General features: G+C 43.1%; 59 protein-coding genes and 1 tRNA gene (1 of these 60 running past the window's edge). 16 read left to right on the plus strand and 44 right to left on the minus strand.

Features of this window, described 5'->3' with window-relative positions:
- Window positions 1–57: 57 nt before the first annotated feature.
- From IAE30_RS25140 to tam, 7 genes are all read right to left on the minus strand, one after another.
- A tRNA-Ser gene (locus IAE30_RS25140) sits at window positions 58–150 on the minus strand.
- Window positions 151–453: 303 nt separating this feature from the next.
- Window positions 454–639 carry a carbon storage regulator CsrA gene (gene csrA, locus IAE30_RS25145; RefSeq protein WP_004155916.1) on the minus strand — a complete coding sequence of 62 codons (186 nt, stop codon included), beginning with the start codon at window positions 637–639 and terminating at the stop codon, window positions 454–456.
- 250 nt (window positions 640–889) lie between these two features.
- Window positions 890–3,517: an alanine--tRNA ligase gene (alaS, locus tag IAE30_RS25150; protein ID WP_200681188.1), complete on the minus strand. Its 2,628-nt coding sequence runs from the start codon at window positions 3,515–3,517 to the stop codon at window positions 890–892.
- Window positions 3,518–3,651: 134 nt separating this feature from the next.
- Window positions 3,652–4,167 carry a regulatory protein RecX gene (locus tag IAE30_RS25155; protein WP_200681189.1) on the minus strand — a complete coding sequence of 172 codons (516 nt, stop codon included), beginning with the start codon at window positions 4,165–4,167 and terminating at the stop codon, window positions 3,652–3,654.
- A gap of 110 nt (window positions 4,168–4,277) precedes the next feature.
- Entirely contained in the window at window positions 4,278–5,348 is a 1,071-nt protein-coding gene (recA, locus tag IAE30_RS25160) for a recombinase RecA (protein ID WP_200681190.1), read from the minus strand.
- A 94-nt stretch (window positions 5,349–5,442) separates the two neighbouring features.
- Window positions 5,443–5,937: a nicotinamide-nucleotide amidase gene (gene pncC, locus IAE30_RS25165; protein ID WP_200681191.1), complete on the minus strand. Its 495-nt coding sequence runs from the start codon at window positions 5,935–5,937 to the stop codon at window positions 5,443–5,445.
- 101 nt (window positions 5,938–6,038) lie between these two features.
- Window positions 6,039–6,815 carry a trans-aconitate 2-methyltransferase gene (tam, locus tag IAE30_RS25170; RefSeq protein ID WP_045816440.1) on the minus strand — a complete coding sequence of 259 codons (777 nt, stop codon included), beginning with the start codon at window positions 6,813–6,815 and terminating at the stop codon, window positions 6,039–6,041.
- Between the two features lie 167 nt (window positions 6,816–6,982).
- On the opposite strand from tam, the gene IAE30_RS25175 reads away from it, so the two are divergent.
- Entirely contained in the window at window positions 6,983–7,870 is an 888-nt protein-coding gene (locus IAE30_RS25175) for a dihydrodipicolinate synthase family protein (protein WP_200681192.1), read from the plus strand.
- Window positions 7,871–7,905: 35 nt separating this feature from the next.
- Here IAE30_RS25175 and IAE30_RS25180 read toward each other — a convergent pair whose 3' ends face one another.
- Both IAE30_RS25180 and mltB read right to left on the minus strand, forming a co-directional pair.
- Window positions 7,906–8,241, minus strand: coding sequence for a zinc ribbon domain-containing protein YjdM (locus IAE30_RS25180; RefSeq protein WP_038645217.1), 336 nt, complete (start codon window positions 8,239–8,241; stop codon window positions 7,906–7,908).
- Between the two features lie 86 nt (window positions 8,242–8,327).
- Window positions 8,328–9,410, minus strand: a complete 1,083-nt coding sequence (gene mltB, locus IAE30_RS25185; protein WP_200681193.1) for a lytic murein transglycosylase B — start codon at window positions 9,408–9,410, stop codon at window positions 8,328–8,330.
- Between the two features lie 674 nt (window positions 9,411–10,084).
- Here mltB and IAE30_RS25190 point away from each other — a divergent pair.
- The gene (locus tag IAE30_RS25190) at window positions 10,085–10,291 is read left to right on the plus strand and encodes a hypothetical protein (RefSeq protein WP_200681194.1); all 207 of its coding nucleotides are present in this window, start codon (window positions 10,085–10,087) and stop codon (window positions 10,289–10,291) included.
- Here IAE30_RS25190 and IAE30_RS25195 read toward each other — a convergent pair whose 3' ends face one another.
- From IAE30_RS25195 to IAE30_RS25210, 4 genes are all read right to left on the minus strand, one after another.
- Window positions 10,292–10,543, minus strand: a complete 252-nt coding sequence (locus tag IAE30_RS25195; protein WP_200681195.1) for a hypothetical protein — start codon at window positions 10,541–10,543, stop codon at window positions 10,292–10,294. It abuts the gene before it with no gap.
- A gap of 74 nt (window positions 10,544–10,617) precedes the next feature.
- Window positions 10,618–11,019, minus strand: a complete 402-nt coding sequence (locus IAE30_RS25200; RefSeq protein WP_200681196.1) for a hypothetical protein — start codon at window positions 11,017–11,019, stop codon at window positions 10,618–10,620.
- A gap of 217 nt (window positions 11,020–11,236) precedes the next feature.
- Window positions 11,237–11,740 carry an alpha/beta fold hydrolase gene (locus IAE30_RS25205; protein ID WP_200681197.1) on the minus strand — a complete coding sequence of 168 codons (504 nt, stop codon included), beginning with the start codon at window positions 11,738–11,740 and terminating at the stop codon, window positions 11,237–11,239.
- An 11-nt stretch (window positions 11,741–11,751) separates the two neighbouring features.
- Complete coding sequence (locus tag IAE30_RS25210) at window positions 11,752–11,994, minus strand: alpha/beta fold hydrolase (protein WP_200681198.1); 243 nt, start codon at window positions 11,992–11,994, stop codon at window positions 11,752–11,754.
- 149 nt (window positions 11,995–12,143) lie between these two features.
- On the opposite strand from IAE30_RS25210, the gene IAE30_RS25215 reads away from it, so the two are divergent.
- A complete protein-coding gene (locus IAE30_RS25215) occupies window positions 12,144–12,830 on the plus strand; it encodes a hypothetical protein (RefSeq protein ID WP_200681199.1) in 687 nt (228 codons plus the stop codon).
- Between the two features lie 164 nt (window positions 12,831–12,994).
- The gene (locus IAE30_RS25220; RefSeq protein ID WP_200681241.1) at window positions 12,995–14,413 is read left to right on the plus strand and encodes a sugar porter family MFS transporter; all 1,419 of its coding nucleotides are present in this window, start codon (window positions 12,995–12,997) and stop codon (window positions 14,411–14,413) included.
- Window positions 14,414–14,484: 71 nt separating this feature from the next.
- Here IAE30_RS25220 and IAE30_RS25225 read toward each other — a convergent pair whose 3' ends face one another.
- The gene (locus tag IAE30_RS25225) at window positions 14,485–14,802 is read right to left on the minus strand and encodes a hypothetical protein (RefSeq protein WP_200681200.1); all 318 of its coding nucleotides are present in this window, start codon (window positions 14,800–14,802) and stop codon (window positions 14,485–14,487) included.
- A gap of 574 nt (window positions 14,803–15,376) precedes the next feature.
- Here IAE30_RS25225 and IAE30_RS25230 point away from each other — a divergent pair.
- The 3 genes from IAE30_RS25230 to IAE30_RS25240 are packed head-to-tail and all read left to right on the plus strand — an operon-like array spanning window position 15,377 to window position 18,663.
- Window positions 15,377–16,909, plus strand: a complete 1,533-nt coding sequence (locus IAE30_RS25230) for a recombinase family protein (RefSeq protein WP_200681201.1) — start codon at window positions 15,377–15,379, stop codon at window positions 16,907–16,909.
- Window positions 16,910–17,782: a ParB/RepB/Spo0J family partition protein gene (locus IAE30_RS25235; protein WP_200681202.1), complete on the plus strand. Its 873-nt coding sequence runs from the start codon at window positions 16,910–16,912 to the stop codon at window positions 17,780–17,782.
- Window positions 17,783–17,790: 8 nt separating this feature from the next.
- Window positions 17,791–18,663 carry a plasmid partitioning protein RepB C-terminal domain-containing protein gene (locus IAE30_RS25240; protein WP_200681203.1) on the plus strand — a complete coding sequence of 291 codons (873 nt, stop codon included), beginning with the start codon at window positions 17,791–17,793 and terminating at the stop codon, window positions 18,661–18,663.
- 206 nt (window positions 18,664–18,869) lie between these two features.
- Here the strand turns inward: IAE30_RS25240 and IAE30_RS25245 are convergent, their stop codons facing one another.
- The 5 genes from IAE30_RS25245 to hxsD form a co-directional block, all read right to left on the minus strand.
- A complete protein-coding gene (locus IAE30_RS25245; RefSeq protein WP_200681204.1) occupies window positions 18,870–20,471 on the minus strand; it encodes a DUF6119 family protein in 1,602 nt (533 codons plus the stop codon).
- 70 nt (window positions 20,472–20,541) lie between these two features.
- Complete coding sequence (gene hxsA, locus IAE30_RS25250) at window positions 20,542–21,171, minus strand: His-Xaa-Ser repeat protein HxsA (protein WP_200681205.1); 630 nt, start codon at window positions 21,169–21,171, stop codon at window positions 20,542–20,544.
- A complete protein-coding gene (hxsC, locus tag IAE30_RS25255; RefSeq protein ID WP_200681206.1) occupies window positions 21,168–22,280 on the minus strand; it encodes a His-Xaa-Ser system radical SAM maturase HxsC in 1,113 nt (370 codons plus the stop codon). Before hxsC ends, hxsA begins: the two co-directional genes overlap by 4 nt.
- Window positions 22,273–23,667, minus strand: coding sequence for a His-Xaa-Ser system radical SAM maturase HxsB (hxsB, locus tag IAE30_RS25260; RefSeq protein ID WP_200681207.1), 1,395 nt, complete (start codon window positions 23,665–23,667; stop codon window positions 22,273–22,275). Before hxsB ends, hxsC begins: the two co-directional genes overlap by 8 nt.
- The gene (gene hxsD, locus IAE30_RS25265; RefSeq protein ID WP_200681208.1) at window positions 23,664–23,936 is read right to left on the minus strand and encodes a His-Xaa-Ser system protein HxsD; all 273 of its coding nucleotides are present in this window, start codon (window positions 23,934–23,936) and stop codon (window positions 23,664–23,666) included. Before hxsD ends, hxsB begins: the two co-directional genes overlap by 4 nt.
- Window positions 23,937–24,897: 961 nt before the next feature.
- On the opposite strand from hxsD, the gene IAE30_RS25270 reads away from it, so the two are divergent.
- The gene (locus IAE30_RS25270; RefSeq protein WP_200681209.1) at window positions 24,898–27,228 is read left to right on the plus strand and encodes a UvrD-helicase domain-containing protein; all 2,331 of its coding nucleotides are present in this window, start codon (window positions 24,898–24,900) and stop codon (window positions 27,226–27,228) included.
- Between the two features lie 113 nt (window positions 27,229–27,341).
- Here the strand turns inward: IAE30_RS25270 and IAE30_RS25275 are convergent, their stop codons facing one another.
- Window positions 27,342–27,587, minus strand: coding sequence for a hypothetical protein (locus tag IAE30_RS25275; protein WP_200681210.1), 246 nt, complete (start codon window positions 27,585–27,587; stop codon window positions 27,342–27,344).
- Complete coding sequence (locus IAE30_RS25280; RefSeq protein ID WP_200681211.1) at window positions 27,574–29,358, minus strand: DEAD/DEAH box helicase; 1,785 nt, start codon at window positions 29,356–29,358, stop codon at window positions 27,574–27,576. Before IAE30_RS25280 ends, IAE30_RS25275 begins: the two co-directional genes overlap by 14 nt.
- Window positions 29,359–29,905: 547 nt before the next feature.
- On the opposite strand from IAE30_RS25280, the gene IAE30_RS25285 reads away from it, so the two are divergent.
- The 6 genes from IAE30_RS25285 (at window position 29,906) to IAE30_RS25310 (ending at window position 34,782) form a co-directional block, all read left to right on the plus strand.
- Entirely contained in the window at window positions 29,906–30,157 is a 252-nt protein-coding gene (locus tag IAE30_RS25285; RefSeq protein ID WP_200681212.1) for a hypothetical protein, read from the plus strand.
- Window positions 30,158–30,541: 384 nt separating this feature from the next.
- Window positions 30,542–31,072, plus strand: a complete 531-nt coding sequence (locus IAE30_RS25290) for a hypothetical protein (RefSeq protein ID WP_200681213.1) — start codon at window positions 30,542–30,544, stop codon at window positions 31,070–31,072.
- Between the two features lie 508 nt (window positions 31,073–31,580).
- Window positions 31,581–31,973, plus strand: coding sequence for a hypothetical protein (locus IAE30_RS25295; protein WP_200681214.1), 393 nt, complete (start codon window positions 31,581–31,583; stop codon window positions 31,971–31,973).
- Window positions 31,974–31,983: 10 nt separating this feature from the next.
- The gene (locus IAE30_RS25300) at window positions 31,984–33,114 is read left to right on the plus strand and encodes a relaxase/mobilization nuclease domain-containing protein (RefSeq protein WP_370585637.1); all 1,131 of its coding nucleotides are present in this window, start codon (window positions 31,984–31,986) and stop codon (window positions 33,112–33,114) included.
- 306 nt (window positions 33,115–33,420) lie between these two features.
- Window positions 33,421–34,011 (plus strand): DUF4755 domain-containing protein, encoded by a 591-nt coding sequence (locus IAE30_RS25305; protein ID WP_200681216.1) that lies wholly within the window; start codon window positions 33,421–33,423, stop codon window positions 34,009–34,011.
- A 126-nt stretch (window positions 34,012–34,137) separates the two neighbouring features.
- The gene (locus tag IAE30_RS25310) at window positions 34,138–34,782 is read left to right on the plus strand and encodes an EcsC family protein (protein WP_200681217.1); all 645 of its coding nucleotides are present in this window, start codon (window positions 34,138–34,140) and stop codon (window positions 34,780–34,782) included.
- A 58-nt stretch (window positions 34,783–34,840) separates the two neighbouring features.
- On the opposite strand, the gene IAE30_RS25315 is transcribed toward IAE30_RS25310, so the two are convergent.
- Complete coding sequence (locus tag IAE30_RS25315; protein ID WP_200681218.1) at window positions 34,841–35,323, minus strand: type VI secretion system tube protein Hcp; 483 nt, start codon at window positions 35,321–35,323, stop codon at window positions 34,841–34,843.
- 82 nt (window positions 35,324–35,405) lie between these two features.
- On the opposite strand from IAE30_RS25315, the gene IAE30_RS25320 reads away from it, so the two are divergent.
- The gene (locus IAE30_RS25320; protein ID WP_200681219.1) at window positions 35,406–36,224 is read left to right on the plus strand and encodes a DUF4225 domain-containing protein; all 819 of its coding nucleotides are present in this window, start codon (window positions 35,406–35,408) and stop codon (window positions 36,222–36,224) included.
- Here the strand turns inward: IAE30_RS25320 and IAE30_RS25325 are convergent.
- From IAE30_RS25325 to IAE30_RS25370, 10 genes are all read right to left on the minus strand, one after another.
- Entirely contained in the window at window positions 36,221–36,544 is a 324-nt protein-coding gene (locus tag IAE30_RS25325) for a hypothetical protein (protein WP_200681220.1), read from the minus strand. The two genes, IAE30_RS25320 and IAE30_RS25325, sit on opposite strands and share 4 nt — an antisense overlap.
- A gap of 155 nt (window positions 36,545–36,699) precedes the next feature.
- Window positions 36,700–37,101 (minus strand): hypothetical protein, encoded by a 402-nt coding sequence (locus IAE30_RS25330; protein WP_200681221.1) that lies wholly within the window; start codon window positions 37,099–37,101, stop codon window positions 36,700–36,702.
- An 87-nt stretch (window positions 37,102–37,188) separates the two neighbouring features.
- On the minus strand, window positions 37,189–37,611 hold the full coding sequence (locus tag IAE30_RS25335) for a hypothetical protein (RefSeq protein WP_200681222.1): 423 nt from the start codon (window positions 37,609–37,611) through the stop codon (window positions 37,189–37,191).
- Window positions 37,592–38,122 (minus strand): hypothetical protein, encoded by a 531-nt coding sequence (locus tag IAE30_RS25340; RefSeq protein WP_200681223.1) that lies wholly within the window; start codon window positions 38,120–38,122, stop codon window positions 37,592–37,594. Before IAE30_RS25340 ends, IAE30_RS25335 begins: the two co-directional genes overlap by 20 nt.
- Window positions 38,119–39,420, minus strand: a complete 1,302-nt coding sequence (locus IAE30_RS25345; protein WP_200681224.1) for a DNA-binding protein — start codon at window positions 39,418–39,420, stop codon at window positions 38,119–38,121. Before IAE30_RS25345 ends, IAE30_RS25340 begins: the two co-directional genes overlap by 4 nt.
- Window positions 39,413–40,945, minus strand: a complete 1,533-nt coding sequence (locus IAE30_RS25350; RefSeq protein ID WP_200681225.1) for a site-specific integrase — start codon at window positions 40,943–40,945, stop codon at window positions 39,413–39,415. Before IAE30_RS25350 ends, IAE30_RS25345 begins: the two co-directional genes overlap by 8 nt.
- Window positions 40,945–42,147, minus strand: a complete 1,203-nt coding sequence (locus tag IAE30_RS25355) for a site-specific integrase (protein WP_200681226.1) — start codon at window positions 42,145–42,147, stop codon at window positions 40,945–40,947. Before IAE30_RS25355 ends, IAE30_RS25350 begins: the two co-directional genes overlap by 1 nt.
- Window positions 42,148–42,723: 576 nt before the next feature.
- Window positions 42,724–43,434, minus strand: coding sequence for an ankyrin repeat domain-containing protein (locus tag IAE30_RS25360; RefSeq protein WP_200681227.1), 711 nt, complete (start codon window positions 43,432–43,434; stop codon window positions 42,724–42,726).
- Between the two features lie 169 nt (window positions 43,435–43,603).
- Complete coding sequence (locus tag IAE30_RS25365; protein ID WP_200681228.1) at window positions 43,604–44,197, minus strand: hypothetical protein; 594 nt, start codon at window positions 44,195–44,197, stop codon at window positions 43,604–43,606.
- Entirely contained in the window at window positions 44,194–45,663 is a 1,470-nt protein-coding gene (locus IAE30_RS25370; RefSeq protein WP_200681229.1) for a tyrosine-type recombinase/integrase, read from the minus strand. The genes IAE30_RS25365 and IAE30_RS25370 overlap by 4 nt, the downstream gene beginning before the upstream one ends.
- A 156-nt stretch (window positions 45,664–45,819) precedes the next feature.
- Between IAE30_RS25370 and mutS the strand changes: the two genes are divergently transcribed.
- On the plus strand, window positions 45,820–48,381 hold the full coding sequence (mutS, locus tag IAE30_RS25375; RefSeq protein WP_038645174.1) for a DNA mismatch repair protein MutS: 2,562 nt from the start codon (window positions 45,820–45,822) through the stop codon (window positions 48,379–48,381).
- Window positions 48,382–48,493: 112 nt separating this feature from the next.
- Here the strand turns inward: mutS and rpoS are convergent, their stop codons facing one another.
- From rpoS to cysD, 12 genes are all read right to left on the minus strand, one after another.
- A complete protein-coding gene (gene rpoS / locus IAE30_RS25380; protein WP_034822992.1) occupies window positions 48,494–49,486 on the minus strand; it encodes an RNA polymerase sigma factor RpoS in 993 nt (330 codons plus the stop codon).
- Window positions 49,487–49,537: 51 nt separating this feature from the next.
- A complete protein-coding gene (nlpD, locus tag IAE30_RS25385; RefSeq protein WP_038645172.1) occupies window positions 49,538–50,677 on the minus strand; it encodes a murein hydrolase activator NlpD in 1,140 nt (379 codons plus the stop codon).
- A gap of 166 nt (window positions 50,678–50,843) precedes the next feature.
- The gene (locus IAE30_RS25390; protein WP_038645170.1) at window positions 50,844–51,470 is read right to left on the minus strand and encodes a protein-L-isoaspartate(D-aspartate) O-methyltransferase; all 627 of its coding nucleotides are present in this window, start codon (window positions 51,468–51,470) and stop codon (window positions 50,844–50,846) included.
- On the minus strand, window positions 51,464–52,225 hold the full coding sequence (gene surE, locus IAE30_RS25395) for a 5'/3'-nucleotidase SurE (RefSeq protein WP_200681242.1): 762 nt from the start codon (window positions 52,223–52,225) through the stop codon (window positions 51,464–51,466). Before surE ends, IAE30_RS25390 begins: the two co-directional genes overlap by 7 nt.
- Before the next feature lie 217 nt (window positions 52,226–52,442).
- A complete protein-coding gene (gene truD / locus IAE30_RS25400) occupies window positions 52,443–53,486 on the minus strand; it encodes a tRNA pseudouridine(13) synthase TruD (protein WP_200681230.1) in 1,044 nt (347 codons plus the stop codon).
- Between the two features lie 2 nt (window positions 53,487–53,488).
- Entirely contained in the window at window positions 53,489–53,965 is a 477-nt protein-coding gene (ispF, locus tag IAE30_RS25405; protein WP_045816453.1) for a 2-C-methyl-D-erythritol 2,4-cyclodiphosphate synthase, read from the minus strand.
- Entirely contained in the window at window positions 53,965–54,681 is a 717-nt protein-coding gene (gene ispD, locus IAE30_RS25410) for a 2-C-methyl-D-erythritol 4-phosphate cytidylyltransferase (RefSeq protein ID WP_200539257.1), read from the minus strand. Before ispD ends, ispF begins: the two co-directional genes overlap by 1 nt.
- Before the next feature lie 3 nt (window positions 54,682–54,684).
- Window positions 54,685–55,002, minus strand: a complete 318-nt coding sequence (ftsB, locus tag IAE30_RS25415; protein ID WP_007893240.1) for a cell division protein FtsB — start codon at window positions 55,000–55,002, stop codon at window positions 54,685–54,687.
- Window positions 55,003–55,173: 171 nt separating this feature from the next.
- Window positions 55,174–55,494 (minus strand): DUF3561 family protein, encoded by a 321-nt coding sequence (locus IAE30_RS25420; RefSeq protein ID WP_058961495.1) that lies wholly within the window; start codon window positions 55,492–55,494, stop codon window positions 55,174–55,176.
- A gap of 56 nt (window positions 55,495–55,550) precedes the next feature.
- On the minus strand, window positions 55,551–56,156 hold the full coding sequence (gene cysC, locus IAE30_RS25425) for an adenylyl-sulfate kinase (RefSeq protein WP_200681231.1): 606 nt from the start codon (window positions 56,154–56,156) through the stop codon (window positions 55,551–55,553).
- Entirely contained in the window at window positions 56,156–57,583 is a 1,428-nt protein-coding gene (gene cysN / locus IAE30_RS25430; RefSeq protein ID WP_200681232.1) for a sulfate adenylyltransferase subunit CysN, read from the minus strand. The genes cysC and cysN overlap by 1 nt, the downstream gene beginning before the upstream one ends.
- Window positions 57,584–57,593: 10 nt before the next feature.
- Window positions 57,594–57,671, minus strand: partial view of a sulfate adenylyltransferase subunit CysD gene (gene cysD / locus IAE30_RS25435; protein WP_034823008.1) — the 3' portion only. The gene runs 831 nt beyond the window's last position; the window shows 78 of its 909 coding nt (coding positions 832–909); its start codon lies beyond the right edge, outside the window; the stop codon is at window positions 57,594–57,596.

The raw sequence follows: 57,671 nt of genomic DNA on the forward strand, positions 1-57,671 counted from the left end.
GACCGCTCGGTTCGTAGCCGAGTACTCTATCCAGCTGAGCTATGGATGCATCGGAAATGGCGGTGAGGCGGGGATTCGAACCCCGGATGCAGCTTTTGACCGCATACTCCCTTAGCAGGGGAGCGCCTTCAGCCTCTCGGCCACCTCACCTTACGCGTTCTTCCGAACTGTGCTTCTGAACTTGTTTCTGCTCATCGGCACTGCGTGGCGCACATATTACTTTCCCGCACTTATAAGTCAAACAATTTTTCCCGACTTTTTCTGGATATCGTTCTGTTTGCACAAATGACGCGCAATTAGGATGTTTTGCCGACAAAAAGAGTGATTAATCAACAGCGAAAGCACGTTGCAGTTAACAAAATGGGAAGAAAGAAAATGAGGTTAAGGGCGGAAAAAATGAAGATGGGGGGATAAAAGCGGTAGCGCCTCGCAGGATGCGAGGCGCTGAATCCGTTAGTAACTCGTTTGCTGAGTTTTTTCGGCCTGGATACGCTGATAGATTTCTTCGCGATGCACCGAAACTTCTTTAGGCGCATTGACGCCAATACGGACCTGGTTACCTTTAACACCCAGCACCGTTACAGTCACCTCATCGCCAATCATGAGGGTTTCACCAACTCGACGAGTTAGAATAAGCATTCTTTGCTCCTTGAAAGATTAAAAGAGTCGGGCCTGTTCGGTCTCCCGGCCATATCCATCATATAACGCTGAACAATGTCTATGACAAATACACCATTGTGCATCGCCACGCCAATACATTCTGCTGATAGTTAGTTTAGCCGAAATACACTACATCAACCGGACTTTGTCATTATCGGGTGCACACCGCGTTAAAAAGCGCCAGAACACGGGGGTTCTGGCGCTACTCACGATGCTGAATTTTAATTCGTTACAGTCGGTTACTCACCCACTCCGACACGCCAGCCAGTGCGCCAGCCAGTGCCTCAGGGTTTGTACCACCCGCCTGAGCCATATCAGGACGACCGCCGCCTTTACCGCCAACCTGAGCGGCCAGTTCGCCGACCAGCTCACCCGCTTTGACGCGGTCAGTCAGGTCTTTAGTCACCCCAGCAATCAGGGAAACCTTACCTTCAGCAACAGTTGCCAGCACAATGATGGCCGAGCCGAGCTGATTCTTCAGGTCATCCATCATGGTGCGCAGCATCTTCGGCTCAACGTTGTTAAGCTCGCTGACCAGCAGTTTGGTACCCTTCAGGTCCACTGCTTTACTGCTCAGCGAGGCACTCTCTTGAGCTGCTTGCTGATCGCGCAGTTGCTGCAGTTCTTTTTCCAGCGCGCGAACGTGATCAACCAGACCGCGTACTTTCTCATTCAGATTACTGCTGTTAGCTTTAACCACCTGCGCAATTTCAGTTATCTGATCGCTCTGCGCATGCAGCTGAGCCATTGCGCCTTCACCCGTCAACGCTTCAATACGACGCACACCTGCCGCCGTGCCGGATTCAGACTGAATGCGGAACAGGCCAATGTCGCCAGTGCGCGCTGCGTGCGTACCGCCGCACAGCTCAACGGAGTATTCACCCATGCTGACCACACGCACACGCTGTTCATACTTCTCACCGAACAACGCCGTTGCGCCGCGCGCTTTGGCTTCATCCAGATCCATCACTTCAGTCTGGATGAGTAAATTGCGACGAATCTGGGTATTAACGATATCTTCAACAGTGCGAATCTGCTCTGGCTTCATCGCTTCGGTATGAGAGAAGTCGAAGCGCAGGTATTTATCGTTGTTGAGTGAGCCTTTCTGACCTACATGATCGCCCAATACTTCACGTAACGCTTCATGCATCAGATGTGTTGCGGAGTGGTTGAGAATAATACGCGCACGGCGCTCTTCATCCACTTGTGCATTGAGGCGGTCACCCACACGCAGCTCACCGCGGTTGAGCTTACCTATATGACCAAAGGCTTTGCCATACTTCTGTGTATCCTGGACGCTGAATTCAGCATTCTGCCCAGTCAGCACGCCGGTATCGCCCACCTGGCCACCTGACTCGCCATAGAATGGTGTTTGATCCAGAATCACTACCGCTTCCTGGCCAGCCGCGATCTGCTCAACCTGCTGACCGCCAACAAACAGCGCCTGCACGGTGCCTTCAGCCTGAAGCTGGTCATAACCTTTGAAGTCAGTGGCTGAATCAAAGCGAATTACGCTGTTGTAGTCAGCACCGAAACCACTGGCCTCACGTGCACGCTGACGCTGCTGCTCCATGGCCGTTTCGAAGCCCGCTTCGTCAATCTTCAGATTGCGCTCGCGGCAGACATCGGCAGTCAAATCCGCCGGGAAACCGAAGGTGTCATACAGACGGAAGACCGTTTCGCCATCCAGCGTATCGCCTTGCAGATTGGCCAACTCTTCATCCAGCAATGCCAGGCCGCGTTCCAGCGTCTTAGCGAACTGCTCTTCTTCATTTTTCAGAGCATTTTCAACATGCTTCTGCTGGCGTTTCAGGTCTTCACCGGCATCGCCCATGACGTCAATCAATGGCGCGACCAGCTTATAGAAGAAGGCTTCTTTGGCACCCACCATATTGCCATGACGCACTGCGCGACGAATGATACGGCGCAGCACATAGCCGCGGTTTTCATTCGATGGGATCACGCCATCAGCGATCAGGAATGCACAGGAACGAATGTGGTCAGCGATCACGCGCAACGATTTATTGTTAAGGTCGGTTGCACCTGTAACCTGCGCAACGGCCTTGATCAGTTTGGCAAACAGATCGATTTCATAGTTGGAGTTAACATGCTGCAGTACCGCGGCGATACGCTCCAGGCCCATACCGGTATCAACAGAAGGCTTCGGCAAAGGTTCCATGGTGCCGTCGGCCTGACGGTTGAACTGCATGAAGACGATGTTCCAGATCTCGATGTAGCGATCGCCATCTTCTTCCGGGCTACCCGGTGGGCCACCCCAGATATGGTCGCCGTGATCGTAGAAAATTTCGGTGCACGGACCACAAGGGCCGGTATCACCCATCTGCCAGAAGTTGTCAGATGCGTAGGCGCTGCCTTTGTTATCGCCGATGCGAATAATACGTTCGCGCGGCACGCCGACATCGTTAGCCCAGATTTCGAAGGCTTCATCATCGGTTTCATAAACGGTGACCCACAGACGCTCTTTCGGCAGCTTGAACCACTGCTCACCCGTCAGCAGTTCCCAGGCATAAGCAATCGCTTCTTTCTTGAAGTAGTCGCCAAAGCTGAAGTTACCCAGCATTTCAAAGAAGGTGTGGTGACGAGCGGTGTAACCCACGTTCTCAAGATCGTTGTGCTTACCACCGGCGCGCACACAACGTTGAGACGTCGTTGCGCGTGCATAATCGCGTTTATCCTGACCGAGGAAAACGTCTTTAAACTGCACCATTCCCGCATTGGTAAACAGCAACGTTGGGTCGTTGTTCGGTACGAGGGAGCTGCTGGCTACAACCTGATGTCCCTTGCTATGAAAAAAGTCGAGAAACGCTTGACGGATCTCAGCAGTGCTCTTGCTCATATAATTCCTGGAATCACGCTAACGAACGTTCCCTTTCGCGGGCAAACCACATCTGCAGGTTTACCGCTGATTGAGGAACAAAAAGTGGGAATAAGATAAATTTTCTTCAGTGGGAAGTAAAATCCCATCGCCTTTCAGTCGTCAATATTTCTGAAAACTGCCTGAATATCTTCCATCATAAAGCCTTTAGCCATTAAAAAGCGCTGTACCTTGCTTTTCTCAGCCCAGGTTTGCGGCAGAGGATCACCAAACTTACGCTTAGCCAAATCGGCCGCGCATTGGCTCCAGTCCACTTCAGTATCCATCATCGCCTGATTGATCTCATCGCGGCTGATGCCCTTCTGCTGTAATTCCATGCGCACGCGCTGTGAGCCGTAACCTTTACGTGCGCGACTTTGGATAAAGCGTTCGGTGAAGCGCTGATCGTTGAGCCAGCCACTCTCCTGGCACCAGTCGAGCACCTTTTCCAGCAGCTCATCCGGTATCGGCACATTTTCTTCTTGCTTCAGATAAGCTGCACGCTGAGAAGAGAGTTGCAGCTTGCGCTTCAATTCGTCACGACTGTGGTCTCGCTGCGATAAGACACGCATGGCACGATCCAGCAAACGGGAAAATGTCGGCGCCGAAGCCGTTGAAGATGATGATGACATGAATTTGACCTTGTTCTGACTGTTGCGCAGGGTAAAGCAAGAAGACGATCAGGGGAAGTGTTGACGGGGAAATGCAAACGGGAGCATCGCTGCTCCCGTGGGGGTATATCTTAGAAATCTTCGTTGGTTTCGCTAGCTTCTTCGTAGTTATCAGCAGAAATTTCTGCTGCACCCGCTCCAGCCGTTGCACCCGTCAGCAGCAGATCGCGTAACTTCTTATCGATCTCGTTAGCAATCGCTGGGTTCTCTTTCAGGAAGTTGGTCGAGTTCGCTTTACCTTGACCAATCTTTTCGCCGTTGTAGCTGTACCACGCACCGGCTTTCTCAACCAGTTTGTGTTTCACGCCGAGATCCACCAGCTCGCCAAAGGTGTTGATGCCTTCACCGTACATAATCTGGAATTCAGCCTGCTTAAATGGCGCAGCGATTTTGTTCTTCACCACTTTTACGCGGGTTTCGCTACCGACCACTTCATCGCCCTCTTTAATCGCACCGATACGGCGGATATCAAGACGAACAGAAGCATAGAATTTCAGTGCGTTACCACCGGTGGTGGTTTCTGGGTTACCGAACATCACACCAATTTTCATACGAATCTGGTTGATGAAGATCAGCAGCGTGTTGGACTGCTTCAGGTTACCCGCTAACTTACGCATCGCCTGGCTCATCATACGTGCGGCCAGACCCATGTGCGAATCACCGATTTCACCTTCGATTTCCGCTTTCGGCGTCAGTGCCGCAACGGAGTCAACGATGATCACATCAACGGCACCGGAGCGTGCTAACGCATCACAAATCTCCAGCGCTTGCTCACCGGTGTCCGGCTGCGAACACAGCAGATTGTCGATATCAACGCCGAGTTTTTTGGCATACACCGGATCAAGCGCATGTTCAGCATCGATAAAGGCACAGGTTTTACCTTTACGCTGTGCAGCGGCAATCACCTGTAGCGTCAGCGTGGTTTTACCGGAAGATTCTGGTCCGTAGATCTCAACGATACGCCCCATCGGCAAGCCACCAGCCCCCAACGCGATATCCAGTGACAGTGAACCGGTTGAGATGGTTTCTACGTCCATTGAGCGGTCTTCACCCAGGCGCATGATCGAGCCTTTGCCAAATTGTTTCTCAATCTGGCCCAGCGCGGCAGCTAAAGCTTTCTGTTTGTTCTCGTCAATCGCCATTTCCACTCCTAATCATGCTGGGTAAGCCGACATCATTGTGTGCCTGCTCGTTCTGTTGCCGGTAATTATACTGTATGACCATACAGTATCAAGTTTAATTTGTCAGAAATTCATCAAGCAGTGTTTGCAGCGCCCAACTGACGGATTGCCGACGCACCGCGTCACGGTCTCCGGCAAAGATCTGCCGCTGCGCCAGAACACGATCGCAAGGTCCGACAATGGCAAACCACACGGTACCCACTGGCTTTTCTGCTGAACCGCCATCTGGCCCCGCAATCCCGCTCACAGCAATGCCAAACTCAGCAGCGGCGGCATTGCAGGCACCTTGAGCCATCTCACGCACAGTTTGCTCACTGACCGCGCCATACTGCGCCAGAGTCGCTGCCTGCACGCCCACCATCTGCTGTTTGGCTTCGTTGCTGTAGGTCACGAAACCCCGCTCAAACCAGGCAGAGCTGCCACTGACATCGGTAAACACTTTGGCAATCCAGCCACCGGTGCAGGATTCCGCCGCGGTCACCGTTGCCTTGCGTTTCTTCAGCTGTTCACCAATACGCTGGCTGAGCTGCTGCAACTGTTGGTCGTTCATCGCCTTCTCCTGTTTTGGCGCTGCGCGTTAGACATAAATGGTGCAACAGAGCGCCCTTTTCAACCTCTGTCACACCATTTTGCGTGCGCGCTTCCACGATACTAATGCGTTCTCACTGCCACCATAAATAAACGCGGGAAAGCCAGCAAAACCTGACCATTGCTGCGTGGGGGATAAGCCGGCATTAATGCATGATGATAGTCATGCAGAAAATCGGCCTGTTGCTGTTCAGTCAATCCGGCGAGGAAGGGACGCAAGCCCGTGGCACGGAGCCAGGTAATGATGGCCTGCGCATCGGCCATTGGGTGATAGTACGTGGTACGCCAGATATCCACCTGACAGCCTGCATCACTCAGCAAATCATAATATTGTTCCGTGCTTAGCAGGCGTTTGCGATCGGCGGCCTGTGGCGAGATATGTGCCTGCCAGCGTTCACTGGCCGCCACTTTACGCATCAAGCTGTGAGAGGCTTCATCAAGATTGTCCGGCATCTGTATCGCCAGAGCGCCACCGATATCCAGCTGTTCAACCAAATGCGGCAGCAGCGTGTGATGATCGGTTAGCCACTGCAGCGAAGCATTCGCATAGATGACCTGCTGTGGCTGGTTAGCCTGCCAGGTACGAATATCCGCCTGCAGAAAAGTGCAGGCAGGTAACCGCTCATGCGCTTGTTCCAGCATGGCTGCAGAGCTATCGATGCCTGTAATCACCGCGTCTGGCCACGCTTGCGCCAGCAGCTCAGTACTGTTGCCGGGACCGCATCCGAGGTCAGTTGCGAAATGCACGTCGGTTAGTGGAATACGTTCTAATAGTTCACGCGCAGGGCGCGTGCGTTCCGATTCAAATTGACGATACAGCTGTGGATTCCAGTCTTGCATGGCAACGCTCCTGTCTGGCTGAAGAGCATCACACTACCTGTTTTCTCAATCGCTAAGCGAAGAGAAAAGTGCGATGTCTCACCTTTTTACCCTTTTTCACTGGTTAATGTCAGTCACGATCACTAAGTTAAAACAAGGTTTCATTTTTAAAAATCAAGGATCGCGTTATGGCTGCACAACCTGAATTAACCGGCGTCTGGTGTCCTTCAGTTACCCCTTTCGATCAACATAATAAGCTCGATATTGATGCGCTGGGCCGCCACTTTGCGCGCCTGAACGCCTCGGGGATTGATACGCTGTTGTTGATGGGCAGTATCGGGGAGTTTGCTTCGCTGACCCAACAGGAACGGCTGATGCTGATTCGCGAAGCTCGTCAGCTTTCGCCACTGACCATGGTCGCGAATATCTCAAGTACCTGTGTTCCCGACATGTTGCAGCTCGCTGAAGCTGCCTGGCAAAATGGTTATGACGCAGTGATGGTTTTGCCGCCCTATTACTATGGGCAAACGCAGAAACAGCTGTTGAGCTACTTTAAAGCACTGGATAAACAGTTAGGTGGCAAGTGGTTTGCCTACAACTTTCCGGCGCGCACCGGCTGCGATTTAACGCCGGCATTGGTGGCTGAATTAGCCGCTGAACTGCCGCAATTTATCGGCATTAAAGACACCATGGATTGTCTTTCACACAATCGAGCCCTGATTGAAGAAACCAAAAAGGTTCGCCCTGATTTCACCGTACTTTCAGGGTATGACGAATATCTTCTGCCCAATTTGCTGGCAGGCGGTGCCGGGGTGATTTCCGGCTTAAACAACATCGTACCGGAGTTGTTTGCCGAGGCGATGCACGCATGGCGAGCGGGAGAGTTAGCGCAGTTGGCACAGATTCAACAGCGTATTGGTAAGCTGATGGCGATTTACACCATCGGCGATGACTTTGTCACGACTATCAAAACCGCAGTGGCGCGCAAATATGATTCTATGGGCAGCCATTCACGTAATTATGGCGGCGAACTCACGGTTGAGCAGTGCGCAGAGCTGGATCGTTTGCTGATGTGATCACAATAAGGGACGGCCGGACAGCCGTCCTGTACTCAGTTCTTTTTCACAAACTCAGATTTGAGTTTCATCGGGCCAAAACCATCGATTTTGCAATCAATGTTGTGGTCGCCTTCAACCAGACGAATGCTTTTCACTTTGGTGCCAATCTTCAGGGTTGAAGAACTGCCTTTCACCTTGAGATCCTTGACCACGGTAACGCTGTCACCATCGGCCAGCAGATTGCCATTGGCATCCCGCACCACCAAACCCTCCGATGCTGCATCAGCACTCGGCGACCAGATATGGCCACAAGATGGGCAGTTCAGGTTCTCACCATCCTGCCAGGTATAATCAGCCTGACACACAGGGCAAGCAGGTAATGTTGTCATGAGCATTCCTCAGAAGTCGAAAGGCGGTGAAGATGGCACCGCAAAAGGGGCGCCATCTTATACCCTCACTCTTTATAAGGACAGCATTAAAGCATGTTGCCCTGACGCGCTTTCGCCACTGCCTGGCCCAACTGCCATACCGCCATGGCATAGTGTGTGCTGTGGTTATAACGCGTGATGACATAGAAATTAGGCAGGCCATACCAATATTGATAACTGGTGCCAAGATCAAGGCGCAGCAGACTCGCCTGGTTATTACCGTCCAGCGATCCTTGTGGCGTCAGGCCGCTTGCCATCAGCGTATTCACTGGATAAAGCGTTTTAAAGCCATTTTCCAGCGCAGGAGCCTGCCCGCTTGCCGGTACGGCAACATTCTGCCCTGCCCGCCAGCCGTGCTCTTTAAAGTAATTTGCTACGCTGCCAATCGCATCCACAGGATCCCACAAGTTAATGTGGCCATCACCATTGAAGTCGACCGCATACTCTTTATAGGAAGACGGCATAAACTGGCCGTACCCCATTGCACCCGCAAAGGAACCGCGCAGATCCAGCGGATCATCCTGTTCAGTGCGCGCCATCAGCAGGAAGGTTTCCAGTTCGCTGCTGAAGTAGGCCGCGCGACGAGGATAGCTAAAGGATAAGGTGGCCAGCGCATCCAGCAGACGCGTTTTGCCCATCACCCGACCCCAACGTGTTTCCACGCCAATGATTCCGACGATGATCTCCGGCGGCACGCCATAAACCTGCTGAGCGCGTTGCAGAGCGTCCTGATATTGATCCCAGAATGCCACGCCATTTTGTACATTATCTGGCGTGATGAATTTATTGCGATAGCGGATCCAGGCACCGTTCGGCCCCGTCGCCGGCGTGTAGCTTGGCGCTTGTTGGTCCATCAGACGCAGCACGTAATCGAGACGCTTCGCCTGGCCGATCACCGCATGCAGTTGATCACGGTTAAAACCGTGTTTTGCCACCATTTGATCAATAAACTGCTCAGCCGCCGGATTCCCCGCGAAATCACCAAACATCGGCTGAACGGCGTGTGAAGGCTCCAGTAAGAAACCACCTTTTGGTGCAGGCACAACGGCGGTTTGCTGCTGGGTTGCAGGCTTACTGCTGCAGGCAGCAAGCAAGGCGATAAGTGGAAGAAAAGCAACCTTAAAACGCATTAGATATCCATAAGCCAGATGAAACCGGAAGCCAACATGGTAATCGTTCATCAAAGCGGGATACAGAGCAATATCTTAAATTTACGCCGCTTTTCCCTGGTTTCAGTGGGTTGCAGCGAAAATTTGCGGGACAGCTCCACACTTTACCTTTATCCCCCGATTTTACTTTTTACTGCTTATCGCAATTTGTTAAGGTCGGCAGCCAGAATCCATTGCGGGCGGATGATGCGCGCAGGGCAAAATGCTAATATCTGCGCCTTGGTTATCCGTCTGTGAGATAACGCACCATACTGGCCTGCTCATATCGGGCAGCCATGATTGAACGAGTGAATTTTGAGCGAAAACGAGATGAAAGGAGCAGCGCAAATGGACTTTACTGGCCACACGCCCATGATGCAGCAGTATTATTTAATTTATTTAATTCGATGTTTTTATTGAACTTATAAATTAAACCTCTTGATTGACATACAAATGGCATACATACTAAGCTAATTTTTACGGTAAGAGTTACAATGCTATGACAAAGGATATAGGTATTTTCATACACAAAAATATGAGTAAAACCGAGTTATTTTGAAAACAAAAAAATTGACAAACTCCTAACAGTTTTTTTAGTTTAAGATTATAAACTAAACCACAATTTATGGTTTTTATTTTATAAGGAGAAGGAATAAATGATAGACCTGTTTAAAAAACATAAACCGTCCGCAACAATAGTTAGAGTGGAAGAGGTTGATGAAAATGGCAAGACCTATGTTCCGCCACAATATGAATATTGGGTTATTGTTAAATCTTCTCCGCCTAAAGTTCTATCAGTCGCTTATTCCTTCGATGAAGCATTAGATAAGTTAAATAGTGATGGATACTCATACACACCTTAACTATCTGTCACTCTCCTCCTCATCCAAATAACCGGGGAAGTTTTCCGATTGAGTTCCTTCTGAAGGAATAAAAACATCCCCCACGCTTTGACTTTGCCATTTGTTATGAAATGGAATAAACTTATCTTTCTTAGAATCCCAATTTTTTATGCACATATTTAATGCTATATCCGCTTCTTTCTTAGCCTCACTCACAGGAAGTCTTGTTAAACAAGCTATGAATGCTTTATTCCAAAAATCTTCTATAGTCATAATTAATCCTCTTATATTAGATAACTCACATAATTAACACCACCATAAAATACAATGTCAATACAGATTGTATTTTATATTCTTTTCCTAATACTTACATCTTCTTCACTAACAACAATCGAGTTTATTTTAATCTTTTCTTCTTCAGCCATCTTTTTTTCGATGATGCCTCTAACTTTATCAATATCTACATCGAATGCCAAAGAAGATAAGAACCACCAATCGACACTTTTATATTCGGCAAGATCGGTCAATTGAAATCTATGAACAATAGTACAAAGCTCTAAACACTCTTCCGAGTTGTAAAAATCTCTGAGCATGATATAAACAACATCCTCAGCAGGGTACATTTCATAATCCTCAATCATATTATTTTTCTCAAGGAATGCCTGCAAATCATCATGAATCTTTGCTAAAAATACTTTAGCACCTTTTAAGGATAAACTTTCTTTTTCTAAAATCATTTCACCTTTCATTTAACTCTCCTTTTATTTATTTTTATTTAACATAAATTACAAGTGTGTCAATACTAAAATCGTCATTTTAAAAAAATCATTACTCAAAGTAGTAAAAAAACGTTTATTCTTACTCTGTAAGAACTATCCCTGTCAAAAAAGCCAAAGATTTTAGAAAAGAGTTTTCAAGGAAAATATTCATGATTTTTAAATCAACCATTGAAAACTTGCCGAAAAATCACTTACGAATCAAACTTACAAAAACACCTATTTCTTTGGAAAGTTTCTCAGGGCATTCTAAAGGTAAGAGATGACCACAATCGTTTATAATTTCAAAAGAATAAGGATTGAAATATACCAAAGTCCTTTTGATTTGTTCGGTGATATTAGGAACACTTCTATCATCATTACCAATTATTAACTTAACTGGCAGTTTTACTTTATCAAAGGCACCTTCGAAATCCTCCTGACTTCCACTATCAGCCCATTTATGAAATGCTTCACAGTCAGCTTGCAGGGTGTCTTTAATAGCGAGTTCTTTTAATGCCGGTTTCAACGGCTGTGAACATGCACCTTCTACAAATGCTTTAGCTTCTTCTGAACTTCCCGTCCATTCTTTCTGTTGCAGATATAGCTGGACAGTCATAGGCTGTGGAGTAAGTGGTGATGGAGCAACGAGAATAAGTCCACTGATTGTATCTGGGAATTGTAAAGACATAACGGCCGCGATTTTACCAGACATTGAGTGACCAATCAGGAACGGATTTTTATCTTAAGATCAAGAATATTTTCCCACAGAGTTTTAGCCTGCGATTGAATACTCATATCTTCTAAGGCTCCAGAGTTACCAAAACCGGGCATATCAAAAGCAATACAATCGTAATCATGTATGAGATTGTTAATTACAGGGGTCCAGTTGTTAGCAGAACCACCAATATAATGCATAAAAACTAATGTCGGTCCTTCCTGATTTCCCTGACGAGTAAAACTTAGCATTTATAACCCCTTACTGAACCTGATTTTTAATTTCTAATTAGACAGGTGAATTTTAGTCTAAACTTATAACAAAGCAATGTTTAGTCAAACATATAACCTGTTAATTAATATAAATCATGTTTTGAAAATTCATTTTTAGGGAGCAGACATTGGACAATGATAACTATCTCCAGAACATATACACTAATCGTTCACAGGAAACTATTCATGAATGGTTACTGGAACTGGAAAATCAATTCAATGAAAAGGATGTGGTTTTCTATCCTGAAAAACTGTTAGCTCTGACAAGTGGTATTCAGCCCGAGTTAAATCCGAAAATAAAAGCACTACTATCTGATGTTAAATTACTCATTGATAATGATCCGTTAGCAGAGGTTATGAGCGAAGAAAATTTTCACATGACTTTCCTTGCTATAACTCAGTCCATTTATGAAGCCTATAATGACATTTCTGAAGTTGCCGATCTGACAGAACGGTTTAGCCTTTCTATCAGAAATAACGAGCTTAAAGTAAAAGAGCTTCAGCTTGTAGCACTGCCTAATCAGTTATTATTGGCTGGAACCCCTGACAGTAACTCAGTCAACCTGCGGAAAATATTTTGGGATGATCTTATGAGTTCTGACTGGCAGTTAAAGTTGCAGGATCGATATCCGGGTGAAGCTCTGCCCCCAGACTTCTGGCATACGACTATATTGAGATATAAGTCTAAGATATTGCCACCACTCATCAGAGAGTATTTCCTTTCACACTCAGAAAAAAGATATGGTGAAATTGAAGGTAAAATCAAACTCGTGCTGACTCGATATGACTGGGACAAGCCATTAAATATTATTTAGTTGAAAAAATATTATGATGATGAGGATCGGTAGTGAGATCCTCATCACACAAACTACAGCTTTAGCAATAAAGTCCATATCTTGAGAGACAGTTGCCCTAATCCTGCCTGAAACCCCTGAGTAAGCTTGAGCACTATTACATGCTGTATGAGCGGAGCTTAATGATGTCTCATGTAAATCAGACAGTCACATACGATAGTGACCATCAATCAAAAGTCAGAAGAATGAATCTCTTTGTATCCATTTCTGCTGCTCTCGCAGGGCTTCTTTTTGGATTGGATATAGGGGTAATCTCAGGTGCCCTGCCTTTCATCACAAAACATTTTCAGTTAACCAGTCATGAACAGGAATGGGTTGTTAGCAGTATGATGCTGGGAGCCGCGATTGGAGCAATCTGCAATGGCTGGGTTTCGCATCGTCTCGGAAGAAAATACAGCCTAATGGCTGGAGCCATTCTCTTCATCGTAGGTTCACTTGGTTCTGCATTCGCAAACAGTGTCGAAGTTCTTCTTACATTCAGGGTTCTGCTCGGGCTGGCCGTTGGTATTGCTTCCTACACAGCCCCACTCTATCTGTCAGAGATGGCAACAGAAAATGTTCGCGGAAAAATGATCAGCCTTTATCAGCTCATGATCACTTTTGGAATTGTCGTAGCTTTCCTGTCGGATACTGCATTTAGTTACAGTGGCAACTGGCGAGCAATGCTTGGAGTTCTCGCTATACCAGCGGTTATTCTTTTCGTTATGGTGATATTCCTGCCTAACAGCCCCCGCTGGCTAGCTTCTAAAGGTTTACATGTAGAGGCGGAAGAAGTACTCAGAATGCTCAGAGACACATCTGAGAAAGCACGACAGGAGCTGAATGAGATAAGGGAAAGTCTCCGTATGAAGCAGGGAGGGTTTGCTCTTTTCAGGAAGAACAGCAATGTGAGACGAGCCGTTTATCTCGGTATGTTGCTACAAGGTATGCAACAGTTTACGGGTATGAACATTATCATGTATTACGCTCCTCAGATTTTTAAAATGGCTGGCTTCCACAGCACTCAGGAACAAATGATAGCGACCATTGTCGTGGGTCTGACCTTCATGTTCGCAACCTTCATTGCAGTTTTCACGGTTGATAAGACAGGAAGGAAGCCAATCCTTAAGATAGGATTCAGTGTAATGGCCTTCGCCACAATGGTTCTGGGCTACTGTCTGATGAAAGCGGGTCAGGGAGAAATCAGCACAGGTCTGTCATGGGTGTCGGTGGGTATGACGATGCTATGCATCGGTGGCTATGCTATGAGTGCTGCTCCTGTGGTGTGGATACTGTGTTCTGAGATACAGCCCCTAAAATGCCGGGACTTTGGGATTACCTGTTCAACCACGACGAATTGGGTTGCAAACATGATTATCGGTGCGACCTTCCTTTCTCTTCTGGGTAGCATAGGTCCGGCTGGGACATTCTGGCTATACACAGGGTTCAACTTGATCTTCATCATAATAACTTTTCTGCTCGTCCCTGAAACTAAAGGGGTTACTCTTGAGCACATTGAAAAAAATCTGATGTCTGGCAAGAGGCTTCGCGATATAGGCCAGTAAGTTTAAACCTAATAAAAGCCAGCAATGAATGACTGGCTTTTATTTTTTCCAAAAAATATTTTTTTGGATATTTATAATCTTTTTCTAAAATCATCACACTCGCCATTTTTAGGATTCAATATACTACTTACATTATCCTTTTCTTCCTTAACTCTTCTTCTAACCAACATATCCTCAAGGGTGTTATCAAGATTATAATCAAGCAATTCTTCTACGATCCAATGCTCAATCTCGCCATTTTTTTCGGTATAATAACTTGATAAATCAAAGTTATTTATTATGAAAAGTGCTTTTTCAGCAAAGCTAAGTTCGAAATGCTTCCAAATTAACTCAATAACTATATTACCACCTGGAAAGTTTAAGAAATTGTTACTTCCCCCCCCTATCACTTAACAATTTTGATGTAATCTCACCAAGCCTGACCACAACTTCTTTTATGTCTTCATCTGTAATTTCTTTTTTATTCATGTCAAAAAAACCTCTTTAATTGAATGTAATACAAGTTTTATCTTATTTTCTTATAAAGTCAAACCATCCAATTCATTTAAAACAGAAAGAACGAGACTTAAGGACATTTAAAAATTGGAACTTACTCTCTTTAAATGGATGCAATATAAAATAAAATATTCAAGGATTTTTTTCATTGATTTATTTATTCACAATCTCAATGTCAGTTGAGAATTTTAATTAAAATATATATTCTTATTAAATCCTTATTATTTCACTCTCTAATCTTGAGATCGCTCATCTTATAATTAAATCTTAAAAGCTGGAGATACAATAATTCTCTTCTGCCAAACTGCCCTAGCTCCACTTGGCCCTTCATCACCCACTCTCACAGAGTGATTTTTTTGCAGGGCCATTTAATATAAGCCAAGCGAGAAATAAAAAGGTTGCAACTGATTGAAAAATGATCAATTTTTAACCAATGATGTTTTTTCAATTTTTCATCAAGGTACTTAAATGTCTGATAAAATGGAATATATTCATAAAGTTAAGGTTGCCCAGTATCTTAGGATGTCCACAAACCTTCAGGAGTTTTCGTTAGATAACCAAGCCCAATTCATCAAAAAGTATGCGGATGCTCACAATATGGAAATCATACATACCTATGACGATGCAGGTAAAAGTGGTGTATCTACAACTGGAAGGCATGATTTTAATAAGCTTGTAAACGATGTTCTTACGAAGGAAATAAATATTGATGCAGTCCTCGTATACGATGTTAGCCGTTTCGGTCGTTTCAAAGATCCTCAAGAGGGCATTTATTATAAATATCTATTAAAAATGAACAATGTGGATGTCATTTATTGTGCCGAAAATCTACCAGAAAACAGTGAAACTGAAACATTCATACTTTCTTCACTTATGTATGCAGCGGGTGCATTTAGTAAAAATCTTTCAATAAAAGTTTTTGCGGGACATGTGAATCTTGTTAAAAGAGGCTATTACCAAGGTGGCACACCGGGATATGGGCTAAAAAGAAAGTTACTCGATAATAATAACAAACCGAAGATGCTACTCGCTCATGGTGAGAGAAAGAGCCTTCAAACAGATAGAATAGTCCTCGTTCCTGGAACCAAGAAAGAAATCGAGCTAATAAAAAAGATCTTCAATATGTTCATTTTTGATGGATTAAATGAGTATCTTATAGCCTCACGAATCAATCAGGAGGGGTATAGATTTAGCGATAAAACAGAATGGACACGAGGTAGAATACACTCAGTTCTTATCAATAGCAGATATACTGGCAGATACATATACAACCGGACCTCACAAAAATTAAAGACAAAAAGGATTAAAAACCCCGAAGAAGATTGGGTTGAATATAACTCTTTTTTTAAGCCTATTATTTCAGAAGAAAAATTCAGATTAGCTAAAGAAATTATCGATAACCGTTCTATAAAAATGAGCGATGAGAAGATCTTGGATTGTTTGAGAAAAATTCTTTCCAAGCATGGAAAAATATCAGGATTTATTATAGATGAAGAGAATAGTAGTCCATCAAGCAGTGTAATTGCAAACCGCTTTGGAGGTCTTCTCAATGCCTATAAATTAATCGACTATACTCCTGAGCGAGATTATCAATACTTAGAGATAAACTCTTTCCTGAGAAAAAAGCACAGTGATATCGTAAACAAAATACAAAATGAAATTATAAGCAGTGAAGTAAAGATACTTGAAAATAAACTGATTTCAGTTAATAAATCCTTAATCTTTTCTATTGTGCTTTCACGATGCAAAAAAACAGGTTTAAACAAACATAGATGGGTAGTGCGATTGGACAGGAGTTTAAATCCAGAAATTAGCATCATTGCAAGAATGAATAGTCTCAATACTGAGCCTGTTGATTATTACATATTACCGTCAATTGAACTCATAGAACAAGAACTAAAACTCAAAGACAATAATAATCTTTTGTTTGAAATGTATCGCTTTGATGATATCAAGCCATTCTTTAATATGCTATCAACTGATGATAAGGATGTAATATAAATGCAAGATCAAAATGTTCACATGGTTAAAATATCTTCTATTAAGGTGGTAATTCCTCGGTCAAGGAACAAATTTAGACATGCAGAAATAACAGAAAGTATAGATGCAAGTGGGCTTAGGAAGCCAATAACCATTAGAAAAATTATTGATAAAAAATACGATTTCGCACTTATTTGCGGTCAAGGCAGACTTGAATCATTGACAGCCTTGGGAGAGGAATTAGTTCCCGCATTTATATTGGATATAGACGAAAACCAAGCTTACATAATGAGTTTAGTCGAAAATATGGCCCGAGTAATCCCAAGAGCGGGAGAACAATTCCAACGAATAAAAGAAATGACTGAGCAAGGATTAACTAATAAAGAGATATCGAATTCAACCGGGCTATCTTTGCACTGGATTACAAGTTTAACCATGCTTATTAACAAAGGTGAAAACAAACTACTTTCGGCTGTTGAATCAGGATGTATACCTATATCGTTTGCGGTTGAGGTTGCAAGAGTAGATTTTGAAGGTGGTCAGGAACTGTTGATTAAAGCTTTTGATGAAGGTCTGATAAAGCATAAGGATGTTGGTAAAATCCGTGAAATCCTCGACTCACGGGATGAAGGATTAAAGGGATTTATAAATAATAATTTCGGGGTCGCGAAGAAAAAGAAAAAAATGTCCACTGATGAATTACAGCAACTTTATCAGGACAACATTTCCCAACATAAAAAAATCAAAAACAAAGCTGAATATGTAGAAATCAAACTACTCGTTGCAGGTCAGATATTCAAAGAACTTACCAGCAATGAGAGTTTTTCTAAAATAGTAAGTGAAGAGAGTTTACAAGATGTTGTTAAAGTCATAGTTAAAAACACTACCAACTGAGGTGTAAAATGATCAAATATTGCTTCAATGACAAATCAGTAAGCTTCAAAATCGCTGATCTGACTTATACAAAAAAGCTTCCAACAAATTTTCAAATCAGTAAAAAATACGCACAAATAAAAAGCACTATATTAGCCATTGGGTTAATAGAACCAATACTTGTTTTCATTGATCAAACGGATACCTCTGTGAAAATTCTCGATGGTCATCTTCGGGTCGAAGCCCTTAAAGACTTAGGAGAAGATAAAGTAAACTGCCTTATTTCTACAACATACGACACCTACACACCTAATAAAAAAGTTAATCGTATTACAATTATTCAAACACAAAGAATGCTAAAAGAAGCTGTAAGAGTAGGAGTTCCTGCTGAAATGCTTTGCACTGCATTGAATATAAGTCTTGAGGCTCTGAAATCTAATCTATCTGTTTTAAAAGGTATATGCCCGGAAGTGATTGAGTTGTTTAATGATAGAGATATCCCTATAAATACCTTTAGGACTTTAAAGAAAATGGTTCCATTAAGACAAATAGAATGTGCGAACTTGATGGTAAAATTTGAAAATTTTTCAACACTTTTTTCAGATTCTCTATATCATAGCTCTTCCCCGGAGTGTTTAATCCAGCAACCTAAAAAGAAATCAGACTCCAGACTTGCAAATAGAAAAGCAATAGAAAGACTTGAAAAAGAAATGGCTCAAGTCCATTTTGATACTCAAAAAATTAAAGAAACCTACGGCTCCAATAGTTTAAAACTAACAATTATCATTTCTCATATTAAGAAACTGCTTGAGAACCCAAAAGTTTTTCATTGGCTCCTGAGGAATAAAAGCGATTACCTTAATGAACTAACAAATATTTCTGATATTGACAAACTTACTTAAAAATTAATTTTCTACCTAAGATTTATTTCAGCATGATATCTAAAATTTAGACTTGAAATAAAAAATGACCACTTGATTTATTAGCTAAAATTAATGGCAAAACAATATTTATTGAGCTATGGGAAATAAACTTTAAAATTTTTTGGGTGGGGTAGTATATAGCCCCCCCAAAAATTAAATATTCAATGGCCCACGCATATGATTTATTAGCTTTCTTTATCATGGTGAGAGTAATATATTTTGGGTCTCAAATTAAACCCTTCCACAATTTCCTTCCAGGTTTGTATGGCTAGTAAAAATTGAATCGAGTTAATTTCAATTAACTCCGTGACTTTTTTTGTCGTGGAAATCCATAAAATGACATCAGATATGTGACTTTTAAATTCTAATGTTCCTCTTTTTATTTTCTGAATTGTTGTTATGGATTGCTGTATGTTATAAATAAGATCATGCGGCTTGTCTGATATTTTGACGGCTATTAACTCTCCATTTTTATAGAGATCAGCAACTTCAACATTATAATCCTTACCACCTTCAATCAATGAAGGGATTTTTTTAAGCTGGCGATCTAAAAGTATATAGCCCTCATCACGTGCCATTTTTTCATTAAAGTAATATTCCCTGTATTCTAATTTATCTTTAGCAATGCCTGTTGCAATTTGCTGGGCTTTTGAAATTTTCCATGCCTTGAATTCATCTTCTTTAAGAGATTCCTTTTTCACGAAAGTTATACTTTTCAAGGAAACAGAGAGATATTTCATGAAGGCGGAGTTAAACCTATTCCACTCACCCCGTCTAAGAAAATAGTGATCACTTCCCTCTGTGCAACTAATACTTAGTATTTCTTTTAATGAAGCAGTGTGTCCCTTATCAGCTTCATTAGTTATCTTAACAAAAACTTTATTAACATCATTGATGTCATTTGTATCAAAGAACTCTTTAACTTCAGATATTTTGATGTCATTAATTTTACTTGACCATTGATAATGCTTGCTACTCCCTTCAACCTTTGTATGCAACTTAAATTGCGTCAAAGCATTGTTTATCACAATTGAAGCACCAAAAGATTGTATTTCATCTATTATAACATTTGCATTTCCTGAAAGAATAGCTCCTAAAAGATAGTTATCAAGTTCTTCTATTTTTAATTCGTCAGTAATCTTCTCAGATTTAGGAAACTCTATGATTTCTTTAGTTGTTAACGATGAATCGATTTCGTTGAAAACATCTACTAATGCAGTAGGGGAACCATCTTTACTCAATTGGATTGAATCTGAGAATGTAATGTTATTACATCCCCACTTGTCAGTTTCTTTTGCCTTTGTTTTAAGATGCTCAATTGATTCACCGGGGAAATATGACCCTTGGACAAACTGTGAATATGATGATGCCTCTTGGCTCTTTCCTCCACAAAAGAACCTGCTTTTTTTAAGCAAAATATTTTCATCATTAGCTATGCGCATTGCTACATTCAAGCCAAAATCTGCCTCAATAAACTTACTAAGATAAAAATGTGATTTACCCAGACTAATAAGGTAGCAATTCTCAGGATCTATTTCTTTAAACCCAATCATAAGACCAAAATAAAATATATTATGTGGTTTTTTGATAGTATCATTAAAAAAGTCACTAAAAACATCCCACCACCATACCTCATTTCCTTTTAAGTTATCTGAAAAGTAAAACTTCAACTTATAGGATTGATGCGTGATTGTTTTTTGCTCAACCAGTCCTTCTTTAATTATTTTTTCCGTTAAATCGGAAAGTTGTTTATATGGCATCCTGTATATATTATAACTAACTGACATTTTTCCTTCCTCTTTTTAAGATATTTAAATCCAATTAAAGATAAAGTATGTGATTTGAAAAAATCATCATTTATCGAGCCAGAATACTTAATGAATTTAACAACTGTACATCCAAGGTTTCCTTTACCGGTGTAGGTAGTCCATTTGCAACTCTATAATTCCTGATGGCAGTTCGTGTTGCAGGTCCTATGCTCCCGTCAATATTACCGCTGTAGAAACCTTTATCGAGTAATGCGAACTGCACCCTCATGATCAACCGCTTACGTTTTTCTGTATCCGAAGTCAGCCCGCTATTCGCTCGATTGGCACCTGTTGTTCCTACTGAGCTTGTTGTAGTTGAACTATCCGTGTCATTGGAACGAAGCGAACGGACTGAGGAGGAGGAAGAGCGAGTCCCTGAGCTGGAGGAGTCTGAAGTGCTTGGCGAGCTGTATGTTTTGGGATAGTAAGGAGTGCTTCCGCCATAGTAACCTCCGCCTGATGAGGAACGGTGTGAGCTGTGACTACGGTGAGAACTGTGACTTCTGTGTCCTGCGATGTAGAACGGCACTTCGGTGTTGAGCGGGGCTATCACCAAATCATGCTCATTCAGGGTCATACCAGGTAGGTCACTGGCACCAGTAGAAGAATCACTTGCCCAGACTGAATTGTTAAGAGCCAAAAAACCAGGAAGCAGAGCCGCGAAATTAATCTTTCTCATATTATTGGTCTCGGGGGTTGATGAAAACGGCCTTTTGATGAACTGAAATAACCAGCACAGGAAGACTTCTGAGTGCATTCATCACATTCTTTGGGATAGTAATTTTTCCAGTCAGAGATTGACTGAGTTGCAAAATTCCATGCCCTTTCAGGAAGGTAGCATAATGGATAATTGAAGATGGTAAGAGGGATACCTGACCTGTGTGCAGTGTCTACAGCCGAAAGGATTTGTTCGCTATAGTTGTCGTGCTCAATGAAGATTGATGACCAGTTCTTACGGGCCCATCCAATCGATTCCAGCCCCATAAGGGAGATCTGGTTAATGTTAGAGAACACACGACCAGCAAACTCTACGATATCATCAAGCTCTGTATAGTTAGCTTGAGTAGGGATGACTCGCAATTCGATGTTGATACCTGAGTTACCGGCATTGATCATTCCCCTGACTGTTTCATCAAATGCTCCCTCGCTTCCGACCAGATAGTCGTGCACTGAGGCTCTTGAAGAATAAAGCGGTATCCCAAACGTGATTTTGATCTTTTCGCTTCGTTCTTTCATCTGCTGAGTAAAGCTGACATCCGCAAACTTCCTTCCGTTGGTTAGAACATGCAGTGCTGTGTCAGGAGAATTTTCAATTATGAAATCCAGAAAATGCAGGAAGTCTTCGCCATAGAGCAAAGGCTCTCCCCCGCTCACTCCCACTACTCCATTCAGAGAGAAGGAAGCGATAGCGAGAGCTGACTGGTTGAGAAGCCAGTCATCGTTTCCAGCTTTAGGAGGCTGAGAACAAAACAGGCAACTGTTGTTGCACCTTTCAGTAACAAGGACAGTGTTGTGGTTTGCTCTGCGGGACAGTATCACCCGGAGCATGTTGCCATTGTTGACGATCCCAATGTCACCATCTTCAATGGAATCGAAAAGTTCCTGGCTCACAATCGAGTCTGCGAAATATGCAGGCAGTCTGGAATCGAGTTGTGTCGCAGTGACAAGCAAATTTGGCAGATAGAATTGAGGATTCTCGGGCTTGGTTTTAAACAGGCAATAGAAGCCTTGCTGAACTGGTAAGTCTGATGAAAACCGGAAAATATCGTTTCTCAGCACCTCAGACATAAGCCCACCTTTTGAGCATCTCAGCCATTGGTCCATCCTGAGAGATTTCATTCAGCAGGAAGCGGAACATCCCTTTGTGATACTGGCAGAAGGTTGAACGACTCTTGTCACCAACAGGCTCGCCATGAACACTGATGTTCTGACAAGGATCTGCTCCACAGAAGGGTTGGTAAGCACAGGTATCACAACCGGGCATGGCGAAATTAAATGAAGATGAGAGAGCGGAACGGTAGTATTCGTTGCTACTGAATGACAGTGAAGCAAACTCTCCTGCACTGAAATCTGCTTCGGGATTTACTTTCTGAAGCATACGGCTTTCATCGCTACCGTATACCTTGCCGTCATAATTAAACAGGATGCAGTTCAGCACGACTCCACTTGGTGATTTCAAATCTGCATAACCACTAAAGCCCGGATTGAAAATTCGCTTTAGATGGATTGAAGCCGAATGCTCAACGACAGGTATGCCCTTCTGGTTCTGAAGCAACACTTCCTGCATTAACTTTTTATAAAACTCAAAATATTCCGGCATTGAAAAAGTGAAACTCTGCTTCTGAGCAAACCCATAAGGACTTACTGGCCTGATAAACATGTCGGTTAGGTCAAGAGACAGATGAGCATCCACTATGGAAGCTGGCTCTTTTGTCAGCTCCTTAGTGACTGTGGTTACCGTAGCTACCCGGTTTGCTCCCAGCTCTTCTGTGATTTTTCTAATGCCCGTGATGGCTTTGTTGTGAGCCTGAGAGTCGGTGAGGATACGGTTTTTATTATGGACGGCTTCATTACCATCAAGAGAGACAGAAAAGGTGATATTCCGTTCTTTAACCCAAGAGAGGATGCTTTCATCGAGTATTGAAAGACTCGTAGCAATAACCATTTCGAAAGCACCACTACCTAATGAACTATCGCACTCTTCATAAATTGCCTGGACGAGATCGAATCTGAGAAGCGGCTCTCCGCCCTGCACTTCAATCTTGTAAGGTGGAGTGCCCAGCTTCTTAATGGTGCTGACGATTTGCGGTATCAGTTCTGGATTGAGGTCATAACCATCAGCAGTAATCGATGCTCTACTGACCTGGCAATACTTACATGTGTGATCGCACCTGAGAGTCGGTACAATCATAAAGATTGGTCTGACGGCCAGTTCGTTCATCAGTCGCTTGGCAAAGGCTGAACTAAGTGAGGCTTTTGAAACTGCCTGATTCGCATCGTCTGCAATGAACAATCTGCTTTCAAGTAGCCGGGAGGTTGTTTGTTCAGAAGAGAATTTGTTATCGGCAAGAAGATGTAGCTCTTCGCCATCGACGAAACTGTGAAAGCCAGCAAGGTTGCTGATGAAGACTTTGCCATTGCTTAGGCGGTCAAAGTTGAATGGCATCGTAGTCATTCGGCAAGTCTCGAATCGATGCTCCTTAGAACATTGTCGATGATAGAAGACCTGACCTGGCCGGTATGTGCCTGAATCTTCTCCCTGAGCTTGTAATCATTCAGAAGTCGTTCAAACTCGAACTCTACCTCTTCGTTCCAATGTTCAAACGAAACGAGCCAGTTCTGATCGTTTTCATCAAGCTTCCACCGGGCAACCGCACTCATCCAGTAGAGGCTGTTTCTTAACACCCATTCAGAATACATTGTTTTTGATATGTTTTTTTGCATAACATTATCATCCAGAAAGTATCAAAGAAGAAATCCTAAAATTTCAATTACCATTCAGAGAAGGCAACTAACCTCGAAAAACAAGGCTAAAAACAAAATAAATCTATAAATGCATGTTTTTTAATGATATTTATTTTTTTGGTGTTAAGATTATTCTTATTCCGCAATAATAATCATCATATTTGAGAATGTAAATTTGTTTTGAAAAGTTTTATGACAAATGCCAATATGATTACGTTAGTTTATGATTTGATTAAATTTCATCCAGCAATGGTTATTACCTAACTTATTGATTTAAATTGTAATAATGGAGAATCAATCTAATGTCTGAAAAACCTATGGAAGATGTTTGTTCCACTTGTCAACGGCCCCTGCATGACTCTGTGATCATTGAAAAGGATGGCGAGGTGTTCAAAAGTTGCCCTTCATGCTCAAGCAAAGCAGGCACTCACGTTTTCTATAAACACAATGATTTTGGTATGCGAAATATGGGTGATGGTCGATTTATCGTCCAGTCATGGTGTCAAGGATGTAGATTACAAGACGGTATGAAACCGAAATTAGTTTTTAAATGTTAGTCATTATTTGATAGACATTTTTTAATGAGAAATACAATAAAATCCATAGTAATTACAAAAGATGTTTGTCCACCCTTAAAAACATTGAACCCCTATAAAATATTTCTTATTGTAAATAAAAAAGCTAATTTTTTTGAGCCTTTTCCAGCATTAAAACTTCTAGATAATCCATTGTTCTGCATGTGATTTTTTTCATTTAAAGCTGTGACCCGCACTAAGTCGCAAGCATTTTATGCTGGAATTTCTCATAAAACATCTTTAAATTCATTAGAACGCATTGATCAAAGTCAAAATATCCTTTTCAAGCTCTATTATTTACATTGTTAACACACAAAAGTATCATCGCGTAATATTTTTATAATTAACGAAGTGTGGAAATAAATATGAAAGTTATTGAGAAAATGCTTTTAAGTACTTTTTATAAAAGCATAAAATCAATGATTCGTCGATCCTATAAGAAAGGATTCAGGCACGGTAAGTATAACGGTTATTCAAAAGGCTATCAGAACGGGACACTCAAATACATTATCAAAAACGAACTTGATGATGTAGTTATGTCACCAATTGACAATTCAATCTATGGACCAGAATTAATTGGTGTTGAGGAAAAATTTAAAAAAATAATGTTCGAGAAAGTTAAGATTGCAACAGATGGTGGAATAATAAGCACCCCGTCAAATTCCCAATGGGACATGATTTTTTCAGATCATCCAGCTACGTGCGTTGTTGCTGGAGCTGGTTCAGGAAAATCAACGACATTAGTTCTTCGTTTAGTTTTCATGCACTTTTATCTGGGTATTCCACTTAGTAAAATAACTGTAATTTCGTTCACTAAGAAATCATGTGAAGAACTAACGGAAAAAGTTATAAAAGTTTTTCAATTTTGGGACAAAAAAATTGATACAGAAAAATTAGCGTCTATCGTAAATACTTTTCATTCGCTAATTTATAGATTCTCTATAAGCTCTATGCCAGGTTTGAATGTTTTTGACTTCCTTGGTAATAAACCGGATGAAGATGAAACAACCTTAGAGCTTCCACTAGGAAGAAAAAGTCAAGCGCAAGTTGAAATATTAAAAAAGGTATACACTGACTTATACTCCAAAAATGGACATTTTAAAAAATCCATAGATACTCTTCTTAATTTATCCATAACTGCCTCTGCAAAACTTGATAAAAATGAAGATAGAGATTGGCTTATAAATTATTCCGCCGAAAGAGACCTTGCATTAGTTAATAAAATCAACGAACTTTGGCAAAAAGAAGGAAAATGGCCGATTAAAGGCATTGTGCCTGAACCTATGCAATGCTTTAGTGTCAATGGAAGATATTTTTATTCTAATGGATATATTAAACATAATAAAATGCCCGTTTTCTTATCTGGTAAGATTGGAAATGAAAAGCTATATGACGATAAAGAATTACTCGATGATACCGAAGCAGATCAGAAAAAAATAATATTATTGTGTAAAGCTATATATTTTAAAAATAAAATAACTTCAGGTTACAACACAAAAATTTCAATATTTCTTAATAGTGAATCTAAGATAAACTCCGTAACAAACTTTCTAAACACTTTCGAAACGGGTGAGGCACCAAGTAATTTCTCTGTAAAACTTAATGGTGAGATTTCAGACTCTAACATTCTTGAACTTTTATATGATCAAGGTTCTTTTATTGAAAGTTTGGGAAAAGAGGTAGTGCCGACAATATCTAAAATGCAACTTAGAGAGAAAGGTGTTGAACACTATTTCTCTAATGCGTTGGGGATTTTTTGGCCAGCATTTGAAGATGAACTCCATAAAAACAACATTATGACGTTTAACAGAATGTTTATGATATTTTCAAATGAGTCGGTATTAAAACAGCGTAGGAGTTTATTTGCTAATAAATACCTGAGATTTGAGAATCTTTTGGTAGATGAGTTTCAAGATATTTCTCCACAAATTGCTTACTGGCTTAAATCAGTACAGAGAGAAAATGCAATTTTAGCCAGAAAACCAACTATAATGGCTATTGGTGATGATTGGCAGTCAATTTATTCATGGAGGGGGAGTTCGCCAGACATATTCATGAACTTCTCTGGTTTCTTCCCAGTTCATAGTAAATTAAAAAATCACCACACTGTCATGATGATGGAAAACTATCGTTCTGATTCGAAAATTTTAACCGATGCTGAAAAAATGATGGAGCTTGTTAAAGGTAAGATACAAAAAGTATCTTTACCATGCAGAATAGGTGATGGTGATGAGCATGGGGTTGTGTGCTATGAGTATGATGACAAAAATCAAGAATTATGGAAACAAAATGCAATAGAGTTAATTCACCGTCAAGTAACTTTAGTTAAAGCACAAACGAAAAAAGATAAGACTCATGTTATCGTCTTAAGTAGAACTAATAAAACTTTAGATATGATAAAAGACCTATATATTAAAAAATATAATGACGAAAATGGGATTAGCTTTTTAACTGTTCACAAGGCAAAAGGCTTGCAAGGTGAGGTGTGCGTAATTTTTGATGACAGCAAAGCTCTTACTGGTCATGTTTTTAGAAATGAGGTTTATCGACAAATACCTTATTTTAAGCATAGCTACGACCAAGTGATAACTGATGAGTCATATCGTTTAGCATATGTTGCAATAACAAGAGGAATCAAGAGAGTTTTCTGGTTTGCGCCCAAAGAAAGTGATGGTGCATTTTCTTTATTTAAGTAGCCTGAATAGCATTCCTTAAAATTTCTATGTAGCCTCTAAGGATTAGAGGCTACACATATTAACATTTATTTTTTTATAAATTTAACAGAAAAAAATCTACTGAATATACAACCTCATGAACCTGAGTTATAATTTAACATTTTAAGTTGTTGCTCCAAATCCTCAAGTTTCTTTTTACTTTGAACAATCATATCATTACCACAATTAATACAATAATATGATTGGCCTTGTGTGGAATTTTTTACTTTAAGTCTGAATTCTCCATTACTGATAATATGTTCTTTATTATGTTTACAAGTAGTTTTTCTTGACGCCACTTCTAACTGTGCACCAATTATAAGTGATTTAAATTTCGCCATTTTCCCATTCCTGTTTCATATCATCGGCAATATTAGGTATAGCAACTTTAGCTTCTTCTATCTGTTCTAAACTAAGATTTTCTCTATCCCCGGCTGAGCAACCTATATGATTATTAACTCTTTTATGTATTTCTTTAACAGCCCAAGTGTAATTGTCTTGTGATTTATCGAAGTTTCTAGCCTTAGATTTCAAACCTAATTGATTGATTAATAATCCTGCAAAATGATTAGCCAGATCATTTATCGCTTGTCTACCTGCCCTTCTTTGATCTTGTTTACTTAGTCTGCTTTTCCTTAAAATATCTATTGCTTCAGTGGCAGTGATTCCCAAAGCAGTAAGCTCTTTCTTAAGCTCTTGTACATCACCAATAGGATCAAGTTCAGATGCAGTGACACCATCAGAACTGGTAATTTCTACCGGAATAAGGCTGTAATTTCCTCCTTCTCCACCAGGGTCTTTATCACTTGTCCCGTCAGGATTAAATTGAACATCGTCAATTTCAGGAAGTAAATCTGCAAAGAAATTTTGGTCAGCTTGACTAAAATTTCTAAAATCGCTCCACCTATTAGCTATATTTGCGCCAACATGAAAAACAACCACTCCCGTATTGACTAAATTCCCCGGTGAGTTCTGTTTAACTACCCTCATTATACGACCAACAAATTGAACGAAGGGACTAAGATTTGAAAATATGCTACCAACCATAGCTACAGAAAGAAATTTATGGTCAAATCCCTCACCAAGCATTTTAGATTGCACAATAACGTCCAACTCATGGTTCTCTAACTTAGCAAAAACCTTATCATTTACTGAGCTTTCTTCATTTGAATGAACATAGTCGGCACGTAAATTTCTTGCAAGAAAAGCTTCTTTTATTTGAATACAATGACTGTAATTTAGTGCTGAAGCAATTATTTTTAATCGATTTTCCCCTGATTCTTCACGTAATCTGAATAGCTCTTTAATAGATAGTTCAACCAAGGTGCACAAGGTTTCATCAGACATCAAAACACCTCGCCTAAATGAGGCTTCCTCTTCTCCTAATCGCTTGATATCCTCAGAACTTGTTAAAGTTATTTCACTACCACTTTTGTCGATATAAACTAATTTTGATGGACTAATCATTTTGGCGTGAAGCCTTTTTATGTAGCCTTCTCTTATTGCTTCTATAACCGGGAAGCTATAAATTATTTCTCCACTCATTAACTGACCATCACTTCTCATTGGAGTAGCGCTGTAGTTAATCACTCTTGCGTTTGGAAAGGTTTCTTTTACTTTAACCCATGTAGTTGCTTTATTATGATGAGCTTCATCAACAATAATTAAATCGAAGAAGTCATTTTCGAGTTTTTCAAGCCATTTGTTATCATCACCCGAGATTTGTTGAATGTTTGAAACAACAATATCACTTGACAAAATATCATGAATATTTGTTTTTCCTCCACCTTCAATGATTGAGACCTCAGGGAAATCTGCTAGGTCACTAAAGAAATCACATTTGTGATAAAAATTGTCTGGCTCACTGAACTTCATATCCTTAGCTAATTGGTCTCTAATTTTTCGGCCTGGCGCTATGATTAAAACGCGGCTAGTAGCAGAGGCATATGGTGTGATAGATATTAGACCTGATTTTCCGCATCCAACAGGAAGTATAATCCCAATCTCTTTATTACCGTCATTTCCGTAATGTTTACTTATTAGATTGAAAGCTTCAACCTGAGGTCTTCTCAGTTTTTTGTTATCAGATATATCTTTTATCTTGAATGACATATAACAATCTCCATATCTATATATTAATTAAACTATACATACTGAACATGCCTTGACTTAACTTAAATTCAAATATTTAAAAGTTTCGAACTCGAAGTCAACCTCATTCTCGAAAATATAAACTCGGTGAATAAATGATTCCTAACCTCGTCAAATTTAATGAGCAGGAGAATTCATCCTTATAGACCGTTTATGCTAAAGCACTAATATTATAACTTTTGTCAAGTTTTTTTTACCATTCCCAGAAAGACCATTTATCTTGAAAATCATGCTCACGGATAAGTATAGAACTGATAGTACAGAGCAAAAAAACGAGCTTTAAAACATAAGATGATGATAAGCAAGCATATTATATTCTTTACTTTTTAGGATTAATCTCCTTTAATGCTTTGGTGGGCCTCGGCTTGAATGCGATTTTTTTTGTTCTAAAGCATTAGCTGAGTAAAATCAAGCCATTAAATTAAGAATTTCTAATGCTAGAGTGTTTTGGGTCAGTAACAAATCCAAAAACGTGTAAATTTTAACCAGATTGATATTAAGGAACAGCATGAAGGCTTACACTCTGAAAGAGCATAATGAATCAGGCGAATTGCATCTTTTTGAAGGAGTGATGTATGAAGAAAACCCTCAATTTAAGTGCACTTCAAATAAAAAATCGATTTGTAAACAGATGTCTAATGTAGACTCAAAACGTAATAAATTTGCGTGTAAGTCTGAAGATGAAGCCAGAAAAAAAATAGCAAGTATTGGCAGGAAAGTGTGTGGCACCTGTGTCAGTCACCTTTATTCGACCTATTAGTTAATCCGATACGAGGTTGGTAATGCTCAGTATAAGCTTAAAAAAAGCCAGAGAAAAAGAAGAAATCTCATCACTTAAATAGGCTACTATGATGGCGCTGATAACTTAGAGTGTAAAAAACCCCAATACTTCCCACTAAATTCCTATCTATTTTAAAGTGATAGATAGGTGGGCAATTAATACAAAATAAAACCATCATGGTTGATAATGAATATTTTCTCGAAAGCATCAGTTTTAAAATGTGCATCTTCGTTTATTCAATTTTCACTATTTTACTGGCTTAAGCATTGAATATAAACTGGAGGTTCTATAATTGAACTTTTTTCATAGAATGAATTTATCACTTCTTAAAAAGCAGGTCTTGACCCACAAGATGGAGGTAACATGCTAAAAAATATTAAAAAAATTTTTAATCTTGCATTGAGCAAAATAAAAAAAGCAAAACCTATAGCTTCAATACTGACCAAGAAGAAGGAAAATCTCCCTAAAAATTTTATGTGGCATTTCTATTTAGTCATATTAGCTTATATTATTATTTGTATTCTATTCTCAATAATTAAGATAGGTCATAACAAACCGTATACTCCATATTTATTATTAATCCTTCCATTGCCAGCCATCTATTTTTTTGGGATTTATATCTCATCTAAAGAGAAAAAACAAAGAGATGTGATAAAACTGATCAATGATTCTTTTCTTTATTTGATTTCGGCAATCGTGGCTTTTTTTGCTGTAATAAAAACAGTTCCACATAGTCGTTATGACCCATTCTCCTATTTTCTACAAAGCGGGACTGCATACATAGCTCTATCATTTTACGTATTCTTTCTCTTTATCAAGGCATTCATTACCATTTCAGAAAGTATTGAAAACATAAGATCTTACAGAGAACAATCGAAAAAAGACTCTACTTAGATAGCCATAAAGTTTAGTATGCAATAGCATTTTACTTAAAAACACCTTTAAATATCATGGCAATTGGCAGTAAAAAAACAGAAAAAACAACTGATAAACTTAGGAATTTGAAATATAAACTTAATCTATCAAGTTGAGATAAATCAAAATCCGGAGATAAATTTAAATAAATTACTACGATTATAAAATAAGATATTACAAGTATTGGTGAAAATTTTGAAATCAAACGCAAGATATTTTTTGTCTTCATATTAGCCCCCTATAAAATTAAAGACATTAAAGTTCATTTTATTAATTTGTCAAGAGCCACTTATTTATATTTATCCTCAAGCAAGGGCTAACTGAGCGATGCTCAGTTGCCTTGCTTTTTCCGCCCTTCGGTTGAAAAAGAAAGATAAAAGCCACCCCACAGTCAAATGCCAAACCATTGACACCATTGATCTTTATGGTATTTATTATATATAGCACATGGATTTGCTATTAAGCCTAAATATTAAAAGGAGTTGATATGGAAAAATTAAATATTATTTTCGATGATGAGTTTCCTTGTTCGTTTACCAATGATCCTATTGCAAAGAAGCTACCGCCTAATCGTCTTCGCAGATACTCTGTGACTGTCAGATTAAATGAGGTTGAGCTGAGCAAGCTAAACCAGTCCAGAGGACAGCTAAGCAGGAGCTGTTGGCTGAGATCTTCAGCTCTCAAGCAATTGCCTCCCTCAATTCCAGAGGTGAACAAAGAAGCCTGGCATCAACTGACGGCTTCTCTGCAAATGTTGAATAACCTCACTTCATTTCTTATTCGTCGCGGATCTGATGCTCAGCCTTTGAGTAATGAGGTCGATACTCTCAGGCTGAAGCTATCTCATGTGAGAGATGCCCTGCTCTCACTCGATAAGTGATTTTCCGCTCGTGAAAGGAATGCAAAAGATCCGCAGGGGTAGGTGCTTCAGAGGTGTTGTCTCATATGCACTTGCCCCAGCATCTCATCACAAAACAGCTCCTGTGATAATCGGTGGTAACATGATTGGCTTATCTGTCGATGAGATGACCGTTGAGTTCATACGAACACAGAAGCTTCGCCAAGATGTGCAGAAACCTGTCTGGCACAACTCTCTTCGCCTTCCTATAGGAGATTCACTCACTGATGAGCAATGGAAGCTTGTGGCTGACGACTATATGAAGCGAATGGGCTTCAGTGATACTCATCTCCGTTGCTATGTCCTCCATGATGACGAGGCCGGCCAGCACATACATATAATTGCTTCTCGCATCCGTATACCTGATGGCCAGCTCTACCTCGGTAGAAATGAGAACCTCATCAGCACCAGAATCATTCAAGAGCTTGAGCGGGATCATCAGCTCACACGAACCAAAGGTCCATCTCCTCCTTCAACACCCAAAGTCAGGAAAACTGGCAGGAATGAAGAAATGATGGAAGCAAGGACAGGCAATAAAGCTCCAAAGAAAATCATCCAGGAAGCAATTGAGGCAGTGCTCAGTTTCTATGGCACCATCACCATTGACGATTTCATCTATGAAGTCGGTAAGCAAAATATAACAGCCAAAGCGAGCATTGCTTCAACGGGTAAAATGAATGGTTTCTCATTTGAGTATGCAGGAATCGCCATCAAAGCATCTCAGTTAGGTAAAGCCTACTCATGGTCGAGCCTGAGTAAGAGGGTTATCCTTACCCCTGCTGTCGAGCCTCAGGTGGTGGACGATACAGAGTTGCCTGAGGAGGAGTCAGGAGCAATGGAAAGACTGACGAACATAGAAGACGCGCCTGTGTTCCACTCCCCGGCTATCCCACTAATTGATGAGACGAATACTAAACAGAAAGACAAGGTTCGCTGGCTACTATGGGTCCCATACCTGAAGCAGATTATCCAAGCCTTGAAAGCAACGGGTCTGAGCCTCCTTAAGCCGTTAATCAAGATGAGACCCCTTCACTTTGTTACTCCCTACCAAAGCAGTCATGAGACAAAATCGCTCACGGCCACCAAAGAAATCGCCACTAGTCAGAAAAAATTTTCTATCTGATGTGTTCTTAACCTGCTAGTTATCAGTAGTTTAAAACTAAACATTAAGTCAAATGCGCTATCTATTCTTATTAATAATCATATTGATAGGAAAAACCGATCGATCGTTTTTACAGATCAATTTTACTATCATGATAGCTTATAACTATCAAAAAGATCTAATCGATCGGTACAAATGATTTGCTAGACACTCATTACTGGCCGTAATGTAACTTCAAACAAAGCGATATAGCTCACTGATTTATCAGCAAAATAAGCTGATGGATGCGTGCGTTCTGAATCCAACGAAACAATACTGGATAGTTCTATGACAACAATGACTGAAGTAAAGCAGCCTAATTTCCTGATGATGAAACGAGTATGGATTGCCATCGCTCTGCCAATTGTCATCTTCTACTTCTTGGGTATGAGAGGATTAGTGCAACTCGCTCTTATTTGGGTTTTCGCAAGCATCATGCTCTTGATGTTTGCTTATAAAAAATTCCGCATCAAAAAGTGGAATGCCAGCACCAGGGACCATTTTGGCGAGCAGGACGGGATGTGGAGCCATGAATTTGGCCCTACTTCAATGAAGCTCGACCAGCACAGAGGATTGATTCATCTCAGGGAAGAGAATAAACATAAGACCTATCCCTTCTCTGCGGTCAAGGAGTGGAGATACAACTTGTCTACCACAAGACAAAGAACAGGCCTGGATAGAGAACTCGACCGCACCCATGACTTTAGAGAATCAGGGTTTTACATCGCAGTAGACGATGTTCAATATCCAGAATGGCGGGTAAGGTTCTTTCCTCAAAAGGGTGACTTCAACTCACAGGAAGGTATCCGTGATACGGAACTGCAACTCAAGCGGTGGATGCACATTTTTGACAAGGTAGTTAATAACTTACACCATTAATAACCTACTTTGACACAAACAAAAGCCAGCTAATTGCTGGCTTTTTCCATTTAAAATTTCATAAAGAAAAATTTAACAATGCCGATAACAGTTACTTATAATCAAATGTTAATAAGGAAATTTAAAGTGGCTGAAAAAATCAATGAAGGCAAAATTATGCAGGTCCTTAACTGGGCTTACGACAAGGCTCTGGACGGGAGTATACCAGGAATAGATTCAGCTTATGAAATGGCAGGTAGCTATTTAAAAGGTGATGGCACTCTTGTTGACCAAGCTAATTCTCTTATTAGATGGCAAAACACTAAGTCGGTTACCTCAGGATTTCTGTCAGGACTCGGTGGTATTGTGACTCTACCTGTAGCAGTCCCGGCAAGTATCGCTACTGTCCTGTATGTTCAGATCCGAATGATAACCTCACTTGCGATAATGGGTGGATGGGATGTGAAAGATGATCGTGTGAGAAGCCTCGTTTACAGTTGCCTTGTTGGGAATGCAGCGAAAGATATTCTCAAAGGAACAGGGATTGTCGTTGGTTCAAAAATGTCAACTCAGTTAATCAAAAGTATTTCGAAAGAAACAATATTTGCCATTAACAAAAAAGTAGGATTCAGATTATTAACAAAGTTTGGCGAGAAAGGAGCTATCAACTTAGGAAAAATGATCCCCCTTGTCGGAGGTATAATCGGCGGGACGTTTGATGGAGTTTCAACAAACATAGTTGGGAATGTTGCTCGTAAAACTTTTATCGAAAAAAGTGTATTAGCAGAATAGATAGAATTTTTAACAGGAGCAGTGTGTGTGAACCACTGCTTCCGATACAAGCTTTCCCTTAAGCTTCTTTATTACTTTTGATATCCCATCCTGATTGTGACTCTGCCCCTTTGCCACCTGAGGAAGCCTGTTCCCAATACTGAATTTTGACCTTGGATGCCTGAAATTGATAAGACATACTCAGAATTTCGGAGTGTATCGCTCCGTTAAAGAGGACATTAGTAACAAGCACATCTTCCAGTGTGATCCTGCAATACTCGGTTTGACTACCACCTGCCTTACAAGCGGAGAGTTCGACCTTACTGATATGGTTACCAGATGAAACATACTTCATCACTGCTGGAGTAGCCTTGTCGATATGAGTTTGAACAGTTAGATCACGATAGTGCACTTTCCCGGCACCGCCACCTCCACCAACACTCATGTTGCCAGGTTGACTGGCTCCCCAAGTGAAGGAATCGACATTAATCCACCCCTTGTGGTTTGAGTCTTGTGATTCACCTGTAATGCCTTCAATTTTGAGAAAAAGATCAATACTCATTTGTCTTCCTTTCCAACTCCAGTTATTTTAGGATCTGATTAACACTGTTAACTGAAAGCTATGTTTACATAAAGGTAATGTTATGGACAACTACTGGAATAAGAACAGATTTTCGGATTACTTCCTCACTATGGGTAATCTTCAAGCAAATCAACTAGTAAGCCTAGCTAATAACATTTCGCTTATTCATCTTAAAGATGGAAAGCTCAGAATGAAATTCCATGATGAAGTTAGGGACTTTGCTAATCTTCAACTAAATACTATCCGATCTGCTACCAGTGATGAGCAGTGTCAGGAATGCATACAAAATTTGAAACAAGAAGCACATAACCTCACCCTGCAAGATAGAATGATTCGTTCAGGGCAAGCCACGATTTCAGCATCTGTTAAGTTTTATCACGACAATGAGAAAATCATCGGTTATGTGATAGATGGTATAGGGGTCGTACTGGGAACACTTCAGATGGTCGCTGGTGTAGGGGTTTTTGCTGGTTCGTTAGCAACAGGCAATATTGTAGGTATGTTGGCGGGTTCAGCGCTGGTCGCAAACGGAGCAGGCTCTACGATTGAGAGCATTGACAAGTTAAGGGGTATAGCTAATCCGTCCAATCCGGTAAAAGAAGTTTACGAAGACACTGCGGAGTTTTTTGGCTTTGACTCTCGTCTTGGTTTACTTGCATATCAAGTTGTGGACCTGACCACTTCTTACTACGGAATTTTTAAGCTGACCCTAAAGCCAGAATCGTGGCGGTTATTCAAATATCTTCCAACTGATTACTATCGCAAAGTTCAGGTGATGAGTAAGCCTGCTCTTGCCCTCAAAGGAGCCGGAGCAGCGATCAAAGGGGCAGGAATAGGGCTAAATCTTCAGCAAATGAATGATAAAAAAGAAGGTAACTAGTTTCTGTTCTTTCTAATAAAACAGTGAGCTTTCCAGGCAAGATTAAGAGGTATAACAAAATAAACGATCATCACCCCTATGATAAGAACGATACAATATGAAACCAAGCTCTCATTGTGTCCTTTATAGATGCCGTATGCAAAGACAGACGCGATGATAGCAATGCAAATAACCCCGCCCCAGAATCGCTTACTCAAATCCAAAACAAGGCTCTTGAGTGAGTCTGTCTGAGATTCGTCTCTTTTAATGATACTTTTTAGTTTACCAATATCTTTTGCAGAAAAACCATTCTCCAAAAGTTTTTGTTCGTAATCATTCATTGCACAATCCCAAGCTGAATTATATATATAAGATATTACACCATTCAAGGGACAGGTGCCACATGTTCCGTATGCAGAGTGCACAACATAAGTTAAGGTTTATAGGAAATGTGGCTTATACATTATAGCTTATTTGCGATGTAGAAAACCGAGTATTATTTTCTCACTTTATTTCTCTGACATTTAACTTCAGGCCTATACTCAAAACTCTTCTTTTGACTTCTGAATGTTTTCTCAGCCTCATATTCATTCCAAATGACATACTCAACTATGAACTTATAAAAGTATAGTACCCTCTCAAGGCCTATAGTTGAAGGTATTGTATGATAGTTAGGGCTTAGTAAAGCCGAAGTTAAAACTGCCAGGATATTACTTGACCCGGCTAAATGGTGATTTTCATAGTCAGATTGATATTTTAAAAAGTATCCCACACAAAATAAGTATGCATCCTTAACAATCTTTTCTTTATTGCATTCAGACTCATCATATCTAACAATGAATCTATTAAGTAAAATCAAAAACCTTTGATCTGGCAAATATCTTTGTAATCCATTCATAGTAAGCATCCTTGCAAATTTGTCGTCCGTGACATAATACTTATAACGCATTCTCATTTAAAATCAACTTTTACAACATGAATAGCATTACTCTTTATCAGTTTTTTCTCTATCAATTGGCGTTAAGGGTGCATTCAGTTGATGTTCTTTGATTCCATGTTTATGGGCATTATATTGCCATATCACAAACTGCTGTTTTAGGACTCTGACTTCTTCTTTAAGCGATTCATTTTTCAACTGCAAGTTTTTAATTTGCTGAGATGCAATGTTCAGGTTTGCAGGTCTTTTAACTTCAGATACTCCAGATTTTATGTTTTTCTTTTGAAGTTCAAAAGCTCTCACTATCTCTTTATGCTGGCTGAGAGACTGTCTTGTTGGCCTCTTACCAAGAAGTTCGGCAACCGAGTCACAAAGGTTTTCCCAAGTAAACTTCCCATGCCTTAAACTTTGCCATCCTGCTATAGAATTTATAATTATTTGTAGATCTTTATTAGTTAGGTGTTTCGCCATTATTGTTCTCCTTGTTTATTATCTTGTCATCCTTCTTCATTACTAATATACGGGACAGGTGTGAAAAATCGTCACCATGTGTTCTTATAAGCGAACCATCAGGCAGTTCGGGGTTTTCCATCAATGCAATTATCCCCTTCACTCTTTCAAGTGTCTTGGTTTGATGCTGATACCACTTGTCAGCTCCAAGTTCCTCTTCACCGATAGCTTCTTTAGCCTTATCAACGAGGTCTTCGGTCGTATCAAGTAAGGACCTGAGCCTTTCGAGTTTCTGCTTCTCCCCTTTGACACATACCTGCTCACTACAGTTGATACAATCAAAGTATTTGCCACAGGGAGCAAAAGTATAATCATGTACACAATATCCATACTCAGTAGTATGAACAGCACCATGATCTAACTTATTTTTTAATTCATGAATAGTTGAAATTTCAAAGTTCTCATTCACATCACTATCGCAGGGAATTGTGTTATTTTGATTAATCCCCAGAGCTTTCACTTTTTCAATCATTTCATCTTCAGTGATGTGGTTGTAAACTCTGTTTGTGTGACTGATACTCTTCCTGACCACTTTGCTATGTCCAGTTCTCCAAGGCCTCCTCTCTGGGCGAGAGTGTTGAGTAAATGTCTTGCTTGATGAGTTCTGAGAAATAATGGTTTATTATCCTCATCGTGATAACCATGCCTTTCGAAAAGATTCTTATGCTTACTGATTTTTGAATAGCCTAACTCTTTGGAGAAGAAGGTATTTGTTATCTTAAACAAATCATTACCAGTTTGACGTTTCATGCTGAGCTGATTATCGAATAGAGCACAAAGAGCATTACTGAAGCGAACATCCTTTTCCTTATCAAACCAGATTTCTCCGCCTCCTTGTTTTTTCATCTCTTCCTCAAGCATCTTACTTCTTGCTCTTGAATTTTCAGATAACTTTAACAATCTCTTAATTGCAAGTCTGGCAGTAGGAACCATAATTTCAGGTATCCACTTAATGTTTGCCCCAAAACCTTTCAATGAATAGAATCTCAGGCCATAGCATTCCTTTCCTTCCCTGTTCTTTTCAACAATTTCACAATCAGCTCTAAGTGATAATATTTCAGTTATACGACTGGGTGCGCACATCAGCAATGCAAACACTGAAGTAACAAACAGGTCTCTTTCGTGAAGGTCATAATCATGCATAGAAAAGATCTCACCAATTGCTCGTAATGCTTTTTCATTAGGCAGTTTCGCTAATCTGGCATTGTCTGCATTTTCAGAGATCGACAGCCTTGATTCAGGTGGTCTGATGTAACTACTCCACTTCATTAGTCCACAATTAAGGAATTCTTTCTCATTCAGGAAAGCAACCAATCTCTCCATAAATTTACCACAACTATATGTAACTCCATTAGTGTAATTTTCATTAATGTCGGACAAGCACTCATCGAGAATGACTGGGTTTAGTAATTTTATGTCACCAGACCCAGTAAAAACTAATAAATTTCTTTCAATCATCCTAAGCACAATTGGAAAAGTTAGTTTATCAAATCCTTTAAAATTAGAGCAAAAAATATAAGCCACATATGATTTGCAAAATCCAATGTAAGAGGAATCAAGATCTTCTGCTTTACTGAACGAGTCCAACTTAACATTCTTCATCTTAAATTTTGAAAATTTAAATATTTTCTTCCAATGATTACTCTCCCAGTTGTTATCAAGTAGATTGCCACTTAGTTGTTCTTTACAATTTAGAATAAATTCGTTAAGATTTCTCCCTGCTAAGATTTCTGTTTTATTCCTAAAATTAATTATATCATTTTCATTCATATCTATTGCTCCTTTTTAATTTCAAAGTCTCACATTTTTTTACTACTTCTTCGACAGCCATTATTGTTCTGTCTAGTGTTTTACTCATAGTCTCATCCTTAGTATCAGTCATGATTCTTTCTCTTTGTTTTAATAAATGATCTCGTAGTTCTATATGTGGTGCATCAATAAATGGGCGAAAGTGATGGCAGGTATAACAAGGGACTGGAACATTAGCCTGACATGATTTACAACCACCACATGCTCCAGTGACCTCCCCTGATAAATCCCTAACTGCTAATTCATTTTTCTTTATTGAGTCATCACCCTCAATTTTACCCTGAAAAAAACCAGCATATTTTTTCATATGATTTCCCACTGCTTCATCAATTCTTGCAACATGATCAGCATTAAATTCAACGTATACCCCCGTATATTTAGTTGTAGAGTGATCTAATAGTTCTGCAATAACTAATTCGCTGGCACCTTCTCTCGCAGCTCTTGTGCCAACCGTATAACGAAATCGTCGAGGGTTTACATTTAATCTTTCATAAGTTCTTTCCGAAATAACATTTTCTGTTTCAGCAATAAAACCAAGTGTATTATTTATCTTTACAGAGTATTCGTGCACTTTATCCGATACAAATATCTCTTTCAATTCCTTATTGATTTTGAAGCTTTCTAACTTCTGCATTGATATAAATAGCGGTGTATTTTCAATCTCATTGTTAGTTAGCTCTCTTTTAAGTATGCTACGTGTTTGCTCAAGGCTCAAATCGCACTGCTTACGGAGTAAATCGTATAATTCTTTTGTCACTTGAAAATTCCTGTAAGCTTCCCTGAATCCCAAGCCTTGTTTTATCCTTGGGATGCTAATGACATAAGAATAGCTATTCTCATTTACTTTTAACCTTCTTATATCAGATACCTTCATCTGTGAAATCTGTAGTGGCCTTCTTCCAGTTGCGCTTATCAGCAAAGCCATTGCTAATTGTGTAATATCTATGTTCCCCTTGTCATATGCTCTATAGCAAGCTTCAAGAAAAGATTGTAATTCGATATCAGTAAATGGGCCTTTAACTTGATCTCTTCTTCTTACAACTTCTCCTTTTTTATTGTCAGGGATTATCAATTTACACAAGAAATCATATGCATCTTCATCTATTCCAGAGTAGCCCAATTCATACCATTTTTTTATGAGTATCCTTACCGATGACATAATATTATTGTTCTTGCCATCAGATCCTCTAAACCTCACAAGGGAAAACTCATCAACTCGCTTTGGATCTACAATTACAATAAACCTCCTGAAATTATTATTTATTAATTTAACTGTAGCAGGACTTAACTCACAAGCCAGATATTTAAGCACCTTTAAATATCCTTCCATTAATTCTTTATCAATTACATCCTTAACCATTTTAACATTTACCGTCACATTTCGGCTTAGCCTCCATGCCTCATCATTTAGGGAAAAGTAATAACCTTTAGTTTTAGCTTCATAAGCGCTCTCATTATCTTCACTATTAACATATACTTTTAACATTAAACACCTCCTCTATTGATCATATCTTTCTGCATATTCAGAGCTAACTCTGCGGCCTTGTTTTCGGTGAATCTTCTGTTATAAGTAGAAGCAGTCCCCGAACCCTCTTTCCAGCCCATGAGTAAAGACCTCATTTGTTCTTGCTCATATTGATTTGGTGGACTCTCCATGCGGTCCATCTTTGAAGAAAATTCATAATTCCAGGTGTGTCTTAACTTATGCCCTGTCATTCTGGAAAGTTCGGGGCAAGATATCCTTAAGGCATTAATGATTTTATGATATGCCTGAATAGATAATGGTTCTCCAAACGTATTTCCCTTTTTATGACAAATAAAAAGATAACCATTATCCTTTTTCATTCTGTGCTTTCTTCTTTCAATTTTAATATAATTGGAAATTTCCTGACTTAAGTTATCAGATATAGACAACTTCCTACTTAATGTTTTAACGAGAGGTTGTTTAATCCTTGAGTCATGAGGATCATCAGCTCTTCTGTTTATAAAAATTGTCTGAGAACCTATATCAATATCTTCGATTTTGATGTTTAGTAGCTCTCCTGCCCTCAATCCCAAGTTATAAAGAATCAGTATCATTAGTCTGTTTCTCCTTTGAACATCAGAATTAAATGGATTCATTTCTGAACCTATTTTCAAAATCTCAAACAAAATATTAATTTGATTTTGATTGAGGTTTCTATCTTTTGCTGAATCTTGGTTCCTGAATCTGATCTTAGGTCTATGACTTTTCAATTTCGCAATGAATTTTTCAATAAGTTTGTGATCTTTTTTATAACTCACTGTGAAGAAGTCACATAACCATTCAAGATATTTAATAATTGCTGTTAATCTGAAGTACTGAGTATTACTATTAACCCTGCACCCACTATCAAGATTTGCAACCTTCTCTTTTTTCATTCTCTTAGTTATAAATTCTTTTAGTCCATCAATCTCTTGAAGATTAAGAAACTCTGCTGCTCTAATCCTTGCCTCTATATCTATCTTCTTAAAATTTAAAAACCTATAAAACAAAGCTATACTCGCTGAATGTAGCTCGATAGTTGAAATAGATTCGTTCTTCTTTCTTAATTCTGATGATATATATAAACATGGATAATAAAGTGGCATTTTTGAAACTTTATCAGTGATTATGCAAAATCTCTCCCCTGTATCCATTTTTATTGTATTAATTACTATTCTATCCATATGTCTCCTTATTTTATTTACATTATTTCAGTTCCATTTTTTTCTAAAAAATCTTGCAAAATAGGTATATGTATAACCTACATAGAAAATGACCTATAATTATATTGCAAAGAAATTATTATCTTTTACTTAAAAAATCAGTAATATCAAGTGGATCTAAATATTTTATTGCATTTATGTATAAGGTAGATAGAAGGTCTTTTCTGTTTACCTTATACTACTAATTTTCAATCCTAAGCCTTGCCTCAACTATCTTTCTTAGAAAAACTGTAAAATATTTCGCAAGTTTGATATCTAATTCCCCTTAAAAACTTGCGCTTTATCTAAAGCAAAAGATTAAATTTACTCGCTCTCATTTATAGTTATCTATCATACAAACCAAATTAGTCAAATTTAAATGAATATTTTTTAGATCCCTTCGCATTTCAAAAGAAAGTCAGCATCAATAACCTTTAATATTCCCTACCTTTCAAGCATAGAAATATTGAGCCAATGAGAATAACACCATCATTAAGATAGATAATTACAACCCGATTAAAATTACCGGATTTTTTTAGAAAGCGATCATGAATTTGCTCATAACCTTTTTCTTTTTTCAACATCCTCGCATGAAAACTTCTTCTTCTTGATTATTTTATTTATGTGTTTATTTTCTTTTTTCGAAATGCATTGGACTACATGTTCTCTTACTGAACAGGAGTCTATCCAATCTAGTTTTGAGGGGTCCCTCTCGAATATTTCAAAATTAATCCCTGCCCCTACCAAGCATTTCGCTATTTTTAGGCAGTCATACATACCTGTGTCCAGACTTATTAAAGCATTGTTTCCATTCTGGTCTATTTGGTTAATATTGATCCCAAGATTTAAAAGCAACCTTAAGGCTTTAAGAGATGCATAGAAGACAACATTCTCACCTTGATTATTTATTTTATGTATGTCAGCTTTACTATCAATTAGTAGTTGGCAAGTATCTGTATTGGATGAGGCTACTGCTCTAAATAAAGGAGATTCGCCATTAACATCTACTTGATTTACCTCAATACCATGCTCAATGAGTAACTTAGCCTTTTCATAATTACAAAAAAAAAGTGCATTTTGTTTTGCTTTATTTACAACATTAAAGTTTATCCCGTTTTTTAACAGCCATTCAGTTTTACCATAGTCTTTTCCATAATCAGAATAAAATAATGCATTTGAACCAGTATCATCCAGTTCATTTATGTCTATTTCATTTTTATAAAATAAGTATTCATCTTCCGTTCTAATATTAAATATACTCTTTTCCATTTCCACCTCACTTCAATAAAGTCATATACTCCACCATTAATATATTCAAAAGGATTATCATATTAATTCCTCATGTCAATGAAATTTAATTATCATTTAGCAAAAAAATTCCTTCTCCAGCTATTAGATAACAAACATTCTATTTTGCTAATTATTAAAAATGGCTTTTTTATTTATCATCATTTAGACTCTTCAATATGTCATGTTTCTCTTGTTGAGCTATAGTTTTTATAAGGGTCTCTTTGATAGTTTCTAGCAAAAGATCATGCCAGACTCTTCTCTCATTAGCCTGATTCCATTGTTTAGATAATACCTCCTCAATATTCAACCAAATTACTTCGCAGTTTAAGTTTTTCAAGCACTCTTTGAAGATGCTATCAGTCAGGACAAGAGCATGCCCTATAATTTTTTCTTCATGAGTATCAACCCAAAAAGGCTGAGGTTTAGCTAAATCGTTTAATGAAGTAAATGCTAAGCCTCTAACTTGAGCAGCTTGCATGGTGCTATTCACTCTATGACCATTTCGCCAAGTCCTTAGGTCACTGAGTAAATAATTCACTCGCTGATTTCGGGCTTTGCTATCTGAAGATTGATACTGAACATAGGGCGGACCATCACCATTCTGACGGTAACGAGCAAGTGTTTTAACACTTACTCCTAAGTAAAGTGCCGCTAAATCCACTCCGATAGTGGCATCGTCTGGCATGTCACTAAACAAACTCCAGACCTCTGACATCTCTCTCAAGGTTTCAATAGCACTCATGCTTGCTTTCCAGAATATTCAGGTATTGGTGGGTATTTTGCCGAAGCCAGTAAATTATTATATAACCTTGGCGCAGTCATCAGTATATGTAACTCAATCCGTTGAAGTGCTTCGTACACACGATTTTTGTCAGGCTCTGCATATCTTTCCGTAGGATCTGTCGTATTAAGGTGGTTCAGAAGCTTTTTTACGACCGCATAGGAAGCAAGCTCCTCTGCTATACGACCAAATGTCCTTCTTAGGTCGTGAGTTCCGAGCTTAACGATCCCAGCTTCAGCACAAAGATATTCCCTGAGGCTTTTACTGTCGCTGTAATGGCCAGCTTGGCTTCGTGGAGACCGTGCTGGAAAGACCCATTTCCTTCGACTCGCTGTTGTTTCTTTATCTAAAACGATATCCCTTCTTTCCTCTAATAAACATCTGACAGCATCACAGATGGGAAGCTCATGATTCGTCCTGTTCTTGGTATCAAAGAAGAAAATTTTTCTATTAATCAAATCTACATAGCTCGTAGTCTTCGCTTCTTCTACTGATAGCTCCTCTCTCCAGCAGAGAGAAGCCGTTTCTTCCTTTCTCGCACCCAGTAACACCGTTAGCAGGAGGTAATCGCAACCAAGGCGGTTGAAGCTTCTTTTGTTGTGTAAAGCATCAAGAAATTTACCCAATGTATCTTTTGCGGAAAGCGGATTTCTCACACCTTTTGACTGATAGCTTTCTTCCAGTTCAGAGCGACTTCGGTATTTCTTTTGCACTTTGAGCACAGAGAATGGGTTGTATGTCAGAACAGGCAGTCGTTGCTGACTCTGAGCATTCATTGCCTCTATGTCTATTGCATGTTGAACAGCCACATTTGCCCAACGGAAAGTGTGTTCGGCCGTCGTTCTAGTCTTTGAGGCTATCTCATCAAACTTTTTTAGGATGATGTTTGCAGAGAGGTCACGAACTCTATACCTTTCCCATTCGTTGAGCTTCTGCTCCGCTTTGTTCAAGACACGGATTGAGTTTGGCTTAGCGGGTTTACTTCGTCCAAGAAGATGCTGTCGGTATTGGGCAAAAATCTCACTTAGGGTCAGTTCAGCAATATCAGCCTCTCGCTTCACTACATTTGGATTTCTTTTGGTAGATTTCATTGATTGGGCGTAGGTTCTTGCAACCTCACGAGCCTGATCAATCGAAGCGAAATCCGATACATTGCCTATCGTTGCCCTGATGACCTGTGTAGGCGGCTTCCCTTCTGAGGGGATTCTGCCCCCGCCCGAAACCCTTCTTTGAATGATATAGGTTTTCTTTGTGGCACTGATCTTAACACCAAAGCCAACTGGTGAATCACGGTGGCTGTCAGTGATAAGATACGGCTTACCAGATACATTAGGCACATACATAATTCGTCCATCTGAATCAAACTCGGGTTTTGTCTCAATAGACAACTTGTTGATTACTATGGATTGACTCAGAATCATCTTCACGATTTTCGCCTCATGTATACCAAAGTGACATGTTGTATTCTGGATAGTATCTAGAATACATCTGGCATACAAATTTTCGGATTTAGATGGGTTTATCATGGTTTCACATGGGGCCACTTGAGTACTTCTAAAACCATAAAAATGAGTAAATTCAATATGAAAGAGTCTGTAGACAAGGACTTTTCTACCCATACGCCGATGATGCAGCAATACCTGCGCCTGAAGGCTGACCATCCCGAAATCCTGCTGTTTTATCGCATGGGCGATTTTTACGAGCTGTTCTACGACGACGCCAGGCGAGCATCACAACTGCTGGAGATTTCACTCACGAAACGCGGCGCGTCAGCGGGTGAACCCATCCCGATGGCGGGCGTGCCCTATCATGCTGTTGAAGGTTATCTGGCAAAACTGGTCCAGCTCGGTGAATCCGTGGCGATCTGTGAGCAGATTGGCGACCCGGCACTGAGCAAAGGACCGGTTGAGCGTAAAGTCGTGCGCATTGTGACGCCCGGCACCATCAGTGATGAAGCGCTGCTGCAGGAGCGTCAGGACAACTTACTGGCGGCAATCTTCCAGAGCCAGCGCGGGTTTGGCTATGCCACCCTCGATATCAGTTCGGGGCGTTTTCGCCTGAGCGAACCGGTCGATCAGGAGACCATGGCGGCAGAACTCCAGCGCACTAATCCTGCCGAACTGCTCTATCCCGAAGATTTCCAGGCCATGGCGCTGATCGATCAGCGCCGTGGTCTGCGCCGTCGTCCGCTATGGGAATATGAAATCGACACCGCACGCCAGCAATTAAACCTGCAATTTGGCACGCGTGATCTCAGCGGCTTTGGTGTTGAACAGGCTCATCTGGCGCTACGCGCTGCAGGTTGTCTGCTTCAATATGTCAAGGATACCCAACGCACCTCCCTGCCACATATTCGCTCGTTAAGTATGGAGCGCCAGCAGGACAGCGTAATCATGGATGCAGCCACTCGCCGCAACCTGGAAATCACGCAAAATCTGGCCGGCGGTACCGAAAATACCCTGGCAGCAGTGTTGGATAAAACCGTGACTCCGATGGGCAGCCGTATGCTGAAGCGCTGGCTGCATATGCCACTGCGCGACGTCACCACCATCAGTCGTCGCCAGGAATCGATTGCCGAACTGCAATCCCTGAGTGAAGCACTGCAGCCGGTACTGCGCCAGGTGGGCGATTTGGAACGCATCCTGGCGCGTCTGGCACTGCGCACCGCGCGCCCGCGTGATTTAGCTCGCATGCGACATGCATTCCAGCAACTGCCGGAATTAAACCAGCAGCTGGAAGATGTCGAGGCGATTCAACTGGTCAATTTGCGTTCGCAGATGGGTGAGTTTACTGAATTGCGCGAGCTGCTGGAACAAGCCGTCATTGAATCCCCTCCCGTGCTGGTGCGTGACGGTGGTGTGATTGCGCCCGGTTATAACGCTGAATTAGATGAATGGCGTGCGCTGGCAGACGGTGCCACTGATTATCTCGACCGCCTGGAAATTCGCGAACGAGAGAAGCTAGGGCTGGATACTTTAAAGGTAGGTTTTAACGCAATTCATGGTTACTACATTCAGGTCAGCCGCGGCCAAAGTCACCTGGTGCCGATTCACTATGTACGCCGCCAGACGCTGAAGAACGCCGAGCGCTACATCATTCCTGAATTGAAAGAGTACGAAGACAAAGTACTGACCTCGAAAGGGAAAGCGCTGGCGCTGGAAAAAGGACTGTACGAGGCGTTGCTCGACCGTCTTCTGCCACACCTTGAAGCACTGCAGATCAGTGCGGCGGCACTGGCTGAACTGGATGTGCTGGCTAACCTGGCAGAGCGTGCCTGGACACTGAATTACTGCCGCCCGGTGTTGCAGGAAAAAGCGGGCATTCGCATCACCGCAGGCCGCCATCCGGTCGTGGAACAGGTCCTGAAAGAGCCGTTTATTGCTAACCCGCTATCGTTGTCAAATCAACGACGCATGCTGATCATCACCGGCCCCAATATGGGCGGTAAAAGTACTTACATGCGTCAGACTGCATTGATTGCGCTGATGGCGTGGATTGGCAGCTATGTGCCAGCCGAAGAAACCATAATGGGTCCCATCGATCGCATCTTTACTCGCGTCGGTGCGGCTGATGACCTGGCGTCTGGACGGTCAACCTTTATGGTTGAGATGACGGAAACGGCCAACATCCTGCACAACGCCACGGAGAACAGCCTGGTGTTGATGGATGAAATCGGTCGCGGCACATCGACCTACGATGGGCTGTCGCTGGCATGGGCTTGTGCGGAGAGTCTGGCAAACCGCATCAAAGCAATGACGCTGTTTGCCACCCACTACTTCGAACTGACGACCCTGCCGGAAAAAATGGAAGGCGTAGTGAATGTGCATCTTGATGCCATGGAGCATGGCGATACCATTGCATTTATGCACAGCGTACAAGATGGCGCAGCCAGCAAAAGTTATGGTTTAGCCGTTGCTGCGTTAGCGGGCGTGCCGAAAGACGTGATCAAACGTGCGCGCAACAAGCTGAAAGAGCTGGAAGCGCTCTCCGGCAGTTCAGCGGCATCCACTGTAGAAGGGTCGCAAATGCAGCTGCTGGTGGCAGAAACATCGCCAGCCGTAGACGCGCTGGAAGCATTGGACCCGGACAGCCTCACGCCAAAACAGGCGCTGGAGTGGATTTACCGCCTTAAAACGTTGGTTTAGTTCGCTTCTGATGATCGGCGGGTAATGACGCCGCTCATTAGCGTAACGGCCTGATAACGCACATAAAAAAACGGTGACCCAGGGGTCACCGTTTTTTATTGCCGGTTACAGCTTATTCGCGAAACAGTGCTTCAATGTTGAGGCCCTGAGTCTGCAGGATTTCACGCAGACGACGCAAACCTTCAACCTGAATCTGACGGACGCGCTCACGGGTCAACCCGATCTCACGGCCCACATCTTCCAGCGTTGCCGCTTCATAGCCTAACAGGCCGAAACGACGCGCTAGCACTTCACGCTGCTTGGCATTCAATTCAAACAACCACTTAACGATGCTTTGTTTCATATCATCGTCCTGCGTGGTGTCTTCCGGGCCGTTGTCTTTTTCATCGGCCAGGATATCCAGCAGCGCTTTTTCGGAATCTCCACCCAGCGGTGTGTCAACCGAGGTAATACGCTCGTTGAGACGCAGCATACGGCTTACATCATCAACCGGCTTGTCTAACTGCTCGGCAATCTCTTCAGCACTCGGCTCATGGTCAAGCTTGTGCGAAAGTTCTCGCGCGGTACGCAGATAAACATTCAACTCTTTAACGATGTGGATCGGCAGACGAATAGTACGGGTTTGATTCATGATCGCCCGTTCAATAGTCTGACGAATCCACCAGGTGGCGTATGTTGAGAAACGGAACCCACGTTCTGGGTCAAACTTCTCCACGGCACGAATCAGGCCGAGATTACCCTCTTCAATCAGATCCAGCAGTGCGAGACCACGATTGCTATAACGACGGGCAATTTTCACCACCAGGCGTAAATTACTTTCAATCATGCGGCGGCGAGAAGGAATGTCACCACGTAGTGCTCGACGAGCGAAGAACACTTCTTCTTCCGCCGTCAGTAGTGGAGAGTAACCGATCTCACCAAGGTAAAGCTGCGTCGCATCCAAAACGCGTTGCGTCGCACCCTGTGACAACAGCTCTTCTTCAGCTACTTCGTTATCACCAGGTTCGTTCTCAACGAGAGCCTTCTCATCAAAAACCTCAGCTCCGTTCTCCTCGAATTCCGCATCTTCATGTAACTCGTTAACTTTCAGCGTATTCTGGTTCATAAGCGGCTCCTACCCGTGATCCAAGGGCAGAACACCTAAGGTTCTGCCGGATTATCGCTGCGGTAAATAACGCAACGGGTTTACGGATTTCCCCTTGTAACGAATTTCAAAATGTAATCTAACCGAACTGGTTCCGGTACTACCCATGGTAGCGATTTTTTGCCCCGCCTTAACTTCCTGTTGTTCCCGGACCAGCATGGAATCGTTATGGGCGTAAGCACTCAGATAATCATCATTGTGTTTGATGATGATTAAATTACCGTACCCACGGAGCGCGTTGCCTGCGTATACCACCCTTCCTGAAGCAGTGGCGACAACAGGTTGTCCACGCGAACCGGCGATATCGATCCCTTTGTTTCCGCCTTCCGCAGCGGAGAAGTTATCGATGATCTTCCCATCAGTCGGCCAACGCCAGCTTCCCACTGGGGTTGTGCTGTTAGTCGTGCTGCTGACTGTAGGCGGTGCGGTAACCGGAGCTGTGGTCGTTGCCACATTATTTGCTCCTTTCGACGGCAGCATTTTACCGCCTGTCGAACCCGAATCATCAGAATACGTAATAACAGGTTGCTGTGCAACAGGGGCAGATTTAATTTGCGTCTGGTTGGATGCAACCGGCACCCCGCCCTGCGTGGCGTCCGCTGCGGTTATCGCATTGCCACCGGTGATGGTCTGGCCATTACCGTTGCCAACCTGCAGCACTTGCCCGGCTTCCAGGCCATACGGGGCCGCGACATTGTTGCGTTGCGCCAGATCGCGGAAGTCATTGCCGGTAATCCAGGCAATATAAAACAGGGTATCGCCACGTTTGACGGTATAGGTCTCACCACCGTAACTACCTTTAGGAATATTCCCATAATTACGGTTGTACACGATACGACCATTTTGCGTGACAACATTATTATTGCCACTAACCATTCCACCGGAGGGTGCAGCCGATGGTGTACCGCCGCTTAACATTCCGCCGTGTGGCATGGCGGGTACGGTACTGTTCTGCGATGAGAGCATGCCACCGCTGCTGGGTGCAGACGTCATGCCGCCGCCTGAGGACATCATACCGCTGTCCCCGCCGCCGCCAATCTGGCTTATCGGAGCCTGCGTGTTGTCGCCTGAGCTACAGCCCGCCAGCCAAAAACCTACCAGTGAAAGTGCCGCCAAACGGCGTAATTGAAATACTGTGCTTCCCGTGCTCATTGATCCCCCGTTATGGCAAACCTGGATGTAACTGTGTCGTGGATGTGACCGCATTATTCACTGCGCAACAGGCGAAATACGGTCTTTCACATTGATTAACAAGGATAGTAACAATATCAACTGCGCCATGCCATGTAACAGTTGTGAAGATTTACGTAGCAATGGCTCAGGCTAGATCGCCCTGAACTAACGGCACAAAGCGGACGGGTTCGATGATTTCTTCAATTAATTCATCACCCTGGCGATGTAAACGCTTTAAGACCTGCTGATCTTCGCCTACTGGCAGTACCATTTTGCCACCCTCACCTAATTGCGCTATCAGCGCAGTCGGAATTTCAGGGGGTGCGGCGGTGACAATGATGGCATCAAACGGGCCACGCGCTGCCCAGCCTTGCCAGCCGTCGCCATGGCGCGTCGAAATATTGTGCAGGTCGAGTTGTTTCAGGCGGCGCTTGGCCTGCCACTGCAACCCTTTGATGCGTTCCACGGAATAAACGTGATTAACAAGATGGGCCAGAATAGCGGTCTGATACCCCGAACCAGTGCCAATTTCCAGCACGCGAGATTCCGGGTTCAGTTCAAGTAACGCGGTCATCCGCGCCACCATGTAGGGCTGTGAAATCGTCTGCCCACTGCCAATCGGCAGCGCAACGTTTTCCCAGGCTTTATGTTCAAACGCCTCATCGATAAAGCGTTCACGCGGGACATCGGCGATGGCTTTAAGCAGGTGCTCATCGTGAATTCCCTGGGCACGCAGCTGCTCTAACAGCGTTTCGATGCGGCGGTTCACCATGCCAGATTTACCTCAGCCTCGATTAACCAGTCGCGTAATACTTCTTGTGCCGCATGTGCAGTGAGATCGACATGCAGTGCCGTTAGCGACACATAACCTGCATCCACCGCCGCGAAATCGGTATCGGGGCCCGCATCCAGTTTATCCCCTGGTGGACCAATCCAGTACAGCGTATGGCCGCGCGGATCTTCCGTGCAAATCACCTGATCGGCAGGATGACGACTGCCACAGCGTGTCACACGAAAACCTTTGATTTCCGATAGCGGTAGATCAGGCACGTTGATATTCAGGATACGCCCGGTGCGCAGCGGTGCACGGGACAGCGCACGCAGCAGTGTGCAGGTCACCGCCGCTGCGGTGGCATAGTGTTGATGGCCATTGAGTGAGACCGCCAGCGCGGGCAGTCCGAGATGGCGCCCTTCCATTGCGGCGGCCACGGTGCCAGAGTAAATCACGTCATCACCCAGATTGGGGCCGGCGTTGATGCCTGAAACCACAATGTCCGGACGTGGCTGCATCAGTTTGTTAACCCCGAGAAACACGCAATCCGTCGGCGTACCCATCTGTACGGCGATATCACCATTCTCATGGGTAAAGGTACGCAGCGGGGTTTCTAACGTCAGGGAATTTGATGCGCCACTTCGATTGCGATCGGGCGCGACAACCTGCACCTCCGCAAACTCACGCAGTGCGCGAGCCAGCGTCTGAATGCCGGGGGCATGAATTCCATCGTCGTTGCTGAGCAATATCCGCATCTGTTCCTGACCTTTGTTCATTCAACTGGCCCTCAACTCGCCTGGCATCCGCTGTTAGGGTGCCGGATAAAGAAGATCTGGCGAGACGAAGATGTTTGCATTCTAGCGGTGAGGCGCGGGAAGTGGTAGGCGTAAATCACGGAACTTCCGGCGTTTGCCGCAACATTACGCAGCCGGAGCAAAGATTTACCCGGCGTTAAGGCCGGGTAAAGTGGGGTTATTCCTCGCTGATAGGCGCAGCGGCACCGTTACTCAGCAGTTCGCGCACCACGCTGGTGGCAAAACTCCCGGCTGGCAGCCAAAACTGCATCTCCAGCGTCACGTCATCCCACCAGTTCCAGCGCAGATCTTTCGGCACCACCAGCATGGCGCGGCGTGCCGCGTCAACGCGTTCACGCTCCAGCAGCGCCAGCAACTCCGCAGCAGGTGCGAGATTAGCCTGCTCAAAGGCCAGCGCGTCTCCCTGGGGGCCCAGCTCACCTCGCCCGGCCAGCGGCGCGGTGATGCGCAGTTCATGATGATTCACACGCTGCTGCAATTCCGCCAACTCTTCCGCCTGCGCCACAAACCAGCTGCCGCGTCCGGCCAGCTGCAGCGCATCGCCCGCCTGCACCAGATCCAACACGCCATCACGCTGCAACCGCGCACTGGTGACCTGATTAAACAGCTGGCTGCGCGCAGCGGACAGCAAAATACCTTTCATGCTGCGATCGCGCGGGCGGAACTTATCTTCTGCCCACAATTTTGCCTGCGTCAGGTTATTACAGCCGCGGCCAAAGCGTTGTTCACCAAAGTAGTTAGGCACGCCGCTTTGCTGGATATGCTGCAAGCGCGCTTCCACTTCAGCGCGATCCGAAATCTGACGCACAACCAAACGGAACGCATTGCCTGCTAGCGCGCCGGTGCGCAATTTGCGCTTATGGCGGATCACCTGCAGAATTTCCACGCCTTCCAGCTGGAAACCGGCCAAATTCGGCATCGCGTTACCCGGCACGCGGAAACACAGCGTCTGCTCGGTCACCGCATGGCGGTCTTTCATCCCGGCATAGCTCATATCACGTTGATGCACACCGAGGAATTTCGCGATTGCTTCAGCGACAAAGCGCGTATTGCAACCGATCTTGCGGATGCGCACTAGCACCTGCTCGCCTTCGCCATCATAGGGATAGCCGAGGTCTTCAATCACCACGAAATCTTCGGGATTGGCCTTGATCACGCCGGTGGCGCTCGGAACGCCGTGCAGGTAAAGCAGTTCACTCATACTTAATCGGCCTTCACCAGCAGCGCCACGGCTTCACAGGCAATGCCTTCGCCACGGCCGGTAAAGCCGAGCTTCTCGGTCGTGGTCGCTTTGACGTTGACATCATCCATATGGCAGCCCAGATCTTCGGCGATGTTGACGCGCATCTGCGGCACATGCGGCAGCATTTTCGGCGCTTGCGCGATGATGGTCACATCGACGTTACCAATGCGATAACCTTTCTGCTGGATGCGACGCCAGGCTTCACGCAGCAAGCCACGGCTGTCCGCCCCTTTGAAGGCGGGATCGGTGTCCGGGAATAGCTTGCCGATATCGCCCATCGCCACCGCGCCGAGCAGCGCATCCGTTAATGCATGCAGGGCCACATCGCCATCTGAATGGGCAATAAAACCGTGTTCGAAGGGAATACGCACCCCGCCAATCACTAACGGACCTTCGCCGCCAAAAGCGTGAACGTCAAAACCGTGACCGATACGCATCATGCGCTCTCCTTTAACTGAATCTGGGTTAGATAGAAGGCCGCCAGCGCCAGGTCTTCTGGCCGCGTCACCTTAATGTTGTCGCTGCGTCCGCTGACGAGCTCTGGATGATAGCCGCAATATTCCAGCGCCGACGCTTCATCGGTAATGGTAGCGCCTTCATGAAGTGCACGCGTTAAACACGCCGTCAGCAGCTGATGCGGGAAAAATTGTGGCGTGAGTGCGTGCCAGAGATCTTCGCGTTCAACGGTATGCGCAATCGCCGCTTTACCGGGTTCAGCACGCTTCATGGTGTCACGCACCGGTGCCGCCAGAATCGCCCCGACTTTGCTGTGCTCACGAACCGCCAGCAGGCGTGCCAGGTCATCCGGGTGTAAGCATGGCCGCGCGGCATCGTGCACCAGTACCCATTCGCTATGTTTAATTGCCTGCAAACCTGCCAGCACCGACTCCGCACGCGTGTCGCCACCGGTCACGCGCAGTACGCGTGAATCCTGCGCCAGTGGCAGCGAATCAAACCAGCCATCATCAGGACTGATGGGCACGATCACTTGTTTAACGGCTGGATGAGCCAGCAAGCGCGCAACGCTGTGTTCAAGAAGGGTAAATTGACCAATGGTCAGATACTGTTTTGGGCAGGCAGCCTGCATACGGCTGCCCACGCCTGCGGCAGGCACCACGGCAATCACATCCGCAAGGGAAGAGAGGTTGTTCATGGTTTATCGTTGTTGATTTTGCGCAGCTTGTTGCGCGTTACGTTTATTCTGGTCTGGCACCAGACGATAGAAAGTCTCCCCGGGCTTAATCATACCCAGTTCATTACGTGCACGTTCCTCAATTGCTTCTGAACCGCCATTGAGGTCATCAATTTCGGCAAACAACTGATCGTTACGTGCTTTGAGTTTGGCGTTATTCGCCTGTTGCGACGCGACGTCTTCATTGACGCGCGTATAGTCATGAATACCGTTCTTACCCAGCCACAAGGAATATTGGAGCCATCCCAGCAGCACGAGCAACAGTAACGTCAGTTTTCCCATCCCCGCCCCCTGAAAAACGGCCCAATCATCCCATAACTTCGCACAGGACTCCACAGTGACAGTGAAAATGCCAGCAGCAGACGATTGTCTGTACAAAAAACGGCAAGGCTAAAAGCGGGACGGCAGGTAAAGTTTTGTAACCTGCCGATGCGTTTGCACATCAGGATCGGACTACCAACCCGAGAGAAATGAGAACAGCAGCCAGAACAGGCAGACAACAACAATCGCGGTGATCACCCCACTCCAGAACAAGCGCCCACGAATCATTAAGCTCAGTACGATGCCAATCAGCACCGAAACCGGTAACAGCGCGAGGAAGAAAGGCCAGGTGTAGAGAAAGAAGAACAGCGTATTGGAGCCGTAGAGCATGAACGGAATCGCCAGCGCGCACCAGTACGAGAGAAAGCCAATCACGCCGCCCGGCAGTGATGAGCGGGACTCATCCGGGGTGCGTTCATCTTTGCGTGCCAGCATGGGGGTAACGTTCTGCATAGAGATCCTGTTGACGCTAAAAAGCGGCAAACCAAACGAGATTTGCCGCTGTCGGTTCAGGATCTGATGATATCGCGGTGACGCAGGAGGTCTAACAATTGGGCGGTCAAGTTTGTAACTAATTGTTCGCCATCTAAGTGAATTTCCGGCGCATCTGGCGCCTCATAAACACTGTCGATACCGGTAAAATTGCGCAGCTCACCGGCACGCGCTTTTTTATACAAACCTTTGGGGTCACGCGCTTCACACACGGCCAGCGGCGTATCGACAAACACTTCGACAAACTGCCCGGTGCCGAGCAAATCACGCACCATCTGACGCTCCGCGCGATGCGGCGAAATAAAGGCGGTTAATACCACTAAACCAGCATCCACCATCAGTTTCGCCACTTCTCCCACGCGCCGGATGTTCTCTTTACGATCGTCATCGCTGAAGCCGAGGTCACGGCACAGGCCGTGACGCACGTTATCGCCATCCAGCAGATAGGTGCTGACGCCAGCGCGATGCAGCGCCTGCTCCAGCGCACCGGCCACCGTGGATTTTCCCGAGCCTGATAACCCGGTAAACCACAACACCACGCCTTGATGGCCGTGCTGCTGTTCCCGCTCTTCATGGGTGACCGGATGGTCATGCCACACCACGTTTTCGTCGTGCCGGGCCATTACTTACCACCCAGCAGGTCGCGCGCATTCCAGTGTGGGAAATGACGACGCACCAGTGCATTCAGCTCCAGCTCAAATTCACTGTATTGACCGGCTTGCCCACGCACATCAGTCAGCGGTTGATTGATCATCCCCGCACCGACCGTGACATTGCTCAGGCGATCGATAAAGATCATGCCGCCCGTGACCGGGTTCTGGCGATACGCATCCAGTACCATCGGCTCATCAAACGTGATTTCGACCAGGCCGATACCGTTCAGCGGCAGGCTTTCCACCGCACGTTTTTCCAGCGTGTTGATCTCCACCTGGTGAATGATCTTTTCCACGCGGCCGCGCGCTTTTTTACCGGCAATTTTCACTTCATAGCTTTGACCCGGCTGTAGCGGCTGTTCTGCCATCCATACCACGTCAACCGTGGCAGATTGCACCGCTTGCAACTCAGCAGCGGCATCGACCAACAGGTCGCCACGGCTGATGTCGATCTCATCTTTCAGCACCAGCGTAATGGCTTCACCCGCTGCCGCTTCCTGCAAATCACCGTCAAAAGTCACAATGCGCGAAATCGTTGATTCGACGCCGGATGGCAGCACTTTCACGCGCTGTCCCACCTGCACCGTGCCTGATGCCAGCGTACCGGCATAACCACGGAAATCGAGGTTTGGACGGTTCACATACTGCACCGGGAAGCGCATCGGCTGATGATCCACCACGCGGTTCAGTTCCACGGTTTCCAGCACGTCAAGCAGCGTCGGGCCGCTGTACCATGGCATGGTCACACTTGGCGTCGCCACGTTATCGCCTTCCAGCGCAGACATCGGCACAAAGCGAATATCGAGATCTTCCGGCAGCTGACCAGCAAAATCGAGGTAAGACTGTTTGATCTGTTCAAAAGTCTCCTGCTTGTAATCCACCAAATCCATCTTATTGATGGCGACGACCAAATGCTTGATACCCAGCAGCGTCGAGATAAAGCTGTGACGACGAGTCTGATCCAGCACGCCTTTGCGCGCATCGATCAGCAGAATCGCCAGATCACAAGTGGATGCGCCGGTCGCCATGTTACGGGTGTACTGCTCATGTCCCGGCGTATCCGCGATGATGAATTTGCGTTTCTCGGTGGAGAAGTAGCGATATGCCACGTCGATGGTGATGCCCTGCTCACGCTCAGCCTGCAGGCCATCCACCAGCAGCGCCAGATCGAGTTTCTCGCCCTGGGTGCCGTGACGCTTGCTGTCGTTGTGCAGCGAAGAGAGCTGATCTTCATAAATCTGACGGGTATCGTGCAGCAGGCGACCAATCAGCGTACTTTTGCCGTCGTCGACGCTACCGCAGGTCAGGAAACGCAGCAGGCTTTTGTGTTGTTGCGCGGTCAGCCAGGCTTCGACTCCGCCCTGATCGGCAATCTGTTGTGCAATTACGGTATTCATCTGCGTCTCCTTAGAAATAACCCTGACGTTTCTTCATTTCCATCGAACCGGCCTGGTCGCGGTCAATCACGCGCCCCTGGCGTTCACT

Origin of the sequence: Pantoea sp. S61 (genome assembly GCF_016625145.1) — a bacterium.
GTDB classification, from domain to species: Bacteria; Pseudomonadota; Gammaproteobacteria; order Enterobacterales; family Enterobacteriaceae; genus Pantoea; species Pantoea rwandensis_B.

What these genes read in the sequence shown, in the direction of transcription:
- csrA (WP_004155916.1), bottom strand. Translation starts at nt 639, where the DNA reads ATGCTTATTCTAACTCGTCGAGTTGGTGAAACCCTCATGATTGGCGAT.
- alaS (WP_200681188.1), bottom strand. Translation starts at nt 3,517, where the DNA reads ATGAGCAAGAGCACTGCTGAGATCCGTCAAGCGTTTCTCGACTTTTTT.
- IAE30_RS25155 (WP_200681189.1), bottom strand. Translation starts at nt 4,167, where the DNA reads ATGTCATCATCATCTTCAACGGCTTCGGCGCCGACATTTTCCCGTTTG.
- recA (WP_200681190.1), bottom strand. Translation starts at nt 5,348, where the DNA reads ATGGCGATTGACGAGAACAAACAGAAAGCTTTAGCTGCCGCGCTGGGC.
- pncC (WP_200681191.1), bottom strand. Translation starts at nt 5,937, where the DNA reads ATGAACGACCAACAGTTGCAGCAGCTCAGCCAGCGTATTGGTGAACAG.
- tam (WP_045816440.1), bottom strand. Translation starts at nt 6,815, where the DNA reads ATGCAAGACTGGAATCCACAGCTGTATCGTCAATTTGAATCGGAACGC.
- IAE30_RS25175 (WP_200681192.1), top strand. Translation starts at nt 6,983, where the DNA reads ATGGCTGCACAACCTGAATTAACCGGCGTCTGGTGTCCTTCAGTTACC.
- IAE30_RS25180 (WP_038645217.1), bottom strand. Translation starts at nt 8,241, where the DNA reads ATGACAACATTACCTGCTTGCCCTGTGTGTCAGGCTGATTATACCTGG.
- mltB (WP_200681193.1), bottom strand. Translation starts at nt 9,410, where the DNA reads ATGCGTTTTAAGGTTGCTTTTCTTCCACTTATCGCCTTGCTTGCTGCC.
- IAE30_RS25190 (WP_200681194.1), top strand. Translation starts at nt 10,085, where the DNA reads ATGATAGACCTGTTTAAAAAACATAAACCGTCCGCAACAATAGTTAGA.
- IAE30_RS25195 (WP_200681195.1), bottom strand. Translation starts at nt 10,543, where the DNA reads ATGACTATAGAAGATTTTTGGAATAAAGCATTCATAGCTTGTTTAACA.
- IAE30_RS25200 (WP_200681196.1), bottom strand. Translation starts at nt 11,019, where the DNA reads ATGAAAGGTGAAATGATTTTAGAAAAAGAAAGTTTATCCTTAAAAGGT.
- IAE30_RS25205 (WP_200681197.1), bottom strand. Translation starts at nt 11,740, where the DNA reads ATGTCTGGTAAAATCGCGGCCGTTATGTCTTTACAATTCCCAGATACA.
- IAE30_RS25210 (WP_200681198.1), bottom strand. Translation starts at nt 11,994, where the DNA reads ATGCTAAGTTTTACTCGTCAGGGAAATCAGGAAGGACCGACATTAGTT.
- IAE30_RS25220 (WP_200681241.1), top strand. Translation starts at nt 12,995, where the DNA reads ATGTCTCATGTAAATCAGACAGTCACATACGATAGTGACCATCAATCA.
- IAE30_RS25230 (WP_200681201.1), top strand. Translation starts at nt 15,377, where the DNA reads ATGTCTGATAAAATGGAATATATTCATAAAGTTAAGGTTGCCCAGTAT.
- IAE30_RS25235 (WP_200681202.1), top strand. Translation starts at nt 16,910, where the DNA reads ATGCAAGATCAAAATGTTCACATGGTTAAAATATCTTCTATTAAGGTG.
- IAE30_RS25240 (WP_200681203.1), top strand. Translation starts at nt 17,791, where the DNA reads ATGATCAAATATTGCTTCAATGACAAATCAGTAAGCTTCAAAATCGCT.
- IAE30_RS25245 (WP_200681204.1), bottom strand. Translation starts at nt 20,471, where the DNA reads ATGTCAGTTAGTTATAATATATACAGGATGCCATATAAACAACTTTCC.
- hxsA (WP_200681205.1), bottom strand. Translation starts at nt 21,171, where the DNA reads ATGAGAAAGATTAATTTCGCGGCTCTGCTTCCTGGTTTTTTGGCTCTT.
- hxsC (WP_200681206.1), bottom strand. Translation starts at nt 22,280, where the DNA reads ATGTCTGAGGTGCTGAGAAACGATATTTTCCGGTTTTCATCAGACTTA.
- hxsB (WP_200681207.1), bottom strand. Translation starts at nt 23,667, where the DNA reads ATGACTACGATGCCATTCAACTTTGACCGCCTAAGCAATGGCAAAGTC.
- hxsD (WP_200681208.1), bottom strand. Translation starts at nt 23,936, where the DNA reads ATGCAAAAAAACATATCAAAAACAATGTATTCTGAATGGGTGTTAAGA.
- IAE30_RS25270 (WP_200681209.1), top strand. Translation starts at nt 24,898, where the DNA reads ATGAAAGTTATTGAGAAAATGCTTTTAAGTACTTTTTATAAAAGCATA.
- IAE30_RS25275 (WP_200681210.1), bottom strand. Translation starts at nt 27,587, where the DNA reads ATGGCGAAATTTAAATCACTTATAATTGGTGCACAGTTAGAAGTGGCG.
- IAE30_RS25280 (WP_200681211.1), bottom strand. Translation starts at nt 29,358, where the DNA reads ATGTCATTCAAGATAAAAGATATATCTGATAACAAAAAACTGAGAAGA.
- IAE30_RS25285 (WP_200681212.1), top strand. Translation starts at nt 29,906, where the DNA reads ATGAAGGCTTACACTCTGAAAGAGCATAATGAATCAGGCGAATTGCAT.
- IAE30_RS25290 (WP_200681213.1), top strand. Translation starts at nt 30,542, where the DNA reads ATGCTAAAAAATATTAAAAAAATTTTTAATCTTGCATTGAGCAAAATA.
- IAE30_RS25295 (WP_200681214.1), top strand. Translation starts at nt 31,581, where the DNA reads ATGGAAAAATTAAATATTATTTTCGATGATGAGTTTCCTTGTTCGTTT.
- IAE30_RS25305 (WP_200681216.1), top strand. Translation starts at nt 33,421, where the DNA reads ATGACAACAATGACTGAAGTAAAGCAGCCTAATTTCCTGATGATGAAA.
- IAE30_RS25315 (WP_200681218.1), bottom strand. Translation starts at nt 35,323, where the DNA reads ATGAGTATTGATCTTTTTCTCAAAATTGAAGGCATTACAGGTGAATCA.
- IAE30_RS25320 (WP_200681219.1), top strand. Translation starts at nt 35,406, where the DNA reads ATGGACAACTACTGGAATAAGAACAGATTTTCGGATTACTTCCTCACT.
- IAE30_RS25325 (WP_200681220.1), bottom strand. Translation starts at nt 36,544, where the DNA reads ATGAATGATTACGAACAAAAACTTTTGGAGAATGGTTTTTCTGCAAAA.
- IAE30_RS25330 (WP_200681221.1), bottom strand. Translation starts at nt 37,101, where the DNA reads ATGAATGGATTACAAAGATATTTGCCAGATCAAAGGTTTTTGATTTTA.
- IAE30_RS25335 (WP_200681222.1), bottom strand. Translation starts at nt 37,611, where the DNA reads ATGGCGAAACACCTAACTAATAAAGATCTACAAATAATTATAAATTCT.
- IAE30_RS25340 (WP_200681223.1), bottom strand. Translation starts at nt 38,122, where the DNA reads ATGATTGAAAAAGTGAAAGCTCTGGGGATTAATCAAAATAACACAATT.
- IAE30_RS25345 (WP_200681224.1), bottom strand. Translation starts at nt 39,420, where the DNA reads ATGAATGAAAATGATATAATTAATTTTAGGAATAAAACAGAAATCTTA.
- IAE30_RS25350 (WP_200681225.1), bottom strand. Translation starts at nt 40,945, where the DNA reads ATGTTAAAAGTATATGTTAATAGTGAAGATAATGAGAGCGCTTATGAA.
- IAE30_RS25355 (WP_200681226.1), bottom strand. Translation starts at nt 42,147, where the DNA reads ATGGATAGAATAGTAATTAATACAATAAAAATGGATACAGGGGAGAGA.
- IAE30_RS25360 (WP_200681227.1), bottom strand. Translation starts at nt 43,434, where the DNA reads ATGGAAAAGAGTATATTTAATATTAGAACGGAAGATGAATACTTATTT.
- IAE30_RS25365 (WP_200681228.1), bottom strand. Translation starts at nt 44,197, where the DNA reads ATGAGTGCTATTGAAACCTTGAGAGAGATGTCAGAGGTCTGGAGTTTG.
- mutS (WP_038645174.1), top strand. Translation starts at nt 45,820, where the DNA reads ATGAAAGAGTCTGTAGACAAGGACTTTTCTACCCATACGCCGATGATG.
- rpoS (WP_034822992.1), bottom strand. Translation starts at nt 49,486, where the DNA reads ATGAACCAGAATACGCTGAAAGTTAACGAGTTACATGAAGATGCGGAA.
- nlpD (WP_038645172.1), bottom strand. Translation starts at nt 50,677, where the DNA reads ATGAGCACGGGAAGCACAGTATTTCAATTACGCCGTTTGGCGGCACTT.
- IAE30_RS25390 (WP_038645170.1), bottom strand. Translation starts at nt 51,470, where the DNA reads ATGGTGAACCGCCGCATCGAAACGCTGTTAGAGCAGCTGCGTGCCCAG.
- surE (WP_200681242.1), bottom strand. Translation starts at nt 52,225, where the DNA reads ATGCGGATATTGCTCAGCAACGACGATGGAATTCATGCCCCCGGCATT.
- truD (WP_200681230.1), bottom strand. Translation starts at nt 53,486, where the DNA reads ATGAGTGAACTGCTTTACCTGCACGGCGTTCCGAGCGCCACCGGCGTG.
- ispF (WP_045816453.1), bottom strand. Translation starts at nt 53,965, where the DNA reads ATGCGTATCGGTCACGGTTTTGACGTTCACGCTTTTGGCGGCGAAGGT.
- ispD (WP_200539257.1), bottom strand. Translation starts at nt 54,681, where the DNA reads ATGAACAACCTCTCTTCCCTTGCGGATGTGATTGCCGTGGTGCCTGCC.
- ftsB (WP_007893240.1), bottom strand. Translation starts at nt 55,002, where the DNA reads ATGGGAAAACTGACGTTACTGTTGCTCGTGCTGCTGGGATGGCTCCAA.
- IAE30_RS25420 (WP_058961495.1), bottom strand. Translation starts at nt 55,494, where the DNA reads ATGCAGAACGTTACCCCCATGCTGGCACGCAAAGATGAACGCACCCCG.
- cysC (WP_200681231.1), bottom strand. Translation starts at nt 56,156, where the DNA reads ATGGCCCGGCACGACGAAAACGTGGTGTGGCATGACCATCCGGTCACC.
- cysN (WP_200681232.1), bottom strand. Translation starts at nt 57,583, where the DNA reads ATGAATACCGTAATTGCACAACAGATTGCCGATCAGGGCGGAGTCGAA.